This is a genomic window from Gracilimonas sp., from assembly GCF_031581265.1.
Lineage (GTDB): Bacteria > Bacteroidota > Rhodothermia > Balneolales > Balneolaceae > Gracilimonas.
In genome coordinates, this window is record NZ_JAVLBQ010000018.1 from 1 (window position 1) to 57,660 (window position 57,660).

49 protein-coding genes and 6 tRNA genes are annotated in these 57,660 nt (G+C 40.3%); 26 read left to right on the top strand and 29 right to left on the bottom strand.

Features of this window, described 5'->3' with window-relative positions:
* Nucleotides 1–690: 690 nt before the first annotated feature.
* Both RI561_RS07900 and RI561_RS07905 read left to right on the top strand, forming a co-directional pair.
* Nucleotides 691–3,789 (top strand): SusC/RagA family TonB-linked outer membrane protein, encoded by a 3,099-nt coding sequence (locus RI561_RS07900; RefSeq protein WP_395079693.1) that lies wholly within the window; start codon nt 691–693, stop codon nt 3,787–3,789.
* 19 nt (nt 3,790–3,808) lie between these two features.
* Entirely contained in the window at nt 3,809–5,296 is a 1,488-nt protein-coding gene (locus RI561_RS07905; protein WP_395079694.1) for a hypothetical protein, read from the top strand.
* Between the two features lie 819 nt (nt 5,297–6,115).
* On the opposite strand, the gene RI561_RS07910 is transcribed toward RI561_RS07905, so the two are convergent.
* Nucleotides 6,116–7,546 (bottom strand): GWxTD domain-containing protein, encoded by a 1,431-nt coding sequence (locus RI561_RS07910; RefSeq protein WP_395079695.1) that lies wholly within the window; start codon nt 7,544–7,546, stop codon nt 6,116–6,118.
* 149 nt (nt 7,547–7,695) lie between these two features.
* On the opposite strand from RI561_RS07910, the gene pyk reads away from it, so the two are divergent.
* Nucleotides 7,696–9,129 carry a pyruvate kinase gene (gene pyk, locus RI561_RS07915; protein ID WP_395079696.1) on the top strand — a complete coding sequence of 478 codons (1,434 nt, stop codon included), beginning with the start codon at nt 7,696–7,698 and terminating at the stop codon, nt 9,127–9,129.
* Between the two features lie 24 nt (nt 9,130–9,153).
* The gene (locus tag RI561_RS07920) at nt 9,154–11,907 is read left to right on the top strand and encodes a tetratricopeptide repeat protein (protein WP_395079697.1); all 2,754 of its coding nucleotides are present in this window, start codon (nt 9,154–9,156) and stop codon (nt 11,905–11,907) included.
* Here the strand turns inward: RI561_RS07920 and RI561_RS07925 are convergent.
* Complete coding sequence (locus RI561_RS07925; RefSeq protein WP_395079698.1) at nt 11,891–12,940, bottom strand: quinone-dependent dihydroorotate dehydrogenase; 1,050 nt, start codon at nt 12,938–12,940, stop codon at nt 11,891–11,893. The two genes, RI561_RS07920 and RI561_RS07925, sit on opposite strands and share 17 nt — an antisense overlap.
* Nucleotides 12,941–13,006: 66 nt before the next feature.
* On the opposite strand from RI561_RS07925, the gene RI561_RS07930 reads away from it, so the two are divergent.
* The 4 genes from RI561_RS07930 (at nt 13,007) to RI561_RS07945 (ending at nt 16,809) form a co-directional block, all read left to right on the top strand.
* The gene (locus tag RI561_RS07930; RefSeq protein WP_395079699.1) at nt 13,007–14,281 is read left to right on the top strand and encodes an anthranilate synthase component I family protein; all 1,275 of its coding nucleotides are present in this window, start codon (nt 13,007–13,009) and stop codon (nt 14,279–14,281) included.
* Between the two features lie 62 nt (nt 14,282–14,343).
* Nucleotides 14,344–15,831 carry a magnesium chelatase gene (locus RI561_RS07935; protein WP_395079700.1) on the top strand — a complete coding sequence of 496 codons (1,488 nt, stop codon included), beginning with the start codon at nt 14,344–14,346 and terminating at the stop codon, nt 15,829–15,831.
* 70 nt (nt 15,832–15,901) lie between these two features.
* Entirely contained in the window at nt 15,902–16,123 is a 222-nt protein-coding gene (rpmE, locus tag RI561_RS07940) for a 50S ribosomal protein L31 (RefSeq protein ID WP_395079701.1), read from the top strand.
* Nucleotides 16,124–16,185: 62 nt separating this feature from the next.
* Nucleotides 16,186–16,809 (top strand): MBL fold metallo-hydrolase, encoded by a 624-nt coding sequence (locus tag RI561_RS07945; RefSeq protein ID WP_395079702.1) that lies wholly within the window; start codon nt 16,186–16,188, stop codon nt 16,807–16,809.
* 15 nt (nt 16,810–16,824) lie between these two features.
* Here RI561_RS07945 and RI561_RS07950 read toward each other — a convergent pair whose 3' ends face one another.
* The 4 genes from RI561_RS07950 to RI561_RS07965 all read right to left on the bottom strand — a co-directional run bounded on the left by RI561_RS07950 (nt 16,825) and on the right by RI561_RS07965 (nt 19,909).
* Nucleotides 16,825–17,436: a tetratricopeptide repeat protein gene (locus RI561_RS07950; RefSeq protein ID WP_395079703.1), complete on the bottom strand. Its 612-nt coding sequence runs from the start codon at nt 17,434–17,436 to the stop codon at nt 16,825–16,827.
* A 55-nt stretch (nt 17,437–17,491) separates the two neighbouring features.
* Nucleotides 17,492–18,007 carry an LPS assembly lipoprotein LptE gene (gene lptE / locus RI561_RS07955; RefSeq protein ID WP_395079704.1) on the bottom strand — a complete coding sequence of 172 codons (516 nt, stop codon included), beginning with the start codon at nt 18,005–18,007 and terminating at the stop codon, nt 17,492–17,494.
* Entirely contained in the window at nt 17,994–19,289 is a 1,296-nt protein-coding gene (locus RI561_RS07960) for a sigma-54 interaction domain-containing protein (protein ID WP_395079705.1), read from the bottom strand. The genes lptE and RI561_RS07960 overlap by 14 nt, the downstream gene beginning before the upstream one ends.
* A gap of 137 nt (nt 19,290–19,426) precedes the next feature.
* Nucleotides 19,427–19,909: an Lrp/AsnC family transcriptional regulator gene (locus tag RI561_RS07965; protein ID WP_395079706.1), complete on the bottom strand. Its 483-nt coding sequence runs from the start codon at nt 19,907–19,909 to the stop codon at nt 19,427–19,429.
* 194 nt (nt 19,910–20,103) lie between these two features.
* On the opposite strand from RI561_RS07965, the gene serS reads away from it, so the two are divergent.
* A complete protein-coding gene (serS, locus tag RI561_RS07970) occupies nt 20,104–21,372 on the top strand; it encodes a serine--tRNA ligase (protein WP_395079707.1) in 1,269 nt (422 codons plus the stop codon).
* Between the two features lie 62 nt (nt 21,373–21,434).
* On the opposite strand, the gene RI561_RS07975 is transcribed toward serS, so the two are convergent.
* The 3 genes from RI561_RS07975 to RI561_RS07985 all read right to left on the bottom strand — a co-directional run bounded on the left by RI561_RS07975 (nt 21,435) and on the right by RI561_RS07985 (nt 23,428).
* Nucleotides 21,435–21,641 (bottom strand): hypothetical protein, encoded by a 207-nt coding sequence (locus RI561_RS07975; RefSeq protein ID WP_395079708.1) that lies wholly within the window; start codon nt 21,639–21,641, stop codon nt 21,435–21,437.
* 161 nt (nt 21,642–21,802) lie between these two features.
* Nucleotides 21,803–22,792: a tRNA dihydrouridine synthase DusB gene (gene dusB / locus RI561_RS07980; protein WP_395079709.1), complete on the bottom strand. Its 990-nt coding sequence runs from the start codon at nt 22,790–22,792 to the stop codon at nt 21,803–21,805.
* 183 nt (nt 22,793–22,975) lie between these two features.
* Nucleotides 22,976–23,428, bottom strand: a complete 453-nt coding sequence (locus RI561_RS07985) for an Hsp20/alpha crystallin family protein (RefSeq protein ID WP_395079710.1) — start codon at nt 23,426–23,428, stop codon at nt 22,976–22,978.
* Nucleotides 23,429–23,843: 415 nt separating this feature from the next.
* Here RI561_RS07985 and RI561_RS07990 point away from each other — a divergent pair, with 415 nt between their 5' ends.
* From RI561_RS07990 to radA, 3 genes are all read left to right on the top strand, one after another.
* Complete coding sequence (locus tag RI561_RS07990) at nt 23,844–24,920, top strand: class I fructose-bisphosphate aldolase (RefSeq protein ID WP_395079711.1); 1,077 nt, start codon at nt 23,844–23,846, stop codon at nt 24,918–24,920.
* Nucleotides 24,921–24,999: 79 nt separating this feature from the next.
* A complete protein-coding gene (locus RI561_RS07995; protein ID WP_395079712.1) occupies nt 25,000–26,043 on the top strand; it encodes a YbhN family protein in 1,044 nt (347 codons plus the stop codon).
* Nucleotide 26,044: 1 nt separating this feature from the next.
* Complete coding sequence (gene radA, locus RI561_RS08000; RefSeq protein ID WP_395079713.1) at nt 26,045–27,385, top strand: DNA repair protein RadA; 1,341 nt, start codon at nt 26,045–26,047, stop codon at nt 27,383–27,385.
* A 31-nt stretch (nt 27,386–27,416) separates the two neighbouring features.
* On the opposite strand, the gene rpsU is transcribed toward radA, so the two are convergent.
* Entirely contained in the window at nt 27,417–27,611 is a 195-nt protein-coding gene (rpsU, locus tag RI561_RS08005) for a 30S ribosomal protein S21 (protein ID WP_395079714.1), read from the bottom strand.
* A 266-nt stretch (nt 27,612–27,877) separates the two neighbouring features.
* On the opposite strand from rpsU, the gene RI561_RS08010 reads away from it, so the two are divergent.
* Together RI561_RS08010 and RI561_RS08015 are read left to right on the top strand one after the other, a co-directional pair.
* Nucleotides 27,878–28,096, top strand: a complete 219-nt coding sequence (locus tag RI561_RS08010; protein WP_395079715.1) for an addiction module protein — start codon at nt 27,878–27,880, stop codon at nt 28,094–28,096.
* A 2-nt stretch (nt 28,097–28,098) separates the two neighbouring features.
* A complete protein-coding gene (locus tag RI561_RS08015) occupies nt 28,099–28,389 on the top strand; it encodes a type II toxin-antitoxin system RelE/ParE family toxin (RefSeq protein ID WP_395079716.1) in 291 nt (96 codons plus the stop codon).
* An 86-nt stretch (nt 28,390–28,475) separates the two neighbouring features.
* Here the strand turns inward: RI561_RS08015 and RI561_RS08020 are convergent, their stop codons facing one another.
* Nucleotides 28,476–29,324, bottom strand: coding sequence for a TIGR02757 family protein (locus RI561_RS08020; RefSeq protein WP_395079717.1), 849 nt, complete (start codon nt 29,322–29,324; stop codon nt 28,476–28,478).
* 96 nt (nt 29,325–29,420) lie between these two features.
* On the opposite strand from RI561_RS08020, the gene RI561_RS08025 reads away from it, so the two are divergent.
* A complete protein-coding gene (locus tag RI561_RS08025; RefSeq protein ID WP_395079718.1) occupies nt 29,421–30,032 on the top strand; it encodes a class I SAM-dependent methyltransferase in 612 nt (203 codons plus the stop codon).
* On the opposite strand, the gene mutY is transcribed toward RI561_RS08025, so the two are convergent.
* From mutY to RI561_RS08040, 3 genes are read right to left on the bottom strand one after another with little or no spacing between them, the layout of a single operon-like run.
* A complete protein-coding gene (gene mutY / locus RI561_RS08030) occupies nt 30,033–31,106 on the bottom strand; it encodes an A/G-specific adenine glycosylase (RefSeq protein ID WP_395079719.1) in 1,074 nt (357 codons plus the stop codon).
* A 27-nt stretch (nt 31,107–31,133) separates the two neighbouring features.
* Nucleotides 31,134–32,669 carry an Ig domain-containing protein gene (locus RI561_RS08035; RefSeq protein ID WP_395079720.1) on the bottom strand — a complete coding sequence of 512 codons (1,536 nt, stop codon included), beginning with the start codon at nt 32,667–32,669 and terminating at the stop codon, nt 31,134–31,136.
* 4 nt (nt 32,670–32,673) lie between these two features.
* The gene (locus RI561_RS08040; RefSeq protein ID WP_395079721.1) at nt 32,674–33,648 is read right to left on the bottom strand and encodes an NAD-dependent epimerase/dehydratase family protein; all 975 of its coding nucleotides are present in this window, start codon (nt 33,646–33,648) and stop codon (nt 32,674–32,676) included.
* Nucleotides 33,649–33,753: 105 nt separating this feature from the next.
* Here RI561_RS08040 and RI561_RS08045 point away from each other — a divergent pair, with 105 nt between their 5' ends.
* The 6 genes from RI561_RS08045 to RI561_RS08070 all read left to right on the top strand — a co-directional run bounded on the left by RI561_RS08045 (nt 33,754) and on the right by RI561_RS08070 (nt 43,110).
* Entirely contained in the window at nt 33,754–34,914 is a 1,161-nt protein-coding gene (locus RI561_RS08045) for a glycosyltransferase family 4 protein (protein WP_395079722.1), read from the top strand.
* Nucleotides 34,915–34,929: 15 nt separating this feature from the next.
* Nucleotides 34,930–36,114 (top strand): glycosyltransferase, encoded by a 1,185-nt coding sequence (locus RI561_RS08050; protein ID WP_395079723.1) that lies wholly within the window; start codon nt 34,930–34,932, stop codon nt 36,112–36,114.
* Nucleotides 36,115–36,303: 189 nt separating this feature from the next.
* Nucleotides 36,304–37,542, top strand: a complete 1,239-nt coding sequence (locus RI561_RS08055; RefSeq protein WP_395079724.1) for an aminotransferase class I/II-fold pyridoxal phosphate-dependent enzyme — start codon at nt 36,304–36,306, stop codon at nt 37,540–37,542.
* Between the two features lie 22 nt (nt 37,543–37,564).
* On the top strand, nt 37,565–38,689 hold the full coding sequence (locus tag RI561_RS08060; RefSeq protein WP_395079725.1) for a GNAT family N-acetyltransferase: 1,125 nt from the start codon (nt 37,565–37,567) through the stop codon (nt 38,687–38,689).
* Nucleotides 38,690–38,890: 201 nt separating this feature from the next.
* Nucleotides 38,891–40,282: a class II fumarate hydratase gene (locus RI561_RS08065; protein WP_395079726.1), complete on the top strand. Its 1,392-nt coding sequence runs from the start codon at nt 38,891–38,893 to the stop codon at nt 40,280–40,282.
* A gap of 407 nt (nt 40,283–40,689) precedes the next feature.
* Nucleotides 40,690–43,110: a thiamine pyrophosphate-dependent enzyme gene (locus RI561_RS08070; RefSeq protein ID WP_395079727.1), complete on the top strand. Its 2,421-nt coding sequence runs from the start codon at nt 40,690–40,692 to the stop codon at nt 43,108–43,110.
* Nucleotides 43,111–43,271: 161 nt separating this feature from the next.
* Here the strand turns inward: RI561_RS08070 and RI561_RS08075 are convergent, their stop codons facing one another.
* From RI561_RS08075 to RI561_RS08100, 6 genes are all read right to left on the bottom strand, one after another.
* Nucleotides 43,272–44,612, bottom strand: coding sequence for a DUF58 domain-containing protein (locus tag RI561_RS08075; RefSeq protein WP_395079728.1), 1,341 nt, complete (start codon nt 44,610–44,612; stop codon nt 43,272–43,274).
* Between the two features lie 207 nt (nt 44,613–44,819).
* Complete coding sequence (locus RI561_RS08080; protein ID WP_395079729.1) at nt 44,820–45,812, bottom strand: AAA family ATPase; 993 nt, start codon at nt 45,810–45,812, stop codon at nt 44,820–44,822.
* On the bottom strand, nt 45,809–47,011 hold the full coding sequence (locus RI561_RS08085; RefSeq protein ID WP_395079730.1) for a DUF4350 domain-containing protein: 1,203 nt from the start codon (nt 47,009–47,011) through the stop codon (nt 45,809–45,811). The genes RI561_RS08080 and RI561_RS08085 overlap by 4 nt, the downstream gene beginning before the upstream one ends.
* On the bottom strand, nt 47,011–47,718 hold the full coding sequence (locus RI561_RS08090; RefSeq protein ID WP_395079731.1) for a DUF4129 domain-containing protein: 708 nt from the start codon (nt 47,716–47,718) through the stop codon (nt 47,011–47,013). Before RI561_RS08090 ends, RI561_RS08085 begins: the two co-directional genes overlap by 1 nt.
* Entirely contained in the window at nt 47,715–48,536 is an 822-nt protein-coding gene (locus tag RI561_RS08095) for a hypothetical protein (protein ID WP_395079732.1), read from the bottom strand. The genes RI561_RS08090 and RI561_RS08095 overlap by 4 nt, the downstream gene beginning before the upstream one ends.
* Nucleotides 48,523–49,485: a stage II sporulation protein M gene (locus RI561_RS08100; protein WP_395079733.1), complete on the bottom strand. Its 963-nt coding sequence runs from the start codon at nt 49,483–49,485 to the stop codon at nt 48,523–48,525. The genes RI561_RS08095 and RI561_RS08100 overlap by 14 nt, the downstream gene beginning before the upstream one ends.
* Nucleotides 49,486–49,635: 150 nt before the next feature.
* On the opposite strand from RI561_RS08100, the gene RI561_RS08105 reads away from it, so the two are divergent.
* Nucleotides 49,636–50,379, top strand: coding sequence for an RDD family protein (locus RI561_RS08105; RefSeq protein WP_395079734.1), 744 nt, complete (start codon nt 49,636–49,638; stop codon nt 50,377–50,379).
* Nucleotides 50,380–50,575: 196 nt separating this feature from the next.
* Here the strand turns inward: RI561_RS08105 and cyoE are convergent, their stop codons facing one another.
* Nucleotides 50,576–51,484, bottom strand: coding sequence for a heme o synthase (gene cyoE / locus RI561_RS08110; protein WP_395079735.1), 909 nt, complete (start codon nt 51,482–51,484; stop codon nt 50,576–50,578).
* A gap of 80 nt (nt 51,485–51,564) precedes the next feature.
* Between cyoE and RI561_RS08115 the strand changes: the two genes are divergently transcribed.
* Nucleotides 51,565–52,494, top strand: a complete 930-nt coding sequence (locus tag RI561_RS08115) for a heme A synthase (RefSeq protein ID WP_395079736.1) — start codon at nt 51,565–51,567, stop codon at nt 52,492–52,494.
* 6 nt (nt 52,495–52,500) lie between these two features.
* Here RI561_RS08115 and RI561_RS08120 read toward each other — a convergent pair whose 3' ends face one another.
* Nucleotides 52,501–52,821 carry a MerR family transcriptional regulator gene (locus RI561_RS08120; RefSeq protein ID WP_395079737.1) on the bottom strand — a complete coding sequence of 107 codons (321 nt, stop codon included), beginning with the start codon at nt 52,819–52,821 and terminating at the stop codon, nt 52,501–52,503.
* Nucleotides 52,822–52,901: 80 nt separating this feature from the next.
* On the opposite strand from RI561_RS08120, the gene RI561_RS08125 reads away from it, so the two are divergent.
* Together RI561_RS08125 and RI561_RS08130 are read left to right on the top strand one after the other, a co-directional pair.
* The gene (locus RI561_RS08125) at nt 52,902–53,852 is read left to right on the top strand and encodes a glycosyltransferase family 2 protein (RefSeq protein WP_395079738.1); all 951 of its coding nucleotides are present in this window, start codon (nt 52,902–52,904) and stop codon (nt 53,850–53,852) included.
* A 64-nt stretch (nt 53,853–53,916) separates the two neighbouring features.
* Nucleotides 53,917–54,318: a hypothetical protein gene (locus RI561_RS08130; RefSeq protein ID WP_395079739.1), complete on the top strand. Its 402-nt coding sequence runs from the start codon at nt 53,917–53,919 to the stop codon at nt 54,316–54,318.
* A 51-nt stretch (nt 54,319–54,369) separates the two neighbouring features.
* Here RI561_RS08130 and RI561_RS08135 read toward each other — a convergent pair.
* The 7 genes from RI561_RS08135 to RI561_RS08165 form a co-directional block, all read right to left on the bottom strand.
* Nucleotides 54,370–54,442, bottom strand: a tRNA-Glu gene (locus RI561_RS08135).
* Nucleotides 54,443–54,503: 61 nt separating this feature from the next.
* Nucleotides 54,504–54,577: transfer RNA gene (locus RI561_RS08140), tRNA-His, on the bottom strand.
* Nucleotides 54,578–54,681: 104 nt separating this feature from the next.
* A tRNA-Glu gene (locus RI561_RS08145) sits at nt 54,682–54,754 on the bottom strand.
* 49 nt (nt 54,755–54,803) lie between these two features.
* Nucleotides 54,804–54,874 (bottom strand) — tRNA-Cys (locus RI561_RS08150).
* A gap of 25 nt (nt 54,875–54,899) precedes the next feature.
* Nucleotides 54,900–54,973 (bottom strand) — tRNA-Arg (locus tag RI561_RS08155).
* Between the two features lie 68 nt (nt 54,974–55,041).
* Nucleotides 55,042–55,115, bottom strand: a tRNA-Pro gene (locus RI561_RS08160).
* A 60-nt stretch (nt 55,116–55,175) separates the two neighbouring features.
* Nucleotides 55,176–56,231 (bottom strand): glycosyltransferase, encoded by a 1,056-nt coding sequence (locus RI561_RS08165; protein WP_395079740.1) that lies wholly within the window; start codon nt 56,229–56,231, stop codon nt 55,176–55,178.
* A gap of 190 nt (nt 56,232–56,421) precedes the next feature.
* On the opposite strand from RI561_RS08165, the gene RI561_RS08170 reads away from it, so the two are divergent.
* Nucleotides 56,422–57,513, top strand: coding sequence for a hypothetical protein (locus RI561_RS08170; protein WP_395079741.1), 1,092 nt, complete (start codon nt 56,422–56,424; stop codon nt 57,511–57,513).
* Nucleotides 57,514–57,660: the final 147 nt, after the last annotated feature.

A 57,660-nucleotide genomic window follows, 5' to 3' on the forward strand; every position in this document is an offset into this window, starting at 1 on the left:
CGCCAGACTTCGCATCCGCTCAGTCCGGCACCTCCCTCCCCGACAAGCGTGTACGGGACAGGCAAGGGAGGACTTTACCTTATTATTTGAAAAACTAACTATTAGTTGTCAACGAATTATCTAACACCTACAGGGATGACAGCTTTTGGGGTTGGAGTACAATCGGTTTGGAAGTATTAGGACTGACCAACCCTTTTTTGTCCTTGAATTACCTAACATCACAATAGTGACAACTAATGCTATTTGTAAATCAATATAAATCGAACTCAGGTTCTCAGGTTAATTCTACATAATTCATGCGCTCTTTTCATCTAATAACGTTACCTGAAGCTCTGTTTATCGCAAATCAACTTATGCAAAGGCTATACACTATATATAAGTAACTCTGACTGATTATTTTACCTACTATCTTTTAAGTACACCAATAAAGGCACCATTGCAAGTCTTTGTTAAAAACTATATCGGTGGTAAACTGCGATATCAGCAGTTAGATAACATATTCTAAACCGATAAAATACTAAGTATAAACAAACCTGAACGTGTGGTATTCAAGACTAGATTATTGTTTAGGGAAAACAATTTTTTAAAATTTTTACTTTAGAATCGTAATTATTACTTTGAAGGAGCTCTGCAAAATTGTGGAGCTTTAAGCTACTTATAAAAACTAGAATTAAATCATTGAGGACATTTATGTTTAGAAAGCTACTAATGACGGTCCTCGTTTTGTGTACTACAGCCGTAATGGCGTTTGCACAAACCGGGACCCTAACAGGTACTGTTACCAGTTCACAAACTGGTGAGCTCCTTACTGGAGTTAACATTTTTATTGTTGAGCTCGAGCGAGGTGCTGCTTCCAATATTGATGGAAATTACACTATCGAGAATATTACTCCAGGCGAATACAATATTCGCGTAAGTTATGTTGGTTTCTCTACTATTAACGAAACTGTTACTGTTACTTCAGGAGAAAACACACTTAATTTTGAAATGACCCCTGATGTCGGTCTCTTAGATGAGATTGTTGTTTCGGGTGTGTCCGGAGAAACCGAGCGTAAAAAGCTTACTGTTTCGGTATCAAAAGTTGATGCAGCTCAGCTGAGCCGTGTGCCTGCCACATCTGTATCAGGTTCATTGGCCGGTAAAGTGTCCGGTGTTACTATCCGCAGTGGTAGTGGACAACCGGGTGGTGCTTCACAAATTCAGCTTCGCGCCGATAACAACTTGAACACGGGTTTCCAACCTATGATTATAGTGGACGGTGTGATTCTTGAAGGAAGCATGGCCGACATTAACGCCGATGATATTCAAAGTATCGAGGTTGTTAAAGGTGCTGCTGCCGCTTCCCTGTACGGATCACGTGCTGGTAACGGTGTGGTTGTAATTCAAACCAAGCGTGGTAATAACCTTGCCGACGGAGAAATTGATGTTACCGTACGTAACGAGATGGGTATTCAGCAATTAGAAAATTATGTTGACTTGTCTATGAGCCATCCATTTGAGTTGGCTGAAGACTGGCAACAATATGAAGGTCAATATACCAAGTACGCCGGTGTAACTGGCTATCCTGATGGATACCAAGGTGGCTATCATCCTGATATTACAGGATCACGAAGTGATGATGAGGACCATTATATGGATAATCCATTCGCCATTACTAAGGATCCACAGAAAGAGTTCTTCCAGAACGGAACGAACATGACCAACTACGTGTCACTGGCAACCCGAGTTGATAACATTAATATTTTCACCTCATACGAGCATAGCACCCAAGAAGGTATTATTCCTAATACCGACGGGTATGACCGTAATAACTTCCGTGTGAATGCGGATTGGGATATTACGGACAGAATTAAGTTTTCTGCTTCAAACTTGGTCATTCGTTCTACGTCGAACTCACCGGGTGGAGGAGGAGGAATCTTCTTTAATATCGTGCTAGCTGAGCCTGATAATAATTTTCACTTAGAGAATCCTGACGGCCAGCCGTATTTTCTGCGCCATAATCATTGGAGCAATGAAGAAAATCCACTTTATCAAACGTATAAGAATGACAGAGATGAGTTTACTCAAAGATTCCTTGGAAACTATAACCTTCGCGTGAATATCACAGACTGGTTAGAGTACAAAGGGACTTACTCTATGGAGAACAATAACAACAGGTATACCAGCTATTATCCATTTGACTACTATATCGTTGGTGGTTCAGGAGAGTATGGTATTCAGTATAGTGAAGGTAGCTTGTATAAGTATTCCAGTGAAGAAAACTCACAGACTACCCAGCATAACGTTACCGCGCGCCAGCAATTTGGTAAGCTCTTTAGCCGTGTAACATTCAGTTATCTGTGGGAAGACAGCCACTTTGAGTCCTTTGACGCCAGTGGTAGTGACTTTAAGATTCGCGAGTTACCCCGATTCCAGGCTATCGATCCGTCCGATATTTCTGCCTCTTCTTATCTTCAAGATGTAAGAGCACAGAACTATTTTGCGATCGCTTCTTTTGACTGGGACGACAAGTACATCCTTGATGGTATGTTCCGTCGTGACGGTTCATCGCTATTCGGCCCTGAATCCCGATGGAACAACTACTATCGTATTTCCGGTGCATACCGAATTACCCAGGATATTGAGATCCCCGGTCTTGATGAGCTGAAAATTCGCGCCGCTCAGGGTACAGCAGGTATCCGTCCGGGATTCTCATGGCAGTATGAGACGTTTTCAGTTAGCGGTGGTAATGCTTCTAAATCCTCTCTGGGTAACAGAAACTTGAAGCCATCTCAGACCAAAGAAACCGAGTTTGCTATCAACGGTACGGTATCAAGCATTGTTGATTTTGAATTCATTTATTCAAATTCAGAAACAACCGACCAGTTCTTGAACGTGCCCCTGCTTCCGCTTGCAGGCTTTAGCAGCCAGTGGAGAAATGCCGGTAGTATCGACTCTGAGTCGTTTGAAGTTAACATTCAGTCCTCTGTTATCAACGAAAGAGACATGAGCTGGGATGTTGGAATTACCTGGTCGAAGTCTAACCAGACTATTGGCGAATTAGGCGTGCCTCCTTACCAGAGTGGTCCTGGTGGTTTATTCTACATTCGCGAGGGCGAAGAGTATGGCGCTATTTATGGATTTGACTGGGTTAAATCTTTAGATGTAATGGCAGAACAACTGGCCGACGGTGAAACTATTGATGACTACGAGATCAACAGCGACGGGTATGTCATACCTGCCGGAACCGAAGGAACCGTTGATGAGACGCCAATAAAACTTAAAGATGAATTTGGCGATGATGCCTTTGTACAAATCGGTAGCGGGCGTCCTGACTGGACCGCCGGTGTTTCCAACACCTTCCGTTACAAAGGATTCTCTGCATATGTATTATTAGACATCAAACAAGGTGGAGATGTGTACAATCGTAAGAGCCAGTGGTTAACGCGTGATAGTCGTAATGGTATCATGGATCAAGCAGGTAAGCCTGAAGATCAGAAAAAAGCCTACGACTACTATCAAGCTTTCTACGATGTAAACACAAACAATGCATACTGGGTAGAAGATGCCGGATATGTGAAGCTGCGTGAAGTATCATTAAGCTATGATTTCTCACAAGAGCAGTTAGCCACCCTAACAGGTGGAGCTCTTAAAGGCGCTACTATCTCGGCCATAGGACGTAATCTGCTAACCTTTACTGATTACTCCGGTTACGATCCGGAAGTAGGTTCTATCCGTACTCCTTATGATGGAACAGGAACCTATCCGAATTTCCGTAATATGGCATTGTCCTTGTCTCTCAAATTTTAATTAATAGAATTATATAATTATGAAATTGAATAAAATTAAAAATTTATTGTTAGTAGCCCTGCTCGCCACCACGGTGAGCTGCGGCGATCTGGCTGTTGAGAATCTCAACAATCCGGATACTGAACGGGCCCTTGCCTCGAGTGAGGACTTGCGTTCGTTAGCGAATGGAACAATTCGTGACTGGTATACAAGTGTTCATACCTATAGTACTTTGCAAATGGCTACCACGGTAGGGGCTGATGCAGCGACTGCTTCCTGGGGTAACCAGGGTATGCAATTGATGGGTACTGAACCGCGACCAGCATGGGATAACTCCCCTGCTGCACCATACGGTAGTACTTCTAGAGTCCTCTTCAATTCAATGTATTCCATCAACTCTTCTGCTTCAGATGTTCTTAAATCGCTGGAAGGTGGTGTGAACTTCGGAGATGAAGGGTCTGATAATGCGATGATCTCAGCGGTATCAAAATTAGCCCAGGGACTATCAATAGGTTATATTGGCCTGCATTTTGATCAGGGTTATATAGCGGATGAAAATACTTCCGAAGCGGACTTAACCGATCCTACCTTGGTTCCTTACACTGATCTCATGGATCATGCGGTAACCAAGCTGGAAGAAGTGATTACCATTGCTGAGAATAACACGTTCACATTAGATGATAATGTTATTAGAACAGGTGGCCCTGTCGATAACGAAATGCTGGAGCAGATTGCTCATAGCTTTATTGCTCGGTTTCTTGCATACGCACCAAGAAATGCATCGCAAAACAGTTCCGTAGACTGGAACAAAGTGGCTACGCATGCTCAAAACGGTACGGAACTTATCATTGAAGTGGATCAGTGGGACGGTGGTTTCTGGTACAATGGTGCTAAAGCGTATTTGGTATTCCCAGGCTGGGCACGTGTAGATCACTATGTGATTAATATGATGGATCCTACGTATCCTGCACATAATCCTAACGGAAATGATTATCCGGCTCCGGATTCTGCCAACGTTGTTGACGAAAGGTTACTGACAGATTACGAGCACCTTCCATCTAACAACTTCCGCCCGGAACGTGGTTTGTATTTCTTCTCAAGTTTCAGGTATTCTCGCAACGATGACTGGTTAGGTGTATACGAAGGACCGCTGGTTGAGATCTCTCAATCAGAGTTGGATATGTTCAGAGCAGAAGCCCATTACCATGCAGGTAATTACCAGGCTGCTGCCGATATTATAAACAACAGCGAGCGCATTACCCGTGGTAATATGGATCCTGTATCACCGACTGCTGAAGCGGTTTGGCAAGGTATCCACCATGAGCGTTTGGTTGAGCAGTTCTTGACCGGTTCCGGAAATGAGTTCTTCCACATGCGTAAGAATGACTTACTGCAGGAAGGTACTGCACTTCATTTCCCAATCCCAGCTGCCACACTTGAAGTACTGGGCCGAACTCAACCGTTCTACACCTTTGGTGGTGTTGAAAATGCTGATGGTGTAAATACTTCTGACGGAGGTTGGAGATAAGAAAAATTCATTTCTTATAAACAATCTTTAATAGATAAATTTAAAGCCGGCACTTTTTAAAAGTGCCGGCTTTTTTTGTTTACATCAGATTTTGAATTTTTCACTAATTCGACTTAATAAATTAGCCATATTTAGATGGGAAGTACCTGAAGATACTTAAAGTAAGAGAATAACCTGGAAAGGAACATATGAATAGCTAAGGGTAAAACCGCGTGAGTGGGAAATATCTGGGCTAAATAGTCAGAAAAAGTAAACTCAAGGTGTGAGGTTCGTCAATGTTGTAGTTGTCAGATAATTCGGGGTACAAAATAACAAGTGTAATAGCGCAGGCGTCACGCCTGTACGGTGGTTGAATTGGTAAACAAGTTGGTCCAAGCGAGACGCTTAAACCAGATCTTAAGACAATTTACTATTGAAGAGTCCTCCCTTGCCTGTCCCTACACCTAAGTGTCGGGGAGGGAGCTGCCGGTCTGAACGAATGTGAAGTCTGGCGGAGGGTGTTGGTTTCAATGCCAATATTTCCTTTATGATTTCACTTTTCCTAAAAACTTTAATTCTGTGTTGTGTAAGGTTGAAATATCTTTGGCACCAACATCCCTCATCTCTAAAAAATGTGGGGAGAAGAACTGACTAATTTAATATCGAATTCACGATATTTAGTAAATCTGTTAGTACAAGAAAGCAATCCAGGATTTAAAAAATCTTGGAGGTCTATGTGTAAATAGAGCTACTTTTAGCAGGTCTCTTTGCTGTAATACATCAACAGGTAGAATGGGTAGAATTAAATAACTATAGAATCACCTAAGAATAGATATTAGTCTACAACGAATCCTGTAAAATCAAACCGGAAAGCCACATTTGTATCTGACGTCTTTGAACATTATACAAAGATCCATCCCGCTGCAATATGTAGTTATAAAAAGGATAGTACTTGGATCTAATCTTTGACAAATCAAAAAAGAACCGTTCTTCAGGATCATTTCGATTGTATGAATAATACCAAGCCATTTGGTCAGAAAAGGTATCTAAATAAATGGGAGGGCCAAATAAAATGTAGATCATGCCGGGATCGGTTTTCCATCCTTCTTTAAAGTTAGAAAACTGTTTGTTAGCCTCTTCAACTCTTTCATAATAAAGGGAAAGCACATCTTTAGCTACCCTGGAGTTCTCGATATTGGTTAACCAAAATCTGTCAATGGCTGCTTTCAACTCATCCGGGTCTTCAATTGACATCATTTTATTAAATTCGTTTTCATCCATTAAGTAATAAAGTGGTCGAGCTAATTCCCTGGGAGTTTTAACAGCAGGGAAGTTTGGACTTTTAATACTGAATTCAATGGCTTTATAAATATCGGATTCGGAATTGTCCTCAGACTGTACTTCTAATCTATAATTACCACGGGGAAGTTCATGGAAGTTGTATTCTATAATAACATTTCCGGATTGGTTAAATGTTCTTACTGAAGATTGTATAACCTCAAATTCATCATAATCTATACCAATATAGGGCATGCTTGAAGGGGAGTAATTTAAAAAATTCATAGGTCGGGCTATACTGGTGTCATTCCTGAATTTCAGTAGCCTCATTTGGAATTCGAATTCTGAATCGGGAGCATTATTTGTTACTTGGAATTGAAACCTGAGAGAGTCAGATTTTGAAGGGATATGATAGGTTGTAGCTTGATTAAAACTTCCCTCATCTATTGAGGAGTTTTTTGCAAGTAAAGACACATTGGTAATGTTGGCAACATTACTATTTGCAGAAGGAACAATAGTTGTAGCTTCCCTAATAACCTGCTTTTGAGATGAGTTATCGGTGATTGCAACTTGAATATCATAGGTGCCGGGATTAATAGAAAACTCACGCCGGAATTGATACACATCTTGATCATGGATGATGTTTTCTGATTTACCTCTTAAAGTATCAGAAAATATTTCTCGTATTACAGGTGTTTGAGAGTCATCAGTATTATTAATCGCAATTTCAATGCTGAATGGGGCTTCAAAAACCCCGTCTTTATTCGAGTAGATCAGGCTACCATACACAATATCCCCGGATACAGAAATTTTTGAATTATTGGAAGAATCAATAAATGCTGACGAAGCAATTCGCAATTCAGGGAACCCCGGTTGATAACTGTAATCACTTCCTCTGTCTATTTTATCAACCATAGAATTGGAACATGCAGAAATGAAACCCAAAAAAAACAATAAGGCTATGATTAATAGATAGTGTGCCTTTTCATTCATGACTAATTTAATTAATTGAAAAGCTTTCTTATCATCTAATAAACTAAAATTCTAACTAAAAAGTATTGTAAAAAAGAATCGTCAATGATCAGTACCTTAACAGATACTATTGAAAGAAAATTTCTTACTTACTCAAATAATTACCATATATGATTTCCGCTAAGAGAAGAACAAAAATAGTATGCACAATAGGTCCAAGTTGTGATACTCAGGAAAAAATTGAAGATTTGTTATTGCACGGGATGAACGTAGCCCGCATAAATTTTTCTCATGGTACACATAAAGGGCATGCTAATGTTATAAAAAGAATTCGAAAAGCTGCTAAAAAATACAAGTACAGCGTTCCGGTATTGATGGATCTACAAGGGCCAAAAATCAGAGTGGGAAACATGAAGGATGGAGCCCAGGAGATTAAAACTGGTTCTACCGTAAAAATAACTGCAGAGGAAGTTGAGGGTACCAATGAAGTGGTGCCAATAGATTATAAAAACCTGATTCATGAGGCAGAACCGGGAAATTCAATATTATTAGATGATGGTTTATTAGAATTCAAAGTAACTGAAAAATTTCCCAATTCTTTAATGGCAAAAGTAGTAGTTGGGGGTACTTTAAAGTCGAGAAAAGGCGTAAATCTGCCCAATGTCAGAATTTCCATTCCATCTTTAACAGAAAAGGATATAAAAGATTTAGAATTTGGGATCACACAAGATGTAGATTTAATAGCCCTGTCCTTTGTGCGGTCTGCCAAAGATATTCGGGATATTATATCAAGAGTAAGGGCTGCCGGGAGCCAGGCTTCAATTATTGCAAAAATTGAAAAACCTGAAGCACTTGAAGTAATTGATGAAATTATTGAAGAAGCTGATGGCTTAATGGTGGCAAGGGGCGATTTGGGTATTGAAATTCCCACAGAACAAGTTCCTGTTGTCCAAAAAATGATTATTGAGAAATGCCGATCTGCAGGTAAACCTGTTATTACTGCTACTCAAATGTTGGATTCTATGATCAGCAATCCAAGACCTACACGGGCTGAAAGTTCTGATGTTGCTAATGCTGTTTTAGATGGAACTGATGCTGTGATGCTTTCCGGTGAAACTGCAGCCGGAGCTTTCCCCATGGAAGCGGTGAATGTTATGGACCGAATCTGCCGTTCAATTGAAGACAGCCGGCCTCAATTGTATAATAGTCTTGGATACAGGAAACCGGAGTGGAAAGAAAAACAGGTAATTGAATCACTTGCATATTCCTGTGTAACAATTTCCGACAATGTAGAAGCCAAGGCTATTAGTACGATCACTCATTCCGGAAATACTGCCCGAAGAATCGCAAAGTTTCGCCCTAAAGTACCTATTGTTGCTTTCACTGAAAACCAGAAGGTGCGAAGACAACTGAATTTGGTGTGGGGCGTTTACTCCGTTCGTTTAGATGAACTTTTTGATACCGATAAAAGTGTTAAAATGATGGAGGATTATCTTAAAGATAACGGTATGGTTAAAGAGGGTGACAGGGTGATTGTGGCAACGGGCATGCCAATAGCCAAACGTGGCCGAACCAATATGATAAAAGTAAGTACTATTGAATAAGCGATCTCGTTATATTAGAGTATTATGAAAATCACTAAGATCGTTTTATGGCTTTCAGTTTTGATTTTGATTTCCGGATGCAAATCTACGTTTCAATCGAACTGGAGAAATTTTAATGCCTACTATAATACCTTTTATAATGCAGAGAAAAGCTTCGAAGCAGGCCTGCAAAAAAATCTTCAGCAATCAAGAGAATATAATCCACTTCAGCCCATAAGAATTCACCCGAAACCAATTAATGCCGGTGCCCAGGATTTCGAAAAAGCTATCCAGAAATCTGCAGATATTCTTAGAAAACATGAAGAAAGTAAATGGGTTGATGATGCGCTATTTCTAATTGGGAAATCCTATTATTACCGGGAAGAATACTTTTCTGCTGATCAAAAATTTCGGGAACTCTTTATTACCACTGATGAACCGGAAATGGAACAAAAATCAATTATTTGGCAGGGGAGAGTGCTGCTGGATTTAGAATTATATTCCGAAGGTGTCGCTTTTTTATCTGACCAGCTTATAAATTATGAAAAGGAGTGGGAGGATAAGCATATTGCTGAAGTTCAGTCATTATTGGCTCAACATCATGTGAAGCTTCAAAACTGGGAGCAAGCAGCTGAAGAGTTATATGCCGCTCTGCCGGAACTATCAAAAAAGGAGTATAAAGAACGTGGATATTTTCTTTTAGGGCAGATTTATGAAGAGTTAGAGAATTATGAAGCAGCTTACCAAGCCTACGAAAGTGTTTTAGATCATTATTCAGAATATAGGGTACAATATTTAGCGCAGCGGAAAAGGGCTGAGGTAGCCAGAATATTGGAACGCGATGATTTGGCTTTTGAGATTTTCAATAGTATGCTCAAGGATGATAAGAATATCGAATATCGGTCTGAACTTGATTTCGAATTGGCCAGAACTGAACATGAGCGTGAAAATTTCGGGGAAGCTGAAAGGCTTTATAATCGTGTACTGCACAACCCCAGAAGTCAGGCTCCTGCTGAAATCGAAGCAAGAACATATAACGGGCTTGCTGAAATTTATAGGTTTGGGTACAACAACCTGACGAAAGCAGCTGCATATTATGATTCAGCAGCTCAAATGAATGTATCGCCCGATCGATTGCCAGTGGATTTCAATGCCGGTCTTTATGCCGAATCGTTTGGAGAATATGCGCGCATCACCTCTGAAATAGCGTTACAAGATAGCTTGTTATGGTTAGGAAGCCTTTCTGGTGCCGAATTGGATTCAGTCGTAAACGAAATCAGGCAGAAAAGGATCGAAGAACTTGAAGAACTTGAAGAAGAAAGACGGAGGCAACAGGATCAACTGGTTACGTTAAATCAAGACAATAATAACCAGCAGACAACCAACACAAGCAATGGCTTTTTAAATGAAAATAACAGGGCATTACAACAAAGTGTTAGACAGCAGTTCTATGCGGTTTGGGGAAACAGGCCATTGGCTGACTACTGGAGAGTTAGCAGCATGATAAGAACTTCTGCCGGCAATGAGGAAATTACGGAGGAAGAGTTACCTGAAGAAGATTCCCAGATAATGAATATCCAAATTGATTTAAGTGGAATTCCTTTTACTGAGGCTGAAAAGGACTCCGTTCAAAAGAGTATTTCTGCCTTAAATTATGAATTAGGTAATTTGTTTTTCCTCTCACTAAATATGCCGGACAGTGCAGTCACCTATTTTGAAAGAGCCATTCAAAATCCGTCAACCGATAATGTAAATATGGTTTCACTTTATTCACTTTCTGAATTGTATTCTTCAGAAGGAAACGAAGCCAAAGCCAGGGAATATGCTAATCAACTTATAGAGGATTATCCTGAAAGTGTTTATTCAGAACGCTTGGCTCAACAATTTCAAATTCCGATAAATAGAAGTGATACCTCTGATGCCAATAACCCAATTCAGATTTATCAACAAATTCAACAGCAGGATACAGTAAGTACTTTTGAAAAAGCGGAACAGCTTGAGAAGTTCTCATACAACCACAAAGACAGCCGAGTGGCATCTCAGGCTTTATTCAATGCTTTTGAAGGGTATATGGAAGAGGCGAAAACTGATTCATTATATGAAAATAAGATCAATGAATGGATCAATATAAATGAAGCCTGGAATCGGCAGGTTAGGGAATTTGAAGCCCTTCAAGATTCAGCTCAAAATATGATGCAGGATACCACCATTACCGAGGAGCAACAGACGAAATACCAAGTTTTAATAGACTCCACACTGCAAGAACCTGATTTCTATGAAGCCTTCCCTTATAAGGGAGAAAATTGGGACAGGGCCCGGGCTGTAGCAGATTCATTCTTGGTACTGTTTCCTGAGTCCCCCTTACATTCGAGAGTGTCTATTTTGAAAGAAGAACTCCAACTCCCTCAAACGGAACCTGAAGTTAGAGAAGAAGAAACTGAACAGGAAATTCCGGGTGAAGAGACAGTCAATGAACAAGAGGCGGAGCAGTCGGAGGGCCAATATGTATGGTGCCAGGAAATTGATGTGTCACTTTCAGTCAGAGAAGGGGTGGAAGACTTTCTTCAGCGCTTTGAACCGCCGGGTGATACCGTTAATGTTTCCGAATTAACCTATTCATTTAAAGTGAATACACGTGGGGTGGTAGATGAATTTAATCCGGTGACAGAGGATGTTTCTGAAGAATTTCTAACAGCCTTTTCCCAATACATTCAAGAGGAACTGTCTTTTGAGCCTGTACTTTATGAAGGACAAGCCGTTTCTTTGTCTTGCGATTACACGTTTAATTTTTCTGAGTAAATTCTGCTTCTAAGAGCTTTCTTTTTATTTTCGGGACAAGGCCCGGCCCTTCGTAGACTAAGCCTGTATAAATCTGAATTAAACGTGCTCCGGCGTCAATTTTTTTAATAGCAGCTTCCGGACTGTCAATACCACCCACTCCAACTATGGGCTTCATCCCTTCTGTAATTTCATGAATCCATTTGATGACTTGAGTACTTTGCTTTTGAATGGCGCGGCCGCTTAATCCGCCATTTCCAATGGTTTGTAATTTTGTTGCATCGGTTTTGAGTCCTGTACGATTCGAAGAGGTATTGGTAGCTACATAACCGGCAACGCCAAAATCCTCACAAATGGTGATCAGTTTTTCCAGTCCTGTTTTGTCAATATCTACGGTGAATTTAACCAAGGTAGGTTTCCTGTTTGGAGCTTTGGGGTCGAGTGTTTCAAGTAGCTCTTTCAAAGCTCCGGGGTCTTCAAACGTTTTGCCTTCGCCTGTATTAGGACAGGAAATATTTACTGTGATATAATCTGCTGCAGGTTGTGCCTTTTCATAGCTGAATAAATAATCTCTTAGCGCATCATCACCTTCAATATTTGGATCGTTGGTTTTAGCGATGTTAATTCCCAAAGGAATTGAGGAGTTCAGCTTCTCAAGTCGTTGGGTAATTATTTCAGCACCATCGTTATTTAAACCCATCCTATTAATCAGGGAATGATCTTTTGGAATTCTAAAAGCCCGGGGTTTAGGATTTCCCTTCGATGGACGCGCAGTGATACTCCCTACTTCAACAAACCCAAAACCTAAAGCTTCCATAGCCATCGGGGTTGCACCGTTTTTGTCGAATCCGGCCGCAAGTCCTATGGGATTGGGGAAGGTACATCCAAAAAGGGTTTGTTCTAAGCCTTCGTCGTTTTTCTTGAAAAATGTTGATACAGCTTCTTGAAGAAAAGGAGATTGATTAATTTTAGATGCAGTCCAAAGCCCGAGTTCATGCGCTTTCTCGGCCTCCAGTTTAAATAAAATCGGTTTAATCAGGTTTTTGTATATCATAGTTACAATGATACGAAAAAACGTTCAAAAAGAGCTAAAGAAGCCTTATACTCGATGCCTCAAACAATGAAGAATAATTCACGCTATATATCGAATTTAATCCACAGCCTCAAAGAAGCAGGAGACGTGATTTTTTTGGAATCACAAATGCCTGAACATCCTGCGAGTACTAAGAGTTTTATTGCTGCTAAACCTTCAGCTTATATTAAAGCCTATGGTGATAAAGTAGTGATATATGAAGATGGATCAGAGAAGAAATTTAAAACCAATCCTTGGGAGGCTCTAAAAAAATTCAAAAATAAGCACGCTGACTGGATGTTCGGTTATTTTGGGTACGACTTAAAAAATTATATTGAAGACCTTCAGTCTGATAATGAGTCGCTCAATCAAGCAGCTGATCTTTTTTTTATGGTTCCAGGCTTGCTGATAGAAATTGATACCAAAAATCAAACAAGAATATTGAAGGGAAATGTACCCTCGGTTAATTCAGAAAATAAAGCTGTCGGATATAGGGTGAAACTCAAGCATAGAATTGAAGAACCTGCTTACACTAAATTATTGAAGAAAGCTCAGCAAGACATCTACGAAGGAGAATATTATGAAATCAACCTGTCTCACCCGTTAGAATTTACATTTACGGGAAACAGTTTTGACCTTTATGAGGCAATGAGGGCTGCCGGACCTGTACCATTTGGGGGATATGCATCTATTGGTGATATTTCCATTTGCTGTGCTTCGCCGGAGAGATTTTTGGCAAGAGATGGTTCAAAAGTATGGTCACAGCCCATTAAGGGAACAGTATCAAGGGATGATAATACCCATACAAATGGATTAGAGGTGTTAAGATCTTCTGATAAAGAGAAGGCTGAAAATCTAATGATTGTAGATTTGGTGAGAAATGATTTAAGCAAAATAGCGAAAAAGAACACTGTAAAAGTATCAAACCTTTTTGAAATTCAAAGCTTCGAAACAGTTCATCAAATGGTTTCAACGGTTGAGTGTGAGGTCGATAATACCATTGATAACATTGATTTAATTAAGGCTTGTTTTCCGATGGGGTCCATGACGGGAGCCCCCAAAATTGCCTCAATGCAGGCTATCGAAAAATATGAGGACTACAAAAGAGGGATCTATTCCGGAGCCCTGGGCTATTTTAAGCCCAATAATGATTTCGACTTCAACGTACTTATTCGAACGGCTATAATAGAGGAACAAAAATTGGTGTATCCTGTGGGTGGTGCCATAACGAGCGATTCGGATCCCAAAGCCGAATGGGAGGAAACTTTAATCAAAGCCAGAGCCATTACGAATTTATTGGACCATTCGAAAAAACCTGAATGAAGTATTTATAATTAAGGTTATGAAAGAAACAGAAATTTTGCATTTGAAGAATGGAATAAAGAATGAAAGCGAGCACAATTGGTGAGCTTAAGAAAAGTGGTTGGCAATCGGTTTCAGTAAAAGAAGAAATCAGAAGAAATCTGATCAAAAAAATTCAAAACAAAGAAGAATTATTCCCCGGAATATTGGGTTATGAAAAAACCGTATTGCCTCAAATTCAGCACGCAATTCTTTCCAAACACGATATGATTCTATTAGGGCTGAGAGGTCAGGCCAAGACCCGAATTCTGCGACTGCTCGTAAATTTTATGGATGAGTATATACCCATCATAAAAGGATCGGAAATAAATGATGATCCATATAATCCACTATCAAAATACGCTAAAGATCTGGTGGAAGAAAAAGGAGATGAGACTCCCATCGATTGGTTGCATCGCTCTTTTAGATATGGTGAAAAACTCGCAACTCCCGATACAACAGTTGCCGATTTAATCGGTGATATTGACCCTATTAAAGCCGCAACAAAAAAGCTGACGTTAGCCGATCAAAATGTAATTAACTTCGGTATTATTCCCAGGACAAATCGTGGAATTTTTGTGATCAATGAGTTACCCGATCTTCAACCAAGAATTCAGGTGGCTTTACTAAATATTATGCAGGAGAGGGATATCCAAATCCGGGGTTTCAACGTGCGGATACCCCTTGATGTATCAATGGCATTTTCAGCAAACCCGGAAGATTATACCAATCGAGGTAATATTATTACCCCGCTAAAAGACAGAATTGATTCCCAGATTATTACCCATTATCCCAAAGATCTGGATATAGGTGTGAAAATTACACAACAGGAAGCCTGGCAGGAAAGAGATAATGGTATTAGAATTCACATACCTGATTTATTTAGAGAGATACTGGAAAAAGCTGCTTTCGAGGCAAGAGATTCAGAATATGTTGATCAAAAAAGTGGAGTTTCTACTCGAATGACCATCACAGCTTTGGAGCAAGTGGTTTCATCTGCAGAACGGCGGGCTATTATCAACAACGAAAAAGAAACATCCATTAGAATAGCTGACCTGTATCATATGATTCCGGCTTTGACCGGTAAAATAGAATTAGTGTATGAAGGGGAGCAGGAAGGGGCTATCAGTGTTGCAAAACACATATTGGGTAAGGCTATCAGCAAGACTTTTAAATTACATTTTCCGGATCCTCAAGGAAAATCACAGGATGAAAAATCAGTGTATAAAGGTATCACCGACTGGTTTGCAGATGGAAATGAAGTAAATATATCAGACACTCTCTCAAACTCCGAATACAAGCAAAAACTAAATAAAGTAGAAGGCTTGAAAGGGTTAGTAGAAGAGCAGGCAAAAAAAGCCCCCGATAACGAATTATATGAATGGATGGATTTTGTTTTGGAAGCTCTTCACCAAAATTCTATGCTTAGCAAACAAGATCTTGATGATGAAACATTGTACTCTGATATGCTTGGGTCTATGTTTTCATCTTTAGGTGATATTGGTGAAGAGGGCTTTGATGAATTTGAATAATTACATTGAATTCAGATTTAGTTAGCCTTATATTTAAGGCCTTTGCAAATTTCAAGCAAGCACAAGATTTATGAGAAAAGGAATTCATCCAGATTACAAAGAGATTACCGTAGTGATGAGCGATGGTACTGAAATTACAACCCGCAGTACAATGGACACTAAAGATGGTGTTTATAAGAGTGAGGTTGATTCAAAAAACCATCCGTTCTATACGAAAAGCAATACTTTTACTTCTACTGCAGGACGTGTTGACCGATTTAAGCGTCGATATGGTAACAAGGAAGAAGAATAAGTACTTAACATTTTTATAAAAGGATGTATTCTTATGGATACATCCTTTTTTTATTTCTACTTATGACGATACAAAAGTTCGAAGTCGGTCCTTTTTTAGAAAACACGTATCTGCTTTCAAAGGGTGGAGAACATCTGCTTATTGATCCCGGTTTTTCATCTGAGCCTGAATATCAACAATTCAAAGGAAAATTAGATGGAACTTTGAAAGCTATTGTGCTTACTCACGCGCATGTGGATCATGTGTTCGGGCTTAGCCGTGTGCTCAAGGATTTTGATGTTCCGGTTTATCTTTCTGATGAGGATCGCTTTTTGTGGAAGAACTATGGAAGCCAAGCCAAAATGTTTGGAATCAATCAGGGTGATTTTGGTTTTGAACCGGAAGTACTTCCTTCCGAAGGAAAATTTGAAATCGGGACTTTTAGCTTTGTATGTCTATACACACCGGGGCATTCTCCCGATCACGTTGCTCTCTATTTTGAAGACGATTCGGCATTGATTGCCGGTGACGCTCTATTCAAAGAAAGTATTGGCCGCACCGATTTGTATAAAGGAAATTTTGAAGTGTTAGAGAAAAGCATCAAAGAAAAACTATACAGCCTACCTGAAGATACCACCGTTTATCCTGGACATGGACCAACCACTACCATTGGCTACGAGAAAAAGAATAATGCTTTTGTGAAATAAGAAAAGAAGCAGCAGCTATTCTTCTTTTATCTTCTTAATCTCACTTTCATAATGTTTTTTCTTATCGGGATTAATTTCCAAAAGCCGTTTGAACATTTTTATCGCTTCTTTGGTGCGCCCTTGTTGATGATGAATTTTTGCAAGTGTTTCTGACACCAAATCATCAATCTCTTCCGACTGTTTGCTTAAATCCTCATCGTTGAAATGTTCATCATCTTCCGGAATTTTTATCCGATGTGATTCCACTTCTTCAAGCATTGCTATAAGGCCATCGAGATCTAAAATCGGAGAACTTCTGCGTCCTTGCTGCAATTTGACTTTAGAAGAACTATAGGAATGATCGGGAATAGCAGCTTCAAACTTCTCCGGATGCACCAAAAAATAATGCAGGTGCTCCATAAGTGGGCTGCCCGGTGCATAGGTTTTGGCTTTCAGTGCTTCTTGTATAGCTCTCTGATTTTCATTTTGAAGATGATAAAACCAAGACAGTAAAAAATGACCTACTGCATCGGGACCACGCTTCTTTAAGTGTTTACTGAGTTTGCGAGTGATTTTTTTAGGATCCTCATCAAACTTTTCAACAAAAGAAGAAAGTGATTTAGGTATGTTAAAAGGTAGTTCTTGCATATGATTTTATAAGGACCATAATGATAACTTGATGCCGGTTCACAATCAAAGCTAATTACCAGTTACTTACGGCGTCATTGAACATATTATTAGCCACTTGTTCGAGAGCCGTGTTAGCTGCATTATTTTCACCTTCAATGGGATCCGTAGTGGGATCATAATTCGCTGTACCTGTGAATGAAGTACTCCACTCAGGCTCATCCTCAGCAGTATATAGAAAAGTAGCCCTTACAGTAATTGAAACTTGATTTTCATTCGCCTGTTCATTTCCACCGATACTAAAAGGACGATTAGAGTAGGAAGCGATAGTCCCATCAAGGACGGCATCAGCCTCTTCCTCATTATTAGCAAGCTGCAACTTACTTTGATTAACGAACCGATTTATTAGGGCTTCATTTAGCCGATTACTCAAGTCTCCGAGTCCACTGTTGGATTGATCCGGAAAGAATGGAATATAAACACTATTTACCCCTGGAGGTATTGAAGCACCGGTAAAGCTATAACGGATGCACCCGCCCATCATTAAGCCGATACATAAAATGAAGGCAATCGAAGTTTTAGTCCAGCCCATATTGATCCAGTTTTCTATATAAAGTTCGTTCACTCACGCCTAAGGTTTCTGAAGCTTTTCTTCGGTTGCCATCAAATCTATTCAGGGCCTGTTGAATCAGAAATTTTTCAGCCTCTTCAATTGAGGGAATTTCATCATTTTCAAAAAACTGAGACAGCTCATTTTCATCTGCGGTATCAATATCAGAATCACCGGGCATAGATTGCATACCAAGAGTAGCATGGTCGTCAAGATTCACATTTACACCCGCAACGTCAGATTTATCAACTTCATCACGTATAGAAGCCGGCAATGCTTTCACATTATTCGGAGAGAAAGTTGAATATAGAAAATTGGCAAACATTTTTTTTACGTCAGCAATATCATTTCGCAGTTCAACCAGCGCGCGATAAACTAATTCCCGGTCTTTTTTATCAAAATCACTGCCTGTACCAAAAGAATCATGTTGAGCTTTGCTTCCATCAGCTACCATAGGCAAGTTATCAGCACTGCCTTCATGTTGACGGCCTTTTAAGTATTTCTTGAGCTTATCCTTGTCAATAAACTGTGATTTCTCTAATACGACCAGTTGCTCGGCTACATTTTTAAGCTCCCTGATATTACCGGGCCATCGGTAAGAAATTAGCAATTCCCGGGCTTCATCAGAAAATCCTTTAAAAACCGAATCGTATTTTGCAGAATATTCTTCTACAAACTTCCTGAAAATAGGAATGATATCTTCTTGTCGATCCCGCAGAGGTGGTAATTTAATTTGTACGGTATCTAATCGGTAATACAAGTCCTCCCTAAAATCACCATCTTGAACCATCTGCCAAAGATCCTGATTGGTAGCGGCAATCACCCTTACATCGGTGGTTTGAACTTTACTGGATCCGACTCGGAAAAACTCACCATTTTCAAGAACACGAAGTAATTTAACTTGCACATTTTTTGGGGTATCACCAATTTCATCCAAGAAAATGGTACCCCCATCGGCTTTCTCGAAGTATCCTTCTCTTGAAACTTCAGCACCGGTAAAAGCGCCTTTTTCGTGCCCAAAAAGTTCACTTTCAATAATCCCTTCCGGTATAGCACCACAGTTAACAATCACAAGGTTATTTCGGCTTCTATGGCTCATAGCATGTATTGCGCGAGCCGTTACATCTTTACCAACTCCACTTTCACCTTGTAATGTTACGGTGATGTCTGTTTTAGCCACCTGCATGATCTTATCAATAACCTGCCGCATGGCCTCAGACTTGCCGAGTAACCCATATTGTTCTTGAAAAACTTCGCGATCCATATTGTCTTATACTGTTGTTAAAGCCTGATTTGTGTGTGAATTTAAGTGTTCAGGCTACTGCTTACTTGATACTGTCAGAATGACGTAAGTTAACGATTCTAAGCTTAGTAAGTAAACGTAAAGTAGGGTAAAAATATTTACTGTTTGATCAGTTCTGTGGCATGCTCAACAGGTATGGAACGAGTTTCCTTAAATGTTGAAAGGACAAGATTTGACCTTGTTTTACTCACACCCTGCCAAGCTTGAATACGTGAGAGTAAACTCTCAAATGAACCGGTGTTTTTAGTTCTAACTTTGAGAAAGTGAGACCCGTCTCCGGTAATGGAATGGCACTCCAGTATTTCGACTTCTTCCTCAGCATTTTCAACAAAGTTTTGGTAATTCTCTGAACCGTCTACCTGAACAAAAATGAATGCGGTAATATCGAAATGAAACTTTTTACTATTCAGAATAGCCTTATAACCTTCAATTAAACCCCGTTCTTCTAATTTCTTCATTCGCTCCGAAACAGAGGGCACGGAAAGGTTGACAATTTCAGCGATGGTATTTCGCTGAGCACGTCCGTGCTTTTGTAAGTGATTTAGGATAGCAAGATCGGTATCATCTAATAAATGACTCATAATTTTATGTAATTAACCTAAAAATTCTTTGAATGTTGGATTATAGCTTTAATTATTTAGGCTGTCAACTGAGAAAATGATTCTTAGAATCAAATTATTAGACAAGTGATTTCAACAAAAAATCTTCAACAAAAACGGGAATACCTCTTATCTTTGGAGTCTGAAATTTATTACAAACACAGACTCAAAAAAGAATGCTTGACATTAATTACATAAGGGAAAATCGTGGACAGGTAGAGAAGGCCATCATTAACAAAGGTGAAGAAGATGCCTCTGTAGTAGAAAAGGTTATAGCAGCCGATGAAGCATGGAGGACTAAGGTTCATAAGGGAGATATGCTGCGTAGCGAAAGCAATACCAAATCGAGCAAGATCGGTGAGTTGATGGGCAAGGGGGAAAAAGAAAAAGCCCAGGCTATTATTAAGGAAACATCTGCCATGAAAGAGCAGATTAAGGAGATTGAAGAAGAAGTTAAAAGCCTCAGGGCTGAAAGAGATACCCTGTTATTGAAAATTCCCAACGTACCCCATCCAAGTGTTCCCGTGGGTTCTACTGAAGAGGATAACGAAACGTTTAAGACTTGGGGAGAACCGGATGAGAGCGAATGGAAAAAACCACACTGGGAACTAACCGAACGACATGGATGGGTAGATTTCGAACGTGGGGTTAAAGTAACCGGAGCCGGATTCCCTTTTTATGTAGGTCCGGTAGCACAATTACAAAGGGCCTTAATAAATTATTTTATAAATGAGGCTTCTAAAACGGGGTACACAGAACTGCAAGCTCCATATTTTGTAAATGAAGATTCCGCTCGGGGAACCGGCCAAATTCCTGATAAGGAAGACATGATGTATGTAATTCCCCGGGATGAATTTTTCACCATTCCCACAGCCGAAGTTCCTGTAACGAATTTTCACAGAGATGAGATTATCGAAAAGAAGGAGCTGCCTTTAAAGTATGTATGTCATACCCCATGTTGGAGAAGAGAAGCCGGGTCTTATGGAAAAGATGTAAGAGGTTTGAATAGGCTACATCAGTTTGATAAGGTAGAGTTAGTCAAAATTGTGAAGCCGGAAGATTCTTATGATGAGCTTGAAAGCCTCAGGAAGCATGCCGAATCTTTATTGGAGGCACTTGAGCTGCCTTACCGCACGCTCCTTATGTGTACCGGTGATATGGGCTTTACCCAAAGTAAAAAGTATGATTTAGAAGTTTGGAGTCCCGGACAAAAGCGGTGGCTGGAGGTAAGCTCTTGCTCTAATTTTGAAAGTTTCCAGGCTCGCAGAATGCAGTTGCGCTACCGTAAAGATGAAAAGGAAATCGAAATCTTGCACACCCTAAATGGGTCGGGATTGGCTTTACCCAGAGTCGTTTCAGCTATTTTGGAAGCGTACGAAGAGGAGAATGGAAAAGTAAGAGTACCGGAAGTGCTGAAACCATTTTTTGGGCGAGACTATCTGTGATTTATAAAGTGATATGTAATGAAGTATTCCTGAACTTTAAATTTTGCGATTAAACTACTTCTTTACTTATCACTTCTTTTTGATAACCAAACCACGCCCCAAACTATACCAACTAATGCCAGGGCAATTCCAAATCCACCCAAAAAGGCATATAGCAAGTAAGGGATGATAAGGCTAATAACAATTCCGGTGATGGCTTTAAGAGGAGCTGCTGCAATGGCAGAGGCACTTAGGAATGAACTTATGAGTCGTGCAAGTCGTGCAAACATATTGATTGGTGATTTATTTGTGGGATTGTTTCCCTACGCACTATAGCACTAAAAGATTCAAAAGGTAAATAGTGATGAAGTTATAAAGTGATGAAGTATTCCTTAAAATAAATTCTCTGATTTAATCTACTTTATCACTTCATCACTCATCACCTCATTACTTAAGCAACGGCATGAATCTCCGTTTCATCAAAATTGTAGAGCAGCTCCAGGATTGGATCCATTTCATCATGCTTCATGATTTCCATGCGTAAATTTTTCCCATTTCTTACGCCTTTTAGATACTGTCCATAATGCTTCTTCATAATGATAACGCCATATCTTTCTCCTTGATGCTTCACCGATAGACGAAGTTGCTCTGCACAAACTTCAATACGTTCCTGAACGGTTGGTTCAGGTAGCAGCTCACCGGTTTCGAGGTAGTGACGGGTTCGTTCAAATATCCAGGGATTGCCAATAGCACCTCGACCAATCATCACCCCATCCACTCCGGTTTCTTCAAACATTTTTTTAGCTAATTCGGGAGAAGTTACATCACCATTTCCTATGATTGGGATTTCGAGTCCGGGAGTATTTTTAAGCTTTTTGAGCCATTCCCAACGTGCATCTCCTTTATACTTTTGAGCCCTTGTTCTGGCATGAACGGTCAGTGCTTTAACACCCAATTTTTGCAGCATCAGAGCCACTTCCTGAATTTTGATGGTGCTGTCGTCCCAACCAAGTCTTGTTTTTACCGTAACGGGCTTATTTTCAACAGCATCAACCACGGTTCCTGCCATACGCTCCATCATGGCCAAGTCTTTAAGACATCCGGCTCCGGCTCCTTTTTTGACAATCTTATAGACCGGACATCCGAAATTGATATCAACCACATCGGGATTATTATTTTCAGCTACCTTAGCTGCCCCTTCCATAGCTTCTTCTCTGCCTCCAAAAATTTGAACACCAAATGGACGCTCCATTTCATCAAAATCCATTTTGTGCATGGCGGCGTCAGCGTCACGAATGATGGCTTCTGAGCTTATAAATTCGGTAAATACGATGTCTGCACCTTTTCGCCTGCAAATTTGACGAAACGGGGAATCGGTAACATCCTCCATAGGAGCGAGAAAAAGAGGCTGATCCGGTAATGTTATTGGACCGATGTTCATTTTATAAAGAGAGATTATTTAAAATTTTTAGAGTCTTAAAGATACAGATTTTAGTTCCATTTTTTAATCTGAAAAGTAAAATCGAAGTTTGCTTAGAATTTAAGACGATTTAAGATCAACAAATAAAAAAGCCGCGGTAAACGCGGCTTTTTCATGTCAAACTTAAACCTGTACTACAGATGGTCAGTTTACTTTAATTCTTTTTGCTGCTTTATCCTTCACTTTAGGAATGGTGACATTGAGGACACCATTTTCATAGTTAGCAGCAATTTTATCATGATCTACAATATCACCGGGAAGAGGAAGTGATCGGCTGAATTTACCGAATCTGCTTTCAACTCGATGATATCTGCGTCCATTTTCTTCTTTCTGCATCTTACGTTCACCGCTGATGGTTAGAACACCGGAATTAAAGGTGATTTCAATGTCATCTTTATTCATTCCGGGTAAAGCAGCAGAAATTTCAAATTCAGTATCTGTCTCATACACATTTAATTCAGGTATGAAACCAGATGTAGTTGTTCTTGGCCAATTCAACGCGTCCTCAAAAACCTCATCAATCCAATTAGAAATTTTAAGAGGTGAGGTAGTTGTGTTTTCATTCCAAAGAGTTGGAGTATTTGATTTTGTTCGCATTAACATAGGTTTGTCCTCCTTTTAAATAGTTATTAGTTATTCAAAGATCATCGGGTTTTACCCAAATCAACACGAATGTTGACACTTTTGTAAATACAAATTCTGTGCCAAATTGGTAGCTATAAATTGCGAGCTGACAATTTTTTTGCTGGTGAATTACAAAATGACAATTAAGTTTGAAAATTCGGCATAGTGAATTCAGTAAATATGAAATATTGGTCTCTATGATGTTCAATTAAATTATCTAAAAGAGATGAACCCATTTATCTGATAATCAACAATCATTTTATAGTGCTCTACACTTCAGCCAGTGCCTAAATTTTGGAACTTCTCTTTAGCCATTTCGCTGTTTTAAGCTTATATTTTCTGCCACTTACTCACTCGCATATTAAATTTTAAAAAGGGAAAAATAATTATGTCACTTGGAATAAAAAGCATCGAAGAACTTCTGGGAGATGAAGCTTCAGATCTTCTTAATCATAAATGTAAAACCATTAGTACCGACCGGTTGTCAAAACCCTCACCCAGCTATGTAGATGATGTCTGGTATCACTCTGACCGCAGTAGTCGGGTTCTGGCAAACCTTCAAAGACTACTTGATAATGGTCGCTTAGGCGGTACCGGGTATATGTCGATTTTACCTGTTGATCAGGGTATTGAACATTCAGCGGGAGCTTCTTTTGCAAAAAATCCGGACTACTTTGATCCTGAGAATATCGTGAAGCTGGCTATTGAAGCCGGTTGTAATGCAGTAGCTTCCACCTTTGGAGTGCTTGCTGCCGTTTCAAGAAAATTTGCACACAAAATTCCTTTTGTAGTTAAAATCAACCATAACGAACTGCTGACCTATCCCAATAATTACGATCAAATTATGTTTGGCAGCATCGACAAAGCTTTTGATATGGGAGCTGCTGCTGTAGGGGCAACCATTTATTTCGGTTCTGAAGAATCTAACCGACAGATTCAGGAAGTAGCTGAGGCTTTTGAATATGCCCATCAGTTAGGAATGGCTACCATTCTTTGGTGCTATACCCGAAACAGTGCTTTTAAAGTAGATGGCGTTGATTATCATTCTTCTGCAGACTTAACAGGTCAGGCGAATCACCTTGGTGTGACGTTAGGGGCTGATATCATCAAGCAGAAGCAGCCAACAAATAACGGTGGGTATAAAGCCCTCAATTCCGGCGATTCCAGCTATGGAAAATTGGACGAGCGTATCTATACGGAACTTTCCTCTGATCATCCCATTGATTTGACCCGCTACCAGGTAGCAAATTGTTTTATGGGGCGGGCAGGCCTGATAAACTCAGGTGGAGCATCAGGATCAAACGATTTTGCTGATGCGGTTAAAACAGCCATCATTAATAAAAGAGCCGGTGGAATGGGACTCATAAGCGGTCGTAAAGCATTCCAGCGCCCACTTAAAGAAGGCATAAAACTTCTGAACATGATTCAGGATGTTTACCTCAATGACGAAATTACACTTGCATAAAGTGTAGCATAATTTGAACAGCCTTACGGTAAATTCCGTAGGGCTGTTTTATTTTTGCCCACCCCGTTAGCACTACTATTTGAGCGAATCAAAAGCACATATCGAGCGCCCTCAATCTTTAGTTTCCAGAAAATACCTGATTATTTCTGTCAGCTTAAGCTTGCTGACTATGGCCGGTGTCATCTATTGGACTTATACACCGGGTGTTCTCGAGCATTTGGCTCCCAAAAGGTTACCGGGTCTGGTTATAGCGGTAGTTGTATCCTTGCTTAGAGTTTGGTTTTCTGCAGCTAAAATTCGCTTTCTGTCTGAACGAAAACTCAGTTGGTTAGCTTCGATTCGAGTTGTTTTAGCTTGGGATTTTACTTCAGCGGTCACTCCATCTACAATAGGAGGGGCACCTATGGCCACCTATGCTATGACCAAAGAAGGACTTAAACTCGGTGATTCGGGGGCTATTATTCTTTATGGTGTTTTATTGGATCAACTGTGGTTTGCGATGGCGATACCCATATTACTTTTTGCGGGGATTTTTTATGAGGTAGTTCCGGCAGAAATTGGCTTGGTGGGTGATGTTTCGATGGGGCTGCTTTATGTAGCCTTGTTGAGTTATGCAAGTGTTTTGGCATACGGGGTTTTGATAAATCCCGGTGCCATAAAGAAGGTGGTAAAATTTGTGTTTAAGTTGCCGATACTGCGTAGGATGGGGGATAAAATTGAAATTGAAGCCGATAATCTTGAAAAGTATGCCCATCAACTCCGTAAAAAACCATTCAGTTTTTTAGCCAAAGCATTTTTTCTCTCAACAATGTCGTGGTTAATGAGAATTGCACTGCCAACCATTGTAGTTCTCAGTTTGCTCCCTGCCCCTGAAGTACTATCAGTTCTTAGAAGTTTGGCTATGAATCTGGCATTCTTGGTTGTCCCAACTCCCGGTGGAAGTGGTGGCGTAGAAGGGCTGTTTGTGCTATTTCAGGGACCATTGATTTCAAGGGAGGGCTTTGTTGGACTGGCAGTATTTTTATGGAGAATTATCAGCTACTATATTAGTGTCGGCTTAGGAATTATGGCTACCACTTGGTACGTAAATCAAAAAGTAGTTGAAATAAAAGATCAGGATTGAAATGGCTAAGGTGAAAACTCAATATGAATGTTCTAATTGCGGATATGTTTCGCCAAAATGGAATGGAAGTTGTGCTTCCTGCGGAGAGTGGAATACTTTTGTTGAAAAGACAGTATCAAAGGGTAAATCCTCATCAAATCACAAAGCCAAAGTAGAAGGACTTGAAGCCGCAGCTGCTCCCAAAAAACTAGAGGATGTCGAAACTTCAGAGAAAACTCGTTTCAAAAGCAATATTACTGAATTAGACCGTGTGTTATGGGGAGGGTTTCTTCCCGGCTCCTATGTGTTAATTGGGGGTGAGCCGGGTGTCGGCAAAAGTACATTGACTTTGCAAATTGCCAAAGCAAATCCTGATCTCACTATTTTGTATTGTGCCGGTGAGGAATCAGCCGGACAAATAAAACAGCGGGCATCTCGTCTTGGGGTGAAATCAGAGAACCTGCTTATTTACAACGAAACTCAAGTAGATAAGATCATTGCTGAGGCTCAAAAAATGCAGCCTGATTTGTTGATTGTGGACTCCATTCAAACTGTATACCGAACCGAATTATCGAGTATGCCGGGAAGTATACAGCAAGTGAAAGAATGTGCAGCGTTATTTCAGCAGTTAGCTAAGAAAAAGAATATTACCACATTGGTTATTGGTCATGTGACCAAAGAAGGAGATATTGCCGGACCGAGAGTTTTGGAACATATGGTGGATACGGTACTCCAGTTTGAAGGTGATAAGCAATATACCTATCGATTGCTTCGAAGCCTTAAAAATAGATTTGGTGCTGCACAGGAGGTTGGGGTTTTTGAGATGAAGTCCGACGGATTGATAGAGGTTTCTAATCCTTCCGAACTTTTTATATCAGATAAAACAGCCGGTGTAAGCGGTAATGTAGTGGTTTGTACAATGGAGGGAACTCGCCCGCTGTTGATTGAAGTACAGGCACTGGTTACGCCATCGGCCTACGGCTCACCCCAAAGAACAGCCAATGGTTTCGACCGGAATCGATTATTGTTATTGCTGGCTGTCTTAGAAAAAAGGGTAGGTAAGAATTTTTCAAATCATGATGTGTATCTGAATATTGCGGGAGGATTTAGGCTCAATGATCCCGCCGGAGATCTTGGAGTTTGCTGTGCACTCATCTCAAGCTTAGTGGATGATGCAGTGGCACAAAACACAGCCTTTATTGGTGAAGTAGGGCTGGGAGGGGAAATCAGAACCGTGCCACATCTGGAACAGCGAGTGAAGGAAGCCAAAAAATTGGGCTATAAAGAAGTGGTTGTGCCCGGTTCAAAACAAAAAGATGGCATTCAATATTTACATCAAGCCATAAAAAAAGCCCTCAGGTAAAACCGGAGGGCTTGAATTTGTTGTGCTTCGTTTAGAAGTTTTCACGTTCACGTCTGCGTTGTTCGCGCTTCGCTTTTTTCAAAGCTTCTCGTCGCTCAAGCGACGGCTTGGTATACTGTTGACGATCTTTGTATTCGTTTAGAACTCGTGATCGGGTCACCAGTTTTTTAAAGCGATTAATTGCACGGTCAACACTTTCGTTGTCTTTTACTTCTACTCCTAACATGAAGTATCACATCCTTTCATTTTTTTAATTTCCCATTATTGGGAGCACTAAATATACAAACTCTTTACATGATATAAAATAACCGTAAAACCCCGAGCTGGCTCTAACGCAGACTGTGCAGTAGATAGGTGTGAATAAAACGTTTAGTCTAACTCTGATACCCAGCATGTGAACAAACTAATTTACTTGTCTCAAAGATAATTAGTTTCAATTCTGCAACATTGCCTGCAAATTTATACATTTCTATTGAATCAAATATTTATGCTATGAAAAACCACAAAGACCTTTTAGTAAAAGCTTTACAACTTCCTGAAAATGATAGAGCTGAAATGGTTGATGAGTTGTTGAAAAGTTTGAGAGAAACTGATACAAAAATTGATGAGCAATGGAAGCGAGAGGCTGAAGATAGAGTCAGAGCATATAAAAAAGGGGAGATTGAAGCAGTTTCAGTAGAGGAGATAATTTCAAAATATAAAGCAAAATAATTTTGAAACTTCGATTACTTAAACCGGCCGAAAATGAAATTGATGAAGCTTTTGAGTATTACGAAGAACAACTTGAGGGGTTAGGATATAAGTTTATTGATGAAGTTTTGGATGGATTTAAAAGAATTAAAGCAAATCCAAAATCGTGGAGTCCTTATTCAAAAAATACAAGACGCTGTTTATTGAACGTATTTCCCTTTGGTGTAATATATTTAGTGGATGGAGATAAAATTGTAGTAGTAGCAGTGACTAATCTGCATCGAAAACCAATGTATTGGAAAGAAAGAATTTGACTAAAGATTTTGATATATGTGGGTTGGACAGTTTCTCCGCCCTACGTTTAAAAAAATCTCGCTCTGACGCTCAGCGTCGGAGCGGATTACTCCACTCGTTTATTAACATCGAATTCTTCAGGAATCTCCGAACCCAACACCCCAATCCCAAACAAGGCATAATCATACTTAGCAGGATCTTCAGGATCTAAAATTTTCATTCTTTTGGTGAGTTCAAGCACTGCTTTCCAGTCGTTTTGTTTGCGCGATAGAAGGCCGAGTTTGCGAGCTTGTCGGGCTACATGAACATCTAAGGGGATTTTCAGCTTAGCCGGGGAAATAAAATCCATAGTTCCCGGATCAACGGGGCTGTCATTTCGAATTACCCATCTCAGGTACATGTATAATCTTTTGGCGGAACTGTTTTTTTCAGGATTGGAAACATGTTTACGAACCCTTTGGGGAATCTCCGGATGAAAGGTGAAAAAATGTTCGTGGAATACGGCTATTAATTCTCTCTTTTCCGTTTTAGCTCTACTATGACAAAAAGCCCAGAATTGTTCGAAGTCACCAAACTTCAACATTATGGATTGTAAGGTTTTAGTAATCCAGTGCATATCGATGGGCTTGAAAGTGCGATGCTTAAATCCCTCAAAATTTTGGGCGTCACTTTCAGAATAATTCAGGATAAATTCAGCCGGCCTATTATCCATACGATTTAGCAAATCTTCCACCTTTGCATTCACAATATCACGTCGGCCCCAAGCCATGGTTGCAGCAAAAAATCCTGCCAGTTCACGATCATTTTTATCCTCAAAAGCATGCATAAATTGAACAGGATCATCATTGATATAACCCGGTTGCTCGATCTTCTCAATCAGATCATCTAAAAAGGGTTTAAGTTCAAGGAGTTTCTTTTTAGAAATAGTGCGATATCTTTTTCGCTTTTGGGGCAATGATATTCCTGATTTTAAGCGGATTTGAATTTTCTATGGAATCGTTGATTATTATAAGCGGTTAGTTCTTGTTAACACAAACAAAATGCAGTTAAATTGATTCATAAGATCAACGATTGGTTTTTTTCGCTGGTAGATCGATACATGGATTTCCATTATGGAGATCGAAAGCGAAAATTATTACAAGGCCATCCGGAAACAGTGGTTGAAATTGGAGCAGGATATGGCGCAAATTTCAGGTATTTACGGCCCGGCACAAAAGTGATAGCTATAGAGCCAAACGAATCATTCAACGACTTGCTGAAGCGAAGGGCAAAACGATATGGCATTGAAATTGAGATCCATAATTCCGGCGCGGAGAAAATGAGCCTTAAAAATGATTCAGTGGATATGGTGATTGGAAGTCTTGTATTGTGCACGGTTGAGAGTCCTGCTGAAGTACTATTTGAAATAAAAAGAGTGTTGAAGAAAGAAGGAAAATATGCATTTATAGAGCATATAAAAGCTGACCGGCATTCATGGATTTATAAAGTTCAGTATTTCGTGAAAAAGCCATGGAAGTGGTTTTTTGATGGTTGCCACGTTACGAGGAAGACAGATAAAATTATTCGAAAATCACAATTTAGTACCGTTGAAATGGTGCAATTTAAGAGTAAAACGCTCTTTGTACCCATTATTCCACATATCTACGGAGTAGCGATAAATTGATCAGCTTTCTTTCATCAGTCGTTCGGTCAAAACCTTATTGGCTTTAGGGAATGGAAACTTCTCAAGTTCTTCTCGCTTAACCCAACGCACCTCCTGACTTTCTTTTGGCTTCGGCTCTCCAGAAATTAACTTGCAAAACCAGGCATGCATAGTGATGGAAAAATGAGAGTAGGCATGTTTTAAGTTCATTAACTCTTTGTAAGCTTTTACTTCAACTCCCAGTTCTTCTTTTAATTCCCGCTCAATGGTTTGTTTAATAGTTTCAACGTTTTCTTGTTTGCCACCGGGGAATTCCCACATCCCCCCAAGCATGGCATCATTCGGGCGAAGGGCAATCAAAATTTTATCATCCTTTTCCCGCTCTATTATTCCAACTCCAATAATATGATGCGGCTTTTTCTTGGCTGGAGATTTGTAGGGGATGACTTCCGTTTTTGCCACTTTAGCAGCTATGCATCCCATTTGAATGGGGCAGTTATCGCAGTCAGGATTTGAAGGGGTGCAAACCTCGGATCCTAATTCCATCATGGCTTGGTTAAAATCCCCGGGCTGATCTTCGTCAATCAATTCATTTGCTAATTCCTGAATTTTCCGGCGGGTTTTAGTGCTTCTGGTGTCGTCTTCAATTCCATAATATCGAGTTAGCACACGAATCACATTTCCATCTACCACGGCATTGGGCTTGTTGAAAGCGATACTTGTTACAGCGGCAGCTGTATAAGGTCCAATGCCTTTTAGCTTGATAATTTCATCGTAGACTTCAGGTAATTTTCCGCCAAATTCCTCAACCACCATTTTTGCCGCAGCGTGTAGGTTTCGGGCACGGCTATAATATCCCAACCCTTCCCAAGCCTTCAAGACTTCTTGTTGATTGGCATTAGCGAGATCGTAAACAGTAGGAAAAAGCGATATAAAATTTTGAAAATAGGGAGTGGCCTGATCAACCCGGGTTTGCTGCAGCATGATTTCAGAAACCCAGATCTTGTAGGGGTCAGCTTCACCCCGCCAGGGCATTTGTCGTTTATGATCCTGATACCATTTCAATAACTCCGAGGAAAAATCAGCGTTCTGCAAAAGAAAATAGTTGAAGATTAATCGAGATTACTGATCGCTACCGCGTGAGATATCCAAAACATTCAGCGTTACGTCAGTGGATGTTGCGGCACCTAATCTATCTGTGGCTATAACCTTGAAGGTAGTTTTACCGATTTGTCTTTCAGTAGGAGTCCAGCTGAATTCACCCGTTTTTTCGTTAATAGAGGCTCCTTCGGGAAGATCTACTCCAATATACCGTATCAAAGAATTTTGTGGGTTGTCAGGATCTGTTGCAGAAAACTCTACAGTATATTCCTCATTCACCGCTATACTTGAAGTGCGAATGGGGCTAAATCGTGGGGGGGAATTAAAGGATCTGACATCTACCACAAACCGGGTGCTGTCAGATTTTCCATCCTGACTTCTTGCCACAATGGTAAACCAATAATTCCCTATTTGGTTGACGGTAGGCTGCCAGTAGAAACCCTGCTTTCGGATTTTGGCATTATTGGTATTTGACCGATAAGAAAATTTCACGTTTTCGGAAGGATAATTTCCTACCATCTCTAAACCAAGAATGAGTGGTTTAGGAAATGTTACAATCTGATTGGCTATAGGCTTTATTTCAAATGAATTTGACTGAGTTACAGGGGTTGAAACAGAGTCTTGCTGCAAGCGAACTGCAGAAACTTTATCATTTTCAGAAATCCACATCATCTGTCCACTTTTGGCGATATAATTGCCTGCACTGTTATCCTCTTTCCAGATTTGCAGAGAACCGGATTCATCGGTTGCCCAAACCCGGCCTGATTCTGTTCTGGCAAACACGATATTTTGCCAGGAGAATATTTTTTGAACTTTTTCATTCGTTGCCCCGATTCTCTTTCCAATTCCTAAGCCACTTATCTCAAAGATTTCTCCGGTTTGAGTACTTCCCCAAACTTCTTCTTCATCAATAAAAATGTCGGTAAGACGGACATCCAGTTGGATATTCTGTTCCAGTTCGATAGTTGAATCCTGTTGAGTAAAAACAAGCAGGGAAGGGGCATCGGTTAGCACAAAAAGCTGGTTGCTATAATCGGTAGACTGAAGATCAAGTACCGAGGAATTCGAAAGGATTGAATTTGCAAGAGTTTCCGGCTCAGAATCTACCGATTCAGGTGAAGCAAGTGATACTTTTCCAAGTCCTGAGCTTTGTAATGCAAAATAAAGTTGGTTACTTATTCGGGCTGCGGCTGTAGGCTGTTCGGGTAATATAGTAGACGAGTACACACCAAGTGCGGAAGTAGGTTCTAAAACCGTAAGCCGATTTGAATCTCCAAAGAGATAGGCAAAGCGGACATCAGCCATGATATTATAACCGCGTCGCTGCATACCATTAGAGGTATAGAGCCATTGCAGGGAATCCGGATAGGTTCGAAAAACAGCCATCCCTTCATCTCCTGAAAGCACGTATAAATGGGTTGGAGAAGCTTCCATGGCTATTACATTAGGTATATCCATGAGCTGACTGTAATCTTGCATCAGCTTTTGCTGTGCTTGGGTATTACTGAAAATGAGGCTGATAAATAAAATAAAAGCAGTTCTAAAAACGAAATTCATGGGCTTATAACCAATTGTGTATTTTATACCAGTGTATAGTTCGGGAAATTCCTTCTGCAAGGGAGACTTTAGGTGTATAATCTAATTCTTTTTTTGCTTTGTTGGTGGAACATGTCCATTCGAGAATAAGCTCATTTGCCTTTTCCTTGTTTACAACGGGATATATCCCCAATAATGATGCAATATTTTCGATAGTGGCTGCTGCTTTCTTTACATACTTGGGTTTAAGTTTTAGCGGTAATAGTTTTTTACCCAATACTCTGGATGTAATGGCCTTAATCTCGTTCCAGGTATGAGTTCCTTCACCTGAAATAAAGTAGGTATGAACTCCCTTTTCTTCTTTTTCGGCTGCAAGGAGTAACCCATCCACTAAATCACCTACATACACCATGGAAATTCGGGGATTGTTCCCGTCTCCCACGATGGGGCAAATTCCCTTGGAGCAGGACTTAAAAAACGAATAAATTTGATCTTCACGCGGACCATAAACAGCAGGCGGCCTGATAATTTTAATAGTATCACCTTTTTGTGCAGCTGATTTAATTCGACTCTCCATCTCCTTCTTTGATTCCCCATACATACTCACCGGGTTCATGAGATCGTCTTCTGTTTTAGGAGCGCCGTTACTTGGTCCTGCTGCGGCAAGAGAGGAGAGGATGACCATATTTTTCACCCCTTTTTTCTGAGCCAGTCGAACTAAATTTTCCGTTGCATCCACATTGGCTTGGGTGAATTCCTTTTTGGTAGGAGCCTTCACGATTGCCGCCACATGAAATAATACATCGGCTCCGTCCAATCCTTTACCTAATGCCTGAAAATCATTTAAATCCCCTTTTATTGTTTTGAAGTCCATACCCTGCAGCCATTTCTCTTCACTTCGGACCAAACATCGAATTTCATCATATTTCGGAGATTGAATAAGTGATTCAACGAGATGGCTTCCAATAAAACCTGTTCCACCTGTTACGAAGGCTTTCATTAATTTCCTTATATTTGAAGATTGTTTGCAATGAAAATCGTGATAATGACAAGGATTTCTGCAGAGCATGAAATATACAAATATGCCCTCTGCTTTTAAATTTTTATGAAAGAATTAAGAGTCGCTCTTTTTACAGGCAATTATAATCACATTAAAGATGGTGTTTCCCTCACATTAAATAGATTGGTAAAATTTTTAGAGGAGCAGGGAATTGCCGTCTTGGTTTTTGGACCCACTATAAAAGAACCGGAACTTGACCATAATGGACGATTGGTTCCACTTCCATCCGTTCCTATTCCATTTTCAAACAGGGGAGAATATAGATTTACATTAGGCTTGTCGGCAAAGGCTGAGCAAGAGCTGCAAGCTTTTAATCCAAATCTTGTGCATATAGCTACACCGGATGTTGGTGGATTGAGAGCGCTCAGGTGGGCACAGAAAAATCAGGTGCAGGTAGTCTCCTCGTATCATACACACTTCACAAGCTACCTGAAATATTATGGAGCTCATGCCATAGAGTTTCTTGCATGGAGATATTTAAGTTGGTTCTACAGTTCAACAACACAGGTATATGTGCCTTCACAGTCTATGATTGATGAATTAATGAAACAGGGATTTAATACCGATTTAAGGATTTGGGCCAGGGGCGTAAACACTACACTCTTTTCACCGGAAAAAAGAGATGATGAATGGCGACGCAAGCAAGGTTTTGAGAAAGATGATATTGTAGTCACCTTCGTATCGCGGTTGGTTTGGGAAAAAGCATTGGATACGTTTCGGCATAGTGTTCAACAACTTTCAGCTGGTAATGATAAAGTAAAAGCCCTGGTAGTTGGTGACGGCCCGGCGCAAAAGGAGTTGCAAGAAATGATGCCTGAAGCTCGGTATACCGGTTTTTTAGAAGGAGAAGAATTAGCAACAGCATATGCAAGCAGTGATGTTTTTTTATTTCCATCACACACCGAAACCTTCGGGAATGTAACCCTTGAAGCTATGAGCAGCGGCTTACCCTGTTTGGTCGCAGATGCTACCGGCAGTAAGTCGTTGGTGGTACATGGTGAAAATGGCTTTTTAGCTGAACCTGAAAATAAGGCGGATTTCACTCAAAAGTTGTTGAATATCATTTCAGACCAAGACATTCGGGAGCATATGAAATCCAAGTCTCGGTCTCTGGCATTAAAGTATGACTGGAATGAAATCAACAAAAAATTAATCGGTAATTATAGAGAAGCACTAAACGCACCGGTGCCTCAAAAGGATTTTTAATTTTTATTTGTTAGGATGAAGATAGTTGACGTAGCAGAATTTTATACAGATCAGGGAGGTGGCGTAAAGACGTACATCAACCAGAAACTTCAGTATGGCTCTGAAATGGGGCACGATATTGTGATTGTAGCTCCGGGAGAGGATTGGGGTGAAGAAGAGCGTCACGGCGGTAGAGTCATCTGGGTAAAGGGTCCTCGCTTGCCCGTTGACTGGCGATATTATGTGCTTTGGAGAGAGAAAGCGGTACATGAAATCTTAGATCGCGAACAACCTGATATAGTAGAAGGGTCTTCTCCCTACACCAGTGGTTGGTTTGCCGGTCGCTGGAAAGGGGATGCCGTTAAGACATTCATTTTTCATCAGGATCCTGTAGCGGCTTTGATTCAAACATTTTTAGGCAGTTCAGTTGGTTTCGATCGTGTAGATAAAATATTTGGCTTCTTCTGGAAATTTCTGCGGAAGCTGAGCCGGAAATTTGACGCGACTGTAGTAAGTGGAGAATGGCTGGCAGAGCGAATAGATGGGTTTGGAGTAAAAAATCCTATCGCTGTTCCTTTTGGAATCGATAAAGATTTTTTCTCCCCCAACCGGCGGGATGAAAAATTAAGAGAAAAACTATTGGCTGATTTTGGCTTGGATAAAGATGCAAAGCTAATGATAGCAATAAGCCGTCATCATCCTGAAAAAAGATTGGGAACGGTTATTGATGGATTTATTGAAGCAGCAAAAGATGAAGATATGGCACTAATGATTTTTGGGGACGGTCCGATCAGTGCATATGTGAAGTATAAAGCCGGTAAATCTAAGTTGGTCAAATTGATGGGTTTTACTGAGAACAGAGATCAACTGGCCAATATTTTGGCCTCATCCGATTACTTTCTGCACGGTTCTGCAGCAGAGACTTATGGTATTGTAGTGGCTGAAGCGGTATGTAGTGGGTTACCCGTAATCGTACCCGAAAGAGGAGGAGCCGCTGATATTGCAACCGATAAAATTGGAGTGACATATAAGCCCGGTGATAAAACTGCCTGTGCCCAAGCAATAAAAGAAATGCTCAAGAAAGATCGCGGTGAAATGGTTGAAGCGACCAAAGTTGCTGCAGAGCACGAAATTTTTAATATGGAAGATCACTTCAGGAAATTATTTGAAACGTACCAGAAGCTATTAAGTGGCAAAAAAGTAGAGAAACAGGGTGAATAAGAACGGATGTTTACTGTCAAAAAAATTGAGATCAAATTCAGTAGCTGAGTGATAAATTTCTTATCTTTTCCACGATATTAAATAACCTATATCAGCAGTCGGTATTGATACTATCTTTATGATAATTTGATTGATACATAATACTGGCTATATTTTGATGTTATATAGAATTTGTTGAGGAATCTCCGAATGGCCGATAGTAAAAGCAGTGCCACAAAATCAGACATTTTTTCAAAAGCTTTTAATTTTACAAAAGCTGATGAAGTTAAGGAAATGGGACTGTATCCATATTTTAAGCCCCTTGAGGCAACTGACGGTACTATAGTTGAAATTGAAGGAAATAAAGTGATCATGGCAGGTTCCAATAACTACCTGGGGCTTACAAATGATCAACGGACTATAAAAGCAGCTCAGGAAGCCCTCACTAAATATGGAACCGGCTGCACAGGTTCTCGGTATTTAAATGGAACTCTTGATAGCCATCTCGAGCTGGAGGAGAAACTTGCAAACTTCATGGGGAAAGAGGGTTGTGTGCTATTCAGTACCGGCTATCAAACGAATGAAGGTTCCATACAAACCATAGCAGGTCGCAATGATATCATTTTTTCTGATAAAGATAACCATGCCTGCATAGTGGTGGGTACTTTGGTTTCAAATGCTAAAACTGTTCGTTATCAGCATAATGATATGGATCAGCTCAGAAAGTTGTTAGAAAGGTCTGATCCTGATGCAGGAAAAATCATAGTAACTGACGGTGTTTTTTCAATGTCGGGTACTCTTGCTAATGTTCCAGAATTGGTGAAATTGGCTAAAGAATTTAATGCACGGCTTTATCTTGATGATGCCCACGCAATAGGTGTTGTGGGAGATGGGGGGCGTGGTTCTGCTTCGGTATTTGGACTGACAGATGAAGTTGATCTGATCAGTGGAACATTTTCGAAGTCTTTTGCATCTCTTGGAGGTTTTATTGTTGGTGATAAGCCGGTGATAGAATTTATAAGACATCATTCTCCTGCCCACATCTTTAGTGCTTCTATGCCACCGGCTAACGTAGCAACCGTATTAAAAGCCCTTGAAATCTTGGAAGAAGAACCCTGGAGATTAGAGCGACTCGAAGAAATTTCCAACTACATGCGTACTGAACTCAAAAACTTGGGTTTTAACGTATGGAACAGCCAAAGTCCTATTATCCCGGTTGTTATCGGGGAAATGATGAAGTGTTTTGAGTTTTGGAAAGATCTGTTTGAAGCCGGTGTTTATACCAATGCCGTTGTGCCGCCTGCGGTACCCAAAGGGCAATCATTACTGAGAACAAGTTATATGGCCAGTCATACAGATGAGCACCTTGACCAGATATTAGAAGCTTTCCGCAAAATTGGTCTTAAGCATGGAATTATTGACAGAAACGGTCATTCTGCAATCGAGTAAAATGCTAATCTAATCCGATTGTATGAAAAGTTCAGGGGTAACAGTCGTTTCTACTAAAGAGGAAAAGAAGCGATTTACTGATTTTATCTATTCCTTTTACAAGGGACACCAACACTGGGTTCCCCCATTGCGAATGGAACAGAAAAAACTCATCGATACCGATAAAAATCCTTTTTATAATAATGCTGAAATTGAACTTTTCCTTGCTATCAAAGATGGAAAGGAAGTGGGACGAATTGCGGCCATCATAGATCATCGCTACAACGATTATCATGGTACAAAAACCGGGCATTTTGGTTTTTTTGAGTGCATTGACGACCAACATACGGCAAACCTGCTTTTTAGAGTAGCTTCAGATTGGCTTAGAGATAAAGGAATGAAGGATGTACTTGGTCCCTCTAATCCCGGTATGATGGACACTATCGGAGTTTTGATTGACGGATTTGATAAAGACCCCTACATCCTGATGCCCTACAATTTTCCATACTATGACACGCTGATCAAAGATGCCGGCTTTGAAAAAGCTATGGATTTGTACGCATTCCTTATCGATACAGAAACGGTTGATGTGGATAGAATGAGACGAGCCGAAAAAGTAGTAAAACACCGCATGCCCAATCTTGAAATCAGGCCGGTAAACCTGAAGAAGATGGATCAAGAGATTAAGATGGTGCAGCGAATTTTTAATGCTACATGGAAAGATAACTGGGGATTCATACCTCTGAGTGAAGAAGAATTTGCTACCCTTGGGAAAGACCTGAAGCTTATCATTGATACCGATTTCGCCCACGTAGCCGAAATTAACGGTGAGCCGGTAGCGTTTTCAATTGGTCTTCCAAATATTAACCGGATTTTGAAAAACATGAATGGCAGGTTGTTTCCATTCGGGATATTCAAGTTGCTTTGGGGAAAGAGAGACCTGCACCATCTCAGAACAGCACTTATGGGTGTTTTACCCGAATATCATGGCAAAGGCATTGACGCCCTGTTACACCTGCGGTCAATCAATAAGGGGCTTGAAAGTGGCCACAAAACCGTCTCCGAAATGAGCTGGATTCTTGAGACCAATAAAGAAATGATTAGCGTAGCTAAGCGCATGGGTGGTACCCACGATAAAACCTACCGGATGTATTCCAAAGAACTTTGATCTTGAAAAGGGAATAGGCCTTAATTCATTTCTAACTGTTGATGTACAAAACATCTATTCAGTTTTTGTCAACCTTTCACGACATCTACATACTTTTTCCTTATCTTTTTAACGCTATTTAAGAATTACTATCTATAATTGATGTTCAGCATTAATTTGAGATTAAGTCAAACTTATCAACCAAAAAAAGATTGTAAAATAATGAGTGACTATCGTATCGAGAAAGATTCCATGGGTGAAGTTAAAGTTCCAAAAGATGCTTTATACGGAGCACAAACCCAACGGGCGCACGATAACTTTTCGATAAGCGGAATTAAATTCAGCCGGGAATTCATCGAAGCTTTAGGATATGTAAAAAAAACCGCAGCTACCGTTAATGCTGATTTAGGTTTACTTGATAAGGAGGTAGCTACCGCTATTCAGGCTGCTGCACAAGAAGTTATTGATGGCGTTCATGACAAAGAATTTGTGATCGATATTTTCCAGACAGGTTCAGGAACTTCGACCAATATGAATTCCAATGAGGTTATTGCTCATCGTGCCAACGAATTAAAGAAGAACCTTGATGTCAATATTCACCCCAACGATCACATCAATTATGGGCAAAGCTCTAACGATGTCATTCCTACAACAATCAGAGTAGCAGCTGTAAAAGCAGCAACCAAGAATTTGATCCCGGCGCTCAAACATTTACAGGAAACTTTTCTCAGTAAAGGAAAAGAGTATGCGGATGTAGTAAAAACAGGGCGCACTCACCTTATGGATGCAATGCCAGTGACTATTGAACAAGAATTTAGTGGATATGCCCGACAGGTTGAATTGGGTATCAGACGTGTAGAATCTGCCCTCGAGCGGGTAAGTGAATTACCTCAGGGAGGAACAGCTGTTGGGACCGGATTGAATACACACAAAGATTTTGGTAAAAGATTTGCTGAAAAGATTTCAGAACTAACCGGCGAGAAATTTATTGAAGCCGAAAATCACTTTGAAGCTCAGGCTACTGTGGATGCTCCCGTTGAACTTAGCGGTCAGCTAAAAACTATAGCAGTTGGCTTGATGAAAATTGGCAATGACTTGCGTTGGATGAATTCAGGTCCCAACAGTGGTATTGGAGAAGTTGAGTTAGCCGCCCTTCAACCCGGTTCTTCCATCATGCCGGGCAAAGTAAATCCTGTGATAGAAGAATCATTAACCATGGTGTGTGCACAGGTGATAGGAAATGATGCAGCGATAACAGTTGGGGGACAGGCCGGGAACTTCGAGTTGAATGTAATGTTACCGGTAGTAGCACACAACCTACTTGAGTCGATAGATATATTGGCCAATGCAGCACGGAATTTAGCCGACCGTTCAGTATCTAAGTTGAAAGTGAAAAAAGAGGCCATTGCCGAAATGGTAGGAAGGAATCCAATTTTGGTTACAGCGTTGAATCCTATCATTGGTTATGATCTTGCTGCCAAAATTGCGAAGAAGTCTTATGCCGAAAATCGCCCTTTGAAAGAAGTGGCTAAAGAAATGACCGATCTTTCTGATGAGGAACTTGATAAAGCTCTTGATCCGATTAAGATGACGAAGGGTGGCTTTACGGAATGATATGGTCGATAAGAACCCCTCCCGGAAGCTTAAAATCGGATAGATTGCTTTAACTGTGGAAGGGTTAGCTTTAGTTGTCATCCTGAGCGCATAGTAAATCAAATAGAAGTTAATTGATTGACGCGAAGGATCTCAAACTTTGGATTACTATAGTTGCTGATTTATGCGTTGATACTCTTCGCGGAAAGTTATGTTATCCTAAAATTACACTTTAGGCGCTCAGAGTGACAACAAATTCTATCGCTATTTTAATCGACTTTATTCAAGCTCAAAATTAACCCAAATTTAACGGAAACTGAACGAGAAGCACAGCGGATAAGGTTTCATAAAAAAGCGCTTTTCCGTATTATGTCGCCCCGCTCGGAAGGTCGCTTTTCCTAAAAAATTTTCAGAATAATTATTTAATAATGGCTCAAGTAAAAGACAAGACGACAAAGAAAAAATTTACCGCAGCTCAAAAGAAAGAAATCTTAGCGGATTTCAAATTGGGTTGGGTCAGTCGGCATATGTCGTTAATTGGCAGGAAAGAGGTGCTGACAGGAAAAGCAAAGTTTGGAATTTTTGGGGACGGGAAAGAAATTCCTCAAATAGCCATGGCCAAGCAGTTTAAAGAAGGAGATTTCCGCTCGGGCTATTATCGTGATCAAACCTTTATGCTCGCTATTGATCATGTAACTCCTCAGCAATTATTTGCACAGCTATACGCCCATGCTGATGTAGAGGCAGACCCAAGTTCTGCCGGCCGACAAATGAATTCCCACTTTGCAACCCGACTCATTGATGAGGACGGCCATTGGATTGATCAAACCAAATCAAAAAATACGGCATCTGATATTTCTCCTACTGCAGGACAAATGGCCCGACTATTAGGACTCGCCCAAGCCTCAAAAGTGTATAGAAATGAGAAAGCACTAAAAGGTAAAGAGTGGAAGAAGTTTTCGAATAAAGGAAATGAGATAGCTTTCGGCACCATCGGTGATGCAAGTACTTCTGAAGGTGTTTTCTGGGAGACTATCAATGCCGGTGGAGTGCTTCAAATCCCAATGGTTGTTTCTGTTTGGGATGATGGATACGGTATTTCGGTGTCTAAGAAGTATCAAACCACCAAAGAAAGTATCTCTGAGATATTAAGTGGATTTCAGCGAACTGAAGACAAAGATGGATATGAAATTCTAACCGTCAAAGCCTGGGATTATGAAGCGATTTTAGACACCTATGAAAAAGCTGCTAAAATTGCCCGCGATGAACATGTGCCGGTCTTGGTTCATGTGAAAGAGGTAACCCAGCCGCAGGGACACTCAACCTCCGGTTCCCATGAGCGCTATAAATCGGAAGAACGGTTAGAGTGGGAAGAAGAATATTGCTGCCTCGAAAAACTGAGACAGTGGATACTTGACAATAAAATTGCCAAAGAAGAAAAGCTGGATGAGCTTGAGGAAGAAGCCAAAGCAGAAGTAACAGAAGCCAAAAAAGCCGCTTGGAAGGCTTTTATGGAGCCTATCAAACAGGAGAAATCTGATGTACTTGACCTGCTGAATAAGTTAAGTGAAGAAACCGGCAATGAGAAGGTCGGTGAATATGCCAAAAAGCTGAAAAACTATCCCACGGCTATTCGAAAAGATATATTAGCTGCAGCAAGAAAAGCTTTGGTTGCCACTGCCGGAAAGCAAAGTTCAGCCCGTGGTGAATTGCTCAGATGGGTAGAAAAATCTCGTGAGGAGAACAAAGAGCGTTACAACTCACACCTGTACAGCGAAACCTCTAAATCTCCGCTGAATGTAGAAGAAATTAAACCGGAATATTCTTACGAACCTAAGCGTGTGGATGGTCGCCTCGTAATTCGGGACAATTTCGATAAGCTTTTCGAAAAATATCCCAACACTCTCGTTTTTGGTGAAGATGCCGGAAAATTAGGGGACGTAAATAAAGGTCTCGAAGGCATGCAGGATAAATATGGGGAAATCCGCGTGAGTGATACCGGCATCCGGGAAGCTACTATTTTAGGACAGGGAATTGGGATGGCCATCCGTGGTTTACGTCCCATTGCTGAGATTCAATATCTCGATTACTTGCTGTATTGCTTCCAGGGAATTTCCGATGACTTGGCAACGCTGAGATATAGAACCAAAGGCGGACAAGCGGCTCCGTTAATAGTTCGAACCCGTGGTCATCGACTGGAAGGCATTTGGCATTCCGGTTCACCAATGGGAATGATTGTAAACGGAGTTCGGGGAGTTCATGTATGCGTTCCCAGAAATTTGACCGAAGCTGCCGGATTCTATAATACCTTGTTACAAGGGGATGATCCTGCCATCATTATCGAACCTTTAAATGGATATCGACTAAAAGAAGATAAACCTTCCAATTTAGGAGAGTTTACGGTTCCATTGGGTAAGCCTGAGGTTGTGAAAGAGGGATCGGATATTACCGTCGTTTCTTATGGATCTACCTTCAACATTGTGGAAAGCTTAATTCCACAGCTTGAAGATGCAGGTATTTCAATTGAATTGATTGATGTTCGCACCTTGCTTCCATTTGATCTTGATCACTTGATCGGGAAATCACTCAGCAAGACTAACCGTTTGTTGGTTGTAGATGAGGATGTCCCGGGCGGAGCTTCGGCTTACATCTTACACAATATATTGGAAGAACAGGGAGGTTATTTCGACCTTGACTCCGAGCCTAAATGCCTGACTGCTCAAGCACATCGCCCGGCTTATGCCTCTGATGGAGATTACTTTAGCAAACCTAACGCTGAGGATATTTTTGAGACCATTTACGAAATCATGCGCGAGGCGGATACAGAGCGTTTTCCAGCGATTTATTGATTGGGGGAGCTGAGGGAGCTGTCAGCTTTCAGGCCTCAGTTCTCAGCTTTACCCTGGTTCCGAACGCTCCGCGCCTGAACTAGGATACAGCTCAATGCAGAAGTAGATCAATTGGGGTTAAAGTAACTGACAGCTGAAGTCTGACCGCTGATAGCTGCCCCCTAAATCAACCCCCGCGACTTTAATTCCAAATACTTATTAATCGCATTTACTGACAGTTCTTTGGGCGGGGTCAAAATGGTTTGTATACCTCGTTGATGTAAGGCTTTGACGATTTGTCTCTTTTCGAAAGCAAACTTCTCGGCAATGGTTTTGGTGTAGATTTCTCTGACTGTTTCGGCCTCTTTAGATATCAGTGAGTTCATTTCTGTGTTCTCAAAAAAGATGGTTACCAAAAGGTGATCTTTGGCAATTCGCTGGAGGTAGGGGAGCTGCCTTTCCATGGAAGAGAAGGTTTCGAAATTGGTGTAGAGGAGTACCAAGCTCCGTTGGTTTACATGCCTGCGAAGGCCAATCAGTAATTGCTCGTAATCTGATTCAACAAAGTTGGTATCAAGATTATAGAGGGCATCCTGAATTCGCTGAATGTGCGTTCGTTTTTTCTCAGGTTTTACAACCGTAGAACGATTGTTGGAAAAGGTAATGAGTCCGGCTTTATCATCTTTAAGAAGGGCGATATTGGAGATCACAAGACTGGTATTAATGGCATAATCAAGCAAATGGAGCCCGTTGAAGGGCATCTTCATCACTCTTCCGGTATCAATGACATTAATGACATTTTGGGACCGTTCATCCTGGTATTGATTCACCATCAGGTCATTGGCTCTGGCTGTAGCCTTCCAGTTTATAGAGCGTACATCATCGCCACGCACATACTCTTTAATCTGGTCAAATTCCATGGTATGACCCACCCGCCTGATTTTCTTCACCCCAATATCAGTCAACCGATTTGAAATGGCATACATCTCAAATTTCCGCATTTGAATAAATGAGGGATACACGGGCACGGTTTCCTGAGCAGGAATTGAAATTTTCCGGCGCACAAATCCAATCCCGGAATTCAAGAATATATTAATGTTTCCAAAATCGTATTCACCGCGTTCGGTAGGACGAAGTTCATAGGTAAAATCCTTTTCTTCACCTGCATTAAACTCAGATTGAATGCTAAAATCCCGAAGCTGAAACTGATGGGGAATCTCGTCAATAATTTCCGCCTGAATTTTAAAGTTATATCGGTTGGCAAGATGAAGCCTGATGGTATTTTCATCACCATTAGAAAGACGCTTCGGTACAAAACGTTTTCCCGAAACCGGCTCTTTTTTACTGAAGAGCAAGGCTAAATCAATCCCGAAAATAAGTACAAATCCCAAAAACAGAACCTCCGCAAACGCCCCCACCACCGGCACGAAATACCCTACCAGAAAAGTAAAAGCCACTCCTGCCAACACCTGGAAGAACAGGTTTGATAGATGAATTTGTTTAAAGACGGTTAGTGGGTTCATTTATTTGGTTTCTTTCTATTGCTAAAAGTCCTCTGCTTAATCAGAAAGTCTTCCCTTGAGGGAAGTACGGCTTTAGCCGGGATGGGTGTTGGGGCCAAGGTAACATAAGCTTTAGCACCAACACCCACCGCCTCTCTCGATTACTTCGGGATCGGCACCTCCCTCAAGGGAGGACTTTTCAGTTCAGAAATTCAATATTTTAAAATTTTATCGTGGAACCTCCACCTTTTCAAGAATCATTTGTATCACCTGATCGGGTTTCATTCCCTCCATTTCTTTTTCAGGAGTTAAGGTGATTCGGTGTCTCAAAACCGGGTTAATTACTTCCTTCACATCCTCCGGAGTGATAAAATCCCGGCCTTTCATTGCGGCCCAGGCTTGGGCGGCTCTCATCACAAAGATCGATGCTCTTGGAGATGCTCCAATAGAAACTGAACTGCTATTCCGCGTATTCTGGATGATTTGAGCAATGTACTTCATCAGCTCCGGCTCAACATGAATGGAGGCGGTCACCTTACGCTGTTTTGCAATTTCTTCACTGGAAATAACTTTATCCAAAGCGCTTATATCCAGAGTATTCTTTCGAGCGTAACTTCCCGAGATAATTTGAATTTCTTCATCAAGGGAAGGGTAGGGAACATCAATGCGGAACAAGAATCGGTCGAGCTGTGCCTCCGGAAGTCGATAGGTGCCTTCGTGTTCAATAGGGTTTTGAGTGGCTACAACCATAAATGGGGCTTCCATAAAATAGGTGTTACCGTCCACGGTGATTTGTCGCTCTTCCATCACTTCGAAAAGTGCTGCCTGGGTTTTGGCCGGAGATCGGTTGATTTCATCAATGAGTACGAGGTTCGAAAAAATAGGTCCTTCCTTGAATTCAAAGTCCGTGGTTTTAGGGTTGAAAACCGAGGTTCCGATTACATCAGCAGGCATTAGGTCTGGAGTGAACTGGATGCGGGAGAAATCAGCACTGATGGTTTGCGCAAGCAGTTTGGTGGTTAGGGTTTTGGCGACTCCGGGGACGCCTTCAATTAACACATGACCATCAGCCAGTAAGGCTGCAATTAGTAAATCTACCATCTCCTGTTGTCCGACTATAATTTTCTTAAGTTCTTTTCGGATGGAGTCAACCAGACTTTCAAGTCCGGAAAGATCGGTGCGATTTTCAAATGGTGTAGGGTCTTTATCTTCTGTGTTCATCGTTGGCTGAGGTTATAGAATTGGTCAATTCTGTCGGTTAGTAACTTAAGTTCTTTTGTGGAAATTTCTTCTTTTTGAGAGAGGACATCGATTAGATCAAATATTGCTTCAATTTCATTTTTTTGGATACCGGAACGGATTGCTACATCCTTGATAAGTTCCTGAGTGGGGATATCAGTATCAAGATTTAGGTTTGACCGAATGTAGTCAAAGAAAAAGTTGATTTTCTTATCTGCAATGAGTTTGTGATCCCCTTTCTCACGATAGAGATCTCCAATCGTTTTGGCAAATTCAATGCTTGAATTTTTTGGAGGGGTGATTTCAGGAATTATACGCTGCCGTCGCTTGGCTCTGAAAATCATGAATAGCACAACACCGGAAAGACTCAATATCCAGGCCCACCTCAAATGCTTTTCAGAAACGACGTACCGTACAACACTTCCACCGGAAGAGCGAACATCTTTATAATATTCATCCCAAATGGTGGTCTTTTCGGGAAGATAGGAAAGTGCGGTCATTGCATAATCAGCTCCGGTTTTATTTCGCACAAAATAGTTGGTAAATAAAGTTGGATTGGCGTGAAGGAATAACTCTCCTTTCCCAACACTCACCTGAATAAAGTTTGGGTTTTCTTCATTATTGATTCCAAGTAAGCGAACGGTTCTCGTGGAGTCGAAACTCGAAAAATACGTTTCTGTTGTTGATCGGTGATAGGGATAGCCGTTTTTTGAAGCTAATTTTGGGTTGGTGAAATTCACAAGGACGCTATCTTCATCAAGGATGATTCCTCCCCCTAAAAAAGGGTTATTCATGCGAGTTCCCAATTTCAAACTGTCAGCAAAAGCTTGGTTGAATGATCTTGCAGCAATGAAAACCCGGGCACCCTTTTCAACCTGACTAAGTAAAATCTCTGTCTCATAGGGATCGAGGCCAAACGAACGGTTTATGAAAACCCAGTTTTTTTGGGGATTAGTGGTATCAGTAAATTCAAAAAGGGGAGACTGGTTTACAGAAATGGAATCATCGGGAAAGACGGTTGGTAACATTTCATGTATCAGGTAGCCTCCGTATGGGATGGTATCTTCATTTGAAAAACTTTCGGTCCAGTCTAAGGGCTTGGGTTCAAACACTTCAACAAGTACAAAAATTGTGATGAGTGTCCCGAGGATGAAATAATATGTTCGTTCTTTTTGAAACATCACCCCGAAGTTTTTTCTGAAAATTCACGAAAAATGCGTTCCACATTATTAAAGCCAGATTCATCAATAGAAAAATGTCCGTACTCTACATACTCATAAAAATAAGTAAGCTTTTTGAAGGAACTGTGAACCGGATGGGCATTTAGCTCTTTTACATAGTCGTAATTTGTTTTGTCGGGCTTCCAAGTGATCAAACCTGACTGATCTAACTGCTGTAATGCTTTTAAATATAGAATTCGTACTGCATCTCGAAAATTTTGATTTGATAAGGCTTTATTCAAGAGGACATCATAATCTGTTTTTTGAAGTTCGGAGGCTTTAATATTCAAAGAAAGAGATTCGGCCCCCGATTTCTTGCTAAAAGCACTGCTTAAATTCCCTCCTAAAATTTGATTGATTAAGCCAACAAACACGATGGCAAAGATCAAGAAAAAGATAAATCGAATAGCCACAGATACCCATCGGTTATCCATGATATATCCAATGGTCTGAATGAGCCAGCGCTGAATGCGACTCCATAAAGTTTCCGGGTTTGGTGCTACCTCATTGTAGCTAAAAACTTCATCAGAGGTTAAAGAATCTAATGTCTGGGAATCTACGGTTCGGGCGTGGATATCGCTGCTATCAACCGGAAGAGTGAAGTTGGTGGTATCCTGCGGTGGGATAAACACACCGGTCATAAAAATTAATAGCAGCTTGGCAATCACCCCAGTTCCTCGATTTGTGCTTTTAAGCCTTTTCCTTCTTTTCGCTCAATAAGGTTGAAATAATGGAGTGCTAAAGCTATTAAAAGAATCACGGTGAAAAGAGAAGCGAATAAAATCATCAGGCCATATAGTATCCCAATCATATTCACAAAAGATTGACTTGATTCTGCCCCTGCCGAAGAAAAGAAGCTCATTACAATGCCAAGAGGAATGATCAAAACATAGCTCATAAAGCTTGTAACAATATTCATAACCAAGTAGGTAGCAAAGGTAAACCACCAGTGTCCCTGTACCAACTGCCATGAGCGGGTAATGGCTTCAAGGGGATTTTTACGTTCCAGAATTGAAACAGTAGGAGAGACAAATAATTTAATTCCCACATAAATACCGGGAATAATGAAGAATAGGAATGAAACAGAAACGGCCAAAATGATAAGGACATAGAGCAGGAAGAGCATGATGAAATTCATCCCAAAACGGTCGGTGATATCAGAGAGTTCAACAGTGTCTTGTTCATTTGCTACACCAATGTGAGTAAGGGTAACCGTCATCAGTGCTACTGAAGACATGACCAACATCAGCATCCCAATCATAAACCCGGGAGTTATCATACTCTCAGCGGCTTCAGGATTATTGAACATGGCTGAAAAGAATGAGCTATAAGCATCCCCCACTAAAAAACCGGAAATCAGATAGAAGGGTGCAGCCAGCAGCAGTAAAGCTTTACCGAGAGATTTATAGTGATGTTTGATGTATAAAAAAGAATCGGTTAAAATATCACCGAGGTCACGGTATTTTTGAAGCTTAAAGTCGTTCATCCTGATGTTTTAATTTTAGGGGTAGAATTACAAAATAGTAAATCACGAATGCTAAAGAACCCAATATTATAATCAAGCTCAACCAGAGCGGCATTTGTGTATATCTGGTTACAAAAGATTCTAACAGTCCGGCCGCTACGAACACAGGAACCAAACCTACGATCATTTTTAAGCCTTCCCGTCCTGCTTTTATAAAAGACTCTTTCCGGGAAAGGGTGCCGGGAAATAAAAAACCATTACCGACAACAAATCCTGCTGCCCCGGCTATTACAATAGCAGAAAGTTCTAAGGTGCCATGAATGAAAATCACCCTAAGAGCTTCCCCAATCAAGCCGTATTTAGCAAAAAAGTGTAAGAAGGCGCCTACCATCACCCCATTATTTAATAAAACCAGTCCTACACCTATTGAAGTAAGCAATCCACTGACAAAAGCATAAAAAGAAACCCGAATATTATTGATGGTAATGGCAAAGAACATGTCCAGCTCTTCGGCTTTTTTGTAGACAGCCAAAGGGTCACCTTCATCAATATTACTGATGGTCATATTTACATATGCATCTCCCATAATGTAGCGGACAAAACTCGGGTCATTGGCAGATGAAAGAATTCCGATTCCAATGGCCACACTAAATACGATGAGGCTGTACAGCAATTCCTTTTGTTTGGATGCAAAAAGACGGGGAAGTTCTTGCGTCCAGAAGGTTATAAGCCGATTGGTATCCTCTTTTTTAGAGCGATAGATTTCATCATGTACCATCACTGAAAGCTGATTTAAATACTGTTCAGTTTTACTGCCGGGGTAATTGGCTTGAGCATAGGCAAGATCAGCATTTAGTTCTATATAAAGTTCGGCAAGTTTATCGGGATTATCGAAAGATTTATCCTTTAGAAGTTGCTCAAACTCCTTCCACTTATCTGCATTTTTTCTTAAAAAAGCTACTTCCCTCATTCAGATAGTCTAAACCACTTTCATTTTGCCGAGCATGGATATAACTTCACGCTCAATTTGTTCGAAAAGAAGATAGTAAAATAGTGATAAAGTGATTGGTGATGAAGTGAGAGTAAATTCATCAATCAAAAATTAACAATCATCAATTAAATGGTAGGAATTGAGACGAGTCAGCACGTAAAACTAAGCTATGAACCAGCAGGTGTAGGAGAGAGGATATTAGCTTTTTTCCTGGATGGGTTTTTCATAGGAGTATATTACCTGGTGGGGGTATGGATTTGGGGGTATGTAAATGAAATTGGCGGTACAGATCCTTCAGTATTGGGTAGTTCGATGTGGGGGTTTTATGCCTTTATCGTATTGCCGATGATGTTATATCATTTGGTTTCTGAGACCGTTTCAAATGGATACAGTTTAGGTAAGAAAATAGTAGGTATTCGGGTCGTTAAAACTGATGGAACCCGGGCAACTTTGAGCGGTTATTTGGTACGATGGCTATTTCGTCTCATTGAAATTACAATGACCAGCGGTGTGGTTGCTTTCATAGCAATAATTATGAACGGCAAAGGACAAAGAATTGGGGATATTTTGGGTAAAACCTGTGTCATTAAAGAACGTAAAAAGGTCAATTTGGATAATACCTTATTTGCTGAAGTGGCCGATGCATATGAACCGGTATTCCCTCAGGTAGCAGAACTTGATGATAATGACATTCGGATCATAAAGGAGGTATTAGATTCAAGGCCGCATTATGAATATGATAATTGGATTCTAATGCTACAGAAAACAAGAAAGAAAATAGAAGAGCGATTGAGTATTCAGGATCACGAAATGCGGGCTGATGATTTCCTTAAGACCGTTATTAAAGATTATAATGCCATTCATGGGAAGTGAGGAAATTGAATTCCGATAAAATATATAGGTATAAGATAGAAAAGTGTTGGGCAGATACTGAGGATTTGAACCTTATCTTTGTCCCTTTGCGAATACAACACAGAAACTATAGGGGCACATTAAAAAAGTTTGAGGGTTTTTTGAAATATAAACACTTTCGTGTTTTAGAGTTTTTGTGGCTAAATAAATAATTGTGCTAAAAAGAAATAAAGCGATCTGCAAAAACAGCAATCCATACAAGGGGGAGGTAGGCAATGGATGCGAACATCATTTGCTTGGCATTAGCTTTGGTTCGATCAAGTCCAAACTTGATGGTGTAGGCCAGAAAGCCAAGTGCGAAGATAGTGCCTAGAACAAGGAAGATCATCCCGGAAATATCAAGCTGATACATAGCAAAGGTTACGGGGAATAAAGAAAGTGTACAAATCATCGACCAAAAAACGGTTTTGTATCCCATCTCATCTTTGCGTGGAAGCATTTTAAGACCGGCACCGGAATAGTCATCTTTGCATAACCATGCTATTGATAGCACATGGGGAACTTGCCAGAAAAACATAATTCCAAATAAAAGCCACATACCCGGTTCAGCAATATTACCTGTAGCAGCGGCCCAGCCTCCAACGGGGGGAAGTGCCCCAGGGACTGCTCCAATGGCAATATTAATGGGGGACACCTTTTTCATAGGAGTATAAACGCCCAAATAAATAAGAGCTGTAACAAAAGAAACGGCTCCTGCAACGGCATTTACCATCAGGATGAGATACAAAAGCCCGGAAAAAATCAGAGTCATGGAAAAGACCATCCCGCTTTTAGAATCAATACGTCGGTCGGGAAGAGGGCGTTTGGAAGTACGCTTCATCAATCCATCGGAAACACGCTCAATAAATTGGTTATGAGCACCGGTTCCGGCGGCAATTAAATAAGTTCCTATCAGGGCGTGAATGAGAATGCTAAAATTGATGTTAGTTCCACTGCCGAGGATGAAACCCACTAACATACTTACCAGAACGGACATAGTTATGCCCGGTTTGGTAAGTTGATAATAATCGGAAATAACATCCGTCACAGATCTCTTGATAAGGATGTTTTCTTCGGCTGAATTCATTTAAATTTGATAGGTACAAAAAATTAATTTGTGCAGCCCCAAATTTAACTATTATTCCCCATATTTGACAGTCTTTTAACATGAAATTAAATGCTTTTCAAAAAACTGCAATTATAACAGTTGCGGCTACTTTATTTTTGATTTTAGTAGGTGGGTTGGTCCGCGCAGCAGGTGCCGGTTTAGGCTGTCCGGATTGGCCCAAGTGCTTCGGTATGTGGATACCGCCCACAAGTTTAGCAGATCTTCCGTCTGAATTCAATGCTAACCAGTTTAATGTTTACAACACCTGGATTGAATATGTCAATCGATTAGTGGGGGTACTCATTGGATTTTTAATCTTGGCTACTTTTGTGTTGTCTTTCAAATATCGAAAGAGTAAACCCACCGTTTTTTATAGTTCTTTTGCTGCCTTTGTGCTAGTTCTTTTCCAGGGATGGTTGGGAGGTGTAGTTGTTAAAACGGGTCTGCATTCGGGAATGATAACCGTCCATATGTTGGTAGCGATGTTGATTATAACAACTTTATTGTATGCAACTTTTAAGGCTACAAGTGATTTTCTAAAAGTCAGAATTGAACAAGAATTTAGAAAGAAACTACTCTTGACCCTTTGGATTCTGTCCGGTGTATCTATGGTACAACTTGTATTGGGAACGCAGGTCAGAGAAGCAATAGACGCCATAAAAAATGCAGCCGAGGTTTTACCGAGGAGTATGTGGCTGGATAGTGTTGACACTATTTTCCCCATCCATCGAAGTTTCTCCTGGTTGGTGGTATGTGCCGGAGGATTCTTATACTATATTCTCACCAGATATAAAGCCGAAGGGTTGGTGCTAAAGCTGGGGCGTTGGAATGTGATGTTGGTATTTGCGCAGGTGCTGGTAGGAGTGGGTCTCTATTATCTGGATATGCCGAGAATATTACAGGTGCTACACTTGGTAGGAATGGCATTCATGATATGCGCCCAATTCTTAATGATATTGGTGGTGAGGTCAGCTAACAAAAATATTTAACCGGTTTCAGAGTCTCTCGAGCAGCTCATTTAAAAATACCTTTATTTCATTGAGATCTTTTCGAGCTTCTGCACTTAACTTAGGTTTAGGTTTCTTAGCTTCACCATTCAAAATTTCCTTTACCCCTTCAGGACTATATTTTTTATCATGTAAGAGTTCTTTTATCCTAAAAATAAGGGAAAGCTCTTGTTCTTTGTAAACCCGGTTTCCTGCACTGTTTTTTTTTGGTTTAAGTTCAGTGTACGTTTTTTCCCAGTTACGCAAAACATGAGGTTCTAATCCCGTTAGTTTGCTGACTTCACCCATGGAGTAATACAATTTTTTCATAGCAGGCAGAAAGTGTATTTTAGACTGTTTTTAATGGTATGAAAGTAAATCAATTCTGAACATATATAAAAGCATACATTTTGGAAACAAAAACGTCGAATAGCCCAATAGATATAAGTGTTGTAGTACCCGTTTATAACGAAGAAGAATCATTGGCGGAGCTTTCACAACAAATTGAAGATGCATTGTCCAGAGAGTATAGCTACGAGATATTTTTCGTAGATGATGGTTCTTCAGATACTTCCTGGAGTGAAATTAAAAAGCTTTCCGAAAAGCATAGTAATATACATGGGATTGCCTTTAGCCATAATTATGGGAAGAGCGCAGCCCTGCAAGCCGGCTTTGAAGCCAGCAAAGGTACCTATGTAGTTACCATGGATTCTGATTTGCAGGATGACCCGGCCGAAGTTCCCGAAATGATTCAAATGCTAAAGGACGGCTATGACTTGGTGAGTGGATGGAAAAAAGAACGTCATGATCCTATTTCGAAAACCATTCCATCTAAATTCTTCAATTATGTAACCCGGAAAGTAGCCGGAATTGAGCTTCATGATTTTAACTGTGGGTTGAAGGCGTATCGGGCTGAAGTTGTGGAAGACATCTACTTGTATGGAGAACTCCACAGGTATATACCAATGCTCGCAAAAAAAGAAGGCTATACACGAATTACTGAAAAAATTGTGGAGCATCATCCCAGAAAATATGGCAAAACGAAATTTGGTCTTTCTCGCTTCATGAATGGCTTTTTAGACTTGGTTACGCTGACTTTTGTACAACGCTATCTTCAAAAACCAATGCATTTCTTTGGGACAATTGGTGTCCTTATGCTTCTGATAGGAGGTGGAATTAATCTTTATATTGCATATACCAAATTGATATTGGGACAAGCCATTGGCGACCGCCCATTATTATTTCTGGGTATTTTATTAATGGTATTGGGAGTTCAACTTCTCTCAACAGGACTTTTGGGAGAGATGATCAATAAAAATAATGTAGAAGGACAAAAGCCTCGTATTAGAGAAAAAGTTTAGATCTGATACTTTGCTATCTAATAGAGACGTTGTTTTTGGGACGAATAACATTAATGGAGTCCACATGTATTTCAAAAAATCTTTTGTTCTTTTAGGCATCTTGTTTATAGGAGTAAATGGATGCGCTGATATTTTTAATTCCGATAGTGATGAAGTAAAAATAAGGATTGAAAATTTTTCGGAATATGAAATGAAAAATCTGGTTGTAAGTTTTCCAGATGAAGAAGTAGAGTATGGTAATATTAACAGCGGGGCAAACAGTGTTTATAAAGAAGTTAAAAAGGCTTACAGATACGCTTATATTGAAACTTATATTCAGGGTAAGAAAGCGGTCTTACAGCCTATAGACTATGTTGGGGAAAGTTTTCTTTCGCCAGGATCATATACTTATGAACTAAATTTTGATGAATCTGATATAGACTCAGAAGGAAATATTTTTTTAAACATCACCTTGGTAAAAGACTGAAATAACAAAAAAGCCTTGATTGACAATGAAGTAATCAAGGCTTTTTAGATGTACCGCGTACGGGATTTGAACCCGTGCTACCGCCGTGAAAGGGCGGCGTCCTGGACCCCTAGACGAACGCGGCATTAAAAATTTTTTCAATAAAAAAACTGTGGATGGTTAATATCCACAGTTTAGTAAAAATGGGAGCCCGATGGGAATTGAACCCACGGCCTCTAGGGCCACAACCTAGCGCTCTAACCGACTGAGCTACGAGCTCCGTGTTTTGTTAAATTCCAAGCTCCAAATCTCAATTTTCAAAAGTTTATAGTTTGGAAATTGATACTTGGTTATTGGAATTTAAGCTTTGCAAGCAAAGCTTAGTACCGCGTACGGGATTTGAACCCGTGCTACCGCCGTGAAAGGGCGGCGTCCTGGACCCCTAGACGAACGCGGCATAGATAAAAATTCAATAAGTCAAAAAAGAGCAAAGCCATTGGTAAATGAGGCGACAGGCGGACTCGAACCGCCGTACGAGGTTTTGCAGACCTCTGCCTAACCACTCGGCCATGTCGCCTTTTGTGTTAAAAGCAAAAAGCTAGTACGCCCGACAGGAGTCGAACCTGTAACCTACGCCTTAGAAGGGCGTTGCTCTATCCAGTTGAGCTACGGGCGCTCAACTTAACAAGATGTCAAAAAAAGTGAGATTTCCTGATATAAATGTAATCAGGAAATCTCGTTTAGTCGGGGAGACAAGATTTGAACTTGCGACCCTTCGCTCCCAAAGCGAATGCGCTACCGGACTGCGCCACTCCCCGGTTACTGTCTTCAAGACAGATTCCAAAAATACGAAGCTAAGCTATTTCAGGCAAATAGTTTTATGGATTTTCTTTACTTATTTTGTGTAGCAACTCATCAGAAAAGGTGGACCAACTAAGATCGCTTTTTAACGGTTTTAGAGCTTCTTTAAAGGCTTCCCGGGTTTTTTTATCGGTAAGTTTTATGATATCATTTTTTAACCCTTCAATATCACCGGGTTCAAAGGTAAATGCGTTTACATTTTTGTGCACATGTTCAGTTAATCCTGTTAAACTTGAGACGATTACAGGTACATTAAAATTTATAGCGTTAGCTAAAATTCCACTTTGGGTTGCAGACTTATAGGGCATTACCAATACATCAGAAATGGTGAAAATTTCAGCCATTTCATAATCACTTACAAATCGATCCACTATTATATAAAAATCCCTGTGCTCAGATTTTATCATTGATAATAAATCATTTTTATTAGCATAGAATTCTCCTGCTATCAAAGGTCTTATCTTATGTTTTTTCAGATCAATTTTATTAAGAGCCTTGATCATAATATCTAACCCTTTATATGAGCGAATTAAACCAAAAAACAGAAATACATGTTCTACTTCCTCTACTCCATACTTGGTTCGGAGTTCACTTTCAGTTTCTTCCGGGAAAGATTGTTCATAGACTGGATGAAAGAGTTTTGTTACATTCGTTTTGACGCCAAGATTTTCAGCCTCTTTTGTGCTTTTCTCTGAGATTACTATCAAATTATCTGATTGGTTTATTAACCTTTTTGACAAAATTTCGCCCATAGGAAACTTCTCATGAGGCACTACATTGTGGGCCAATAAGTGAATGCGGATCCTGGGATTATTTTTTTTGAGTGTGTTGACAACTTTCATGAATGCCGGGGCAAAATAGGGATGCCAATAGCATATAATTAAATGATCTGGATTATCCTTCAAAATTTCGTTTGCGGCTTTTTTCCATTTAAATGGGTTGGAAGAGTGTAAAACCGGCTTTGCATATTCTTCTTCATTGAAATCAGTTTCAAACTGAGATTTTCCGGGAAACAAAAGTGAGGGGTATAGGTAACTAAAGTTATAGGCCCTAACTTCAGTTTTCTTTTTCAAGTTCTTATATAAATAATCACTGAATGTTGCTATTCCTCCTCGGTAAGGGGGGAAAACACTTAGAATAGAAATCACAGATTTTTTTTAGATGGTACTGGTTACATAATGTAATTACAAACTTAAAAGCACAAATATTTGTGTTATTTTAGGCCAAATCATTAAATCCTTTTTAAAATTCCTTAACTCAAAAATGAGAATATTTTTATCAGCTTTTATTATTTCGTTGCTAACAATGGCGACCTTACAAGCCCAGTCGGTACAAATTAATGAAACTTCGGCTACCCGCTCAAACAGTTTTGGAGAGTTTCCGGTTGCGGGGCATATTGTTAACATATCAGGTAATAAACTTTCTTTTATAAATGGGGGTATTCAGTCTTCCTCAATAAATGAACATACTTCAATATCTACTCTTTTAAGTTTATCTGAGGTAAGTATTTTTGAAGGTAGCGGCATGCAACTATTCTCAAGTTCGTCTTTTTCCCCTAAAAGTGGTGATTCTTCAGTAAAGGTTTATGCTCAAGCTAATGGTAATTATGTTGTGCGTGAAAACATAGCCAACTTCTTGTTCTTTAATTCATGGGGAGATATCAAGCAGTCCATCTCAAATAGTTCACAAAGTACAGAAGGGGAGTCTGTATCTGAGCTGGCAGCTGATCCTGCATTTAAAACAATAGTCATTTACAACCCTACAATTGTCAGAAATGGAGTTGAAGGTTCCAGGGCTCGAATTGTAAATAACAATTTCACTACTACAAACTTATTTAGCAGCAACAACAGAGAAATTCGAAATATTAATGTTAGTGAAGACGGACAATTTATCGGGATTTTAACCTATCAAAATGGAAGTGATGATTTGTTTTCGATGTTCGACCGTTTTGGAAATGGATTGGTAAGTATCAGTTTTGATCAAACCATTGAAGACGCCGTTATCTCCAGCAACGGAGAATTTGTAACTCTGAGATCAAACGGCAGGGTTGGAGTTTATTCTACTTTATCAGGTGAAAGAATCGGAAGCACCAGTTTTAGATCCAGATTGGTTTATGCTGAATTTATCCCTGAAGATCAGACTATTTTAGCCTTAACCGCCACGCAATCCGGTTCTGTGCTGAATGATGTTGAGGTGCATGCCATAAATATTGAACAAAGGTCAGTAGAACGGCAAGAGTATAATTCTGCATTAAGCACCACTAACTTGTTGCCATTACGAATTGAAAGAGAAGGCAGTGATCGTTATATCCTGAAAGGATTAAATAAAACCTTAAAATTACAGGTTCAGTTTTAGAATCTGACTGTCAATAAAAATGGCCTTCTAACTTAATAGAAGGCCATCATTTAGGTAAATCTTATTTAAGAAGGGTCTTATGAAGCAAACGAGTCAAAGCGGATCGTCTCTGAGTCGTTTAAGCAATATGTGATATAAGTTATGATT

Bases quoted from the DNA above. Each gene is read 5' to 3' on its own strand.
- RI561_RS07900 (WP_395079693.1), top strand. From the start codon at position 691: ATGTTTAGAAAGCTACTAATGACGGTCCTCGTTTTGTGTACTACAGCC.
- RI561_RS07905 (WP_395079694.1), top strand. From the start codon at position 3,809: ATGAAATTGAATAAAATTAAAAATTTATTGTTAGTAGCCCTGCTCGCC.
- RI561_RS07910 (WP_395079695.1), bottom strand. From the start codon at position 7,546: ATGAATGAAAAGGCACACTATCTATTAATCATAGCCTTATTGTTTTTT.
- pyk (WP_395079696.1), top strand. From the start codon at position 7,696: ATGATTTCCGCTAAGAGAAGAACAAAAATAGTATGCACAATAGGTCCA.
- RI561_RS07920 (WP_395079697.1), top strand. From the start codon at position 9,154: ATGAAAATCACTAAGATCGTTTTATGGCTTTCAGTTTTGATTTTGATT.
- RI561_RS07925 (WP_395079698.1), bottom strand. From the start codon at position 12,940: ATGATATACAAAAACCTGATTAAACCGATTTTATTTAAACTGGAGGCC.
- RI561_RS07930 (WP_395079699.1), top strand. From the start codon at position 13,007: ATGAAGAATAATTCACGCTATATATCGAATTTAATCCACAGCCTCAAA.
- RI561_RS07935 (WP_395079700.1), top strand. From the start codon at position 14,344: ATGAAAGCGAGCACAATTGGTGAGCTTAAGAAAAGTGGTTGGCAATCG.
- rpmE (WP_395079701.1), top strand. From the start codon at position 15,902: ATGAGAAAAGGAATTCATCCAGATTACAAAGAGATTACCGTAGTGATG.
- RI561_RS07945 (WP_395079702.1), top strand. From the start codon at position 16,186: ATGACGATACAAAAGTTCGAAGTCGGTCCTTTTTTAGAAAACACGTAT.
- RI561_RS07950 (WP_395079703.1), bottom strand. From the start codon at position 17,436: ATGCAAGAACTACCTTTTAACATACCTAAATCACTTTCTTCTTTTGTT.
- lptE (WP_395079704.1), bottom strand. From the start codon at position 18,007: ATGGGCTGGACTAAAACTTCGATTGCCTTCATTTTATGTATCGGCTTA.
- RI561_RS07960 (WP_395079705.1), bottom strand. From the start codon at position 19,289: ATGGATCGCGAAGTTTTTCAAGAACAATATGGGTTACTCGGCAAGTCT.
- RI561_RS07965 (WP_395079706.1), bottom strand. From the start codon at position 19,909: ATGAGTCATTTATTAGATGATACCGATCTTGCTATCCTAAATCACTTA.
- serS (WP_395079707.1), top strand. From the start codon at position 20,104: ATGCTTGACATTAATTACATAAGGGAAAATCGTGGACAGGTAGAGAAG.
- RI561_RS07975 (WP_395079708.1), bottom strand. From the start codon at position 21,641: ATGTTTGCACGACTTGCACGACTCATAAGTTCATTCCTAAGTGCCTCT.
- dusB (WP_395079709.1), bottom strand. From the start codon at position 22,792: ATGAACATCGGTCCAATAACATTACCGGATCAGCCTCTTTTTCTCGCT.
- RI561_RS07985 (WP_395079710.1), bottom strand. From the start codon at position 23,428: ATGCGAACAAAATCAAATACTCCAACTCTTTGGAATGAAAACACAACT.
- RI561_RS07990 (WP_395079711.1), top strand. From the start codon at position 23,844: ATGTCACTTGGAATAAAAAGCATCGAAGAACTTCTGGGAGATGAAGCT.
- radA (WP_395079713.1), top strand. From the start codon at position 26,045: ATGGCTAAGGTGAAAACTCAATATGAATGTTCTAATTGCGGATATGTT.
- rpsU (WP_395079714.1), bottom strand. From the start codon at position 27,611: ATGTTAGGAGTAGAAGTAAAAGACAACGAAAGTGTTGACCGTGCAATT.
- RI561_RS08010 (WP_395079715.1), top strand. From the start codon at position 27,878: ATGAAAAACCACAAAGACCTTTTAGTAAAAGCTTTACAACTTCCTGAA.
- RI561_RS08035 (WP_395079720.1), bottom strand. From the start codon at position 32,669: ATGAATTTCGTTTTTAGAACTGCTTTTATTTTATTTATCAGCCTCATT.
- RI561_RS08040 (WP_395079721.1), bottom strand. From the start codon at position 33,648: ATGAAAGCCTTCGTAACAGGTGGAACAGGTTTTATTGGAAGCCATCTC.
- RI561_RS08045 (WP_395079722.1), top strand. From the start codon at position 33,754: ATGAAAGAATTAAGAGTCGCTCTTTTTACAGGCAATTATAATCACATT.
- RI561_RS08050 (WP_395079723.1), top strand. From the start codon at position 34,930: ATGAAGATAGTTGACGTAGCAGAATTTTATACAGATCAGGGAGGTGGC.
- RI561_RS08055 (WP_395079724.1), top strand. From the start codon at position 36,304: ATGGCCGATAGTAAAAGCAGTGCCACAAAATCAGACATTTTTTCAAAA.
- RI561_RS08060 (WP_395079725.1), top strand. From the start codon at position 37,565: ATGAAAAGTTCAGGGGTAACAGTCGTTTCTACTAAAGAGGAAAAGAAG.
- RI561_RS08065 (WP_395079726.1), top strand. From the start codon at position 38,891: ATGAGTGACTATCGTATCGAGAAAGATTCCATGGGTGAAGTTAAAGTT.
- RI561_RS08070 (WP_395079727.1), top strand. From the start codon at position 40,690: ATGGCTCAAGTAAAAGACAAGACGACAAAGAAAAAATTTACCGCAGCT.
- RI561_RS08075 (WP_395079728.1), bottom strand. From the start codon at position 44,612: ATGAACCCACTAACCGTCTTTAAACAAATTCATCTATCAAACCTGTTC.
- RI561_RS08080 (WP_395079729.1), bottom strand. From the start codon at position 45,812: ATGAACACAGAAGATAAAGACCCTACACCATTTGAAAATCGCACCGAT.
- RI561_RS08085 (WP_395079730.1), bottom strand. From the start codon at position 47,011: ATGTTTCAAAAAGAACGAACATATTATTTCATCCTCGGGACACTCATC.
- RI561_RS08095 (WP_395079732.1), bottom strand. From the start codon at position 48,536: ATGAACGACTTTAAGCTTCAAAAATACCGTGACCTCGGTGATATTTTA.
- RI561_RS08100 (WP_395079733.1), bottom strand. From the start codon at position 49,485: ATGAGGGAAGTAGCTTTTTTAAGAAAAAATGCAGATAAGTGGAAGGAG.
- RI561_RS08105 (WP_395079734.1), top strand. From the start codon at position 49,636: ATGGTAGGAATTGAGACGAGTCAGCACGTAAAACTAAGCTATGAACCA.
- cyoE (WP_395079735.1), bottom strand. From the start codon at position 51,484: ATGAATTCAGCCGAAGAAAACATCCTTATCAAGAGATCTGTGACGGAT.
- RI561_RS08115 (WP_395079736.1), top strand. From the start codon at position 51,565: ATGAAATTAAATGCTTTTCAAAAAACTGCAATTATAACAGTTGCGGCT.
- RI561_RS08120 (WP_395079737.1), bottom strand. From the start codon at position 52,821: ATGAAAAAATTGTATTACTCCATGGGTGAAGTCAGCAAACTAACGGGA.
- RI561_RS08130 (WP_395079739.1), top strand. From the start codon at position 53,917: ATGTATTTCAAAAAATCTTTTGTTCTTTTAGGCATCTTGTTTATAGGA.
- RI561_RS08170 (WP_395079741.1), top strand. From the start codon at position 56,422: ATGAGAATATTTTTATCAGCTTTTATTATTTCGTTGCTAACAATGGCG.